This window comes from Streptomyces sp. YGL11-2, assembly GCF_050054615.1.
Lineage (GTDB): Bacteria > Actinomycetota > Actinomycetes > Streptomycetales > Streptomycetaceae > Streptomyces.
Genome location: NZ_JBNHIN010000046.1, coordinates 1 through 56,507 on the forward strand (window position 1 = coordinate 1; position 56,507 = coordinate 56,507).

Annotated in this window: 47 protein-coding genes and 4 pseudogenes; 31 read left to right on the forward strand and 20 right to left on the reverse strand. The window is 73.3% G+C overall.

Going from position 1 to position 56,507, the window contains the following annotated elements; all coding sequences use genetic code 11:
• Window positions 1-82: 82 nt before the first annotated feature.
• Window positions 83-574 carry an N-acetyltransferase family protein gene (locus ACO1BR_RS34275; RefSeq protein ID WP_426799010.1) on the reverse strand — a complete coding sequence of 164 codons (492 nt, stop codon included), beginning with the start codon at window positions 572-574 and terminating at the stop codon, window positions 83-85.
• 488 nt (window positions 575-1,062) lie between these two features.
• Here ACO1BR_RS34275 and ACO1BR_RS34280 point away from each other — a divergent pair.
• Together ACO1BR_RS34280 and ACO1BR_RS34285 are read left to right on the forward strand one after the other, a co-directional pair.
• A pseudogene (locus tag ACO1BR_RS34280) lies at window positions 1,063-1,179 on the forward strand (SDR family oxidoreductase); the annotation flags it as partial.
• Window positions 1,180-1,341: 162 nt separating this feature from the next.
• Window positions 1,342-1,710: a MerR family transcriptional regulator gene (locus tag ACO1BR_RS34285; protein ID WP_426799011.1), complete on the forward strand. Its 369-nt coding sequence runs from the start codon at window positions 1,342-1,344 to the stop codon at window positions 1,708-1,710.
• 64 nt (window positions 1,711-1,774) lie between these two features.
• On the opposite strand, the gene ACO1BR_RS34290 is transcribed toward ACO1BR_RS34285, so the two are convergent.
• Entirely contained in the window at window positions 1,775-2,824 is a 1,050-nt protein-coding gene (locus tag ACO1BR_RS34290; protein ID WP_426799012.1) for an Rv2578c family radical SAM protein, read from the reverse strand.
• 173 nt (window positions 2,825-2,997) lie between these two features.
• Between ACO1BR_RS34290 and ACO1BR_RS34295 the strand changes: the two genes are divergently transcribed.
• From ACO1BR_RS34295 to ACO1BR_RS34310, 4 genes are all read left to right on the forward strand, one after another.
• Entirely contained in the window at window positions 2,998-3,441 is a 444-nt protein-coding gene (locus ACO1BR_RS34295; RefSeq protein WP_159507307.1) for an SRPBCC family protein, read from the forward strand.
• 266 nt (window positions 3,442-3,707) lie between these two features.
• Window positions 3,708-6,245, forward strand: a complete 2,538-nt coding sequence (locus tag ACO1BR_RS34300) for an MFS transporter (protein ID WP_426799013.1) — start codon at window positions 3,708-3,710, stop codon at window positions 6,243-6,245.
• 125 nt (window positions 6,246-6,370) lie between these two features.
• Window positions 6,371-8,821: a SpoIIE family protein phosphatase gene (locus tag ACO1BR_RS34305; RefSeq protein WP_426799014.1), complete on the forward strand. Its 2,451-nt coding sequence runs from the start codon at window positions 6,371-6,373 to the stop codon at window positions 8,819-8,821.
• Between the two features lie 104 nt (window positions 8,822-8,925).
• Window positions 8,926-9,645 carry a class I SAM-dependent methyltransferase gene (locus tag ACO1BR_RS34310; RefSeq protein ID WP_426799015.1) on the forward strand — a complete coding sequence of 240 codons (720 nt, stop codon included), beginning with the start codon at window positions 8,926-8,928 and terminating at the stop codon, window positions 9,643-9,645.
• A gap of 144 nt (window positions 9,646-9,789) precedes the next feature.
• Here ACO1BR_RS34310 and ACO1BR_RS34315 read toward each other — a convergent pair whose 3' ends face one another.
• Entirely contained in the window at window positions 9,790-10,530 is a 741-nt protein-coding gene (locus tag ACO1BR_RS34315; protein ID WP_426799016.1) for a Clp protease N-terminal domain-containing protein, read from the reverse strand.
• Window positions 10,531-10,808: 278 nt separating this feature from the next.
• On the opposite strand from ACO1BR_RS34315, the gene ACO1BR_RS34320 reads away from it, so the two are divergent.
• Window positions 10,809-11,963, forward strand: coding sequence for a bile acid:sodium symporter (locus ACO1BR_RS34320; protein ID WP_426799017.1), 1,155 nt, complete (start codon window positions 10,809-10,811; stop codon window positions 11,961-11,963).
• Window positions 11,964-12,053: 90 nt separating this feature from the next.
• On the opposite strand, the gene ACO1BR_RS34325 is transcribed toward ACO1BR_RS34320, so the two are convergent.
• Complete coding sequence (locus ACO1BR_RS34325; RefSeq protein WP_426799018.1) at window positions 12,054-13,829, reverse strand: glycoside hydrolase family 13 protein; 1,776 nt, start codon at window positions 13,827-13,829, stop codon at window positions 12,054-12,056.
• Window positions 13,830-14,351: 522 nt separating this feature from the next.
• Between ACO1BR_RS34325 and ACO1BR_RS34330 the strand changes: the two genes are divergently transcribed.
• The 5 genes from ACO1BR_RS34330 (at window position 14,352) to ACO1BR_RS34350 (ending at window position 19,601) form a co-directional block, all read left to right on the forward strand.
• Window positions 14,352-14,858, forward strand: coding sequence for a PadR family transcriptional regulator (locus tag ACO1BR_RS34330; RefSeq protein WP_426799019.1), 507 nt, complete (start codon window positions 14,352-14,354; stop codon window positions 14,856-14,858).
• A gap of 147 nt (window positions 14,859-15,005) precedes the next feature.
• Window positions 15,006-15,839, forward strand: coding sequence for a M55 family metallopeptidase (locus ACO1BR_RS34335; RefSeq protein ID WP_426799020.1), 834 nt, complete (start codon window positions 15,006-15,008; stop codon window positions 15,837-15,839).
• Window positions 15,832-17,196, forward strand: a complete 1,365-nt coding sequence (locus ACO1BR_RS34340; RefSeq protein ID WP_426799021.1) for a M20/M25/M40 family metallo-hydrolase — start codon at window positions 15,832-15,834, stop codon at window positions 17,194-17,196. Before ACO1BR_RS34335 ends, ACO1BR_RS34340 begins: the two co-directional genes overlap by 8 nt.
• 141 nt (window positions 17,197-17,337) lie before the next feature.
• Window positions 17,338-17,568: a hypothetical protein gene (locus ACO1BR_RS34345; RefSeq protein WP_426799022.1), complete on the forward strand. Its 231-nt coding sequence runs from the start codon at window positions 17,338-17,340 to the stop codon at window positions 17,566-17,568.
• 212 nt (window positions 17,569-17,780) lie between these two features.
• The gene (locus tag ACO1BR_RS34350; protein ID WP_426799023.1) at window positions 17,781-19,601 is read left to right on the forward strand and encodes a CocE/NonD family hydrolase; all 1,821 of its coding nucleotides are present in this window, start codon (window positions 17,781-17,783) and stop codon (window positions 19,599-19,601) included.
• A gap of 172 nt (window positions 19,602-19,773) precedes the next feature.
• On the opposite strand, the gene ACO1BR_RS34355 is transcribed toward ACO1BR_RS34350, so the two are convergent.
• From ACO1BR_RS34355 to ACO1BR_RS34365, 3 genes are all read right to left on the reverse strand, one after another.
• Window positions 19,774-19,968, reverse strand: a complete 195-nt coding sequence (locus ACO1BR_RS34355) for a ferredoxin (RefSeq protein WP_426799024.1) — start codon at window positions 19,966-19,968, stop codon at window positions 19,774-19,776.
• A 48-nt stretch (window positions 19,969-20,016) separates the two neighbouring features.
• Window positions 20,017-21,207 carry a cytochrome P450 gene (locus tag ACO1BR_RS34360; RefSeq protein ID WP_426799025.1) on the reverse strand — a complete coding sequence of 397 codons (1,191 nt, stop codon included), beginning with the start codon at window positions 21,205-21,207 and terminating at the stop codon, window positions 20,017-20,019.
• A 173-nt stretch (window positions 21,208-21,380) separates the two neighbouring features.
• Entirely contained in the window at window positions 21,381-22,061 is a 681-nt protein-coding gene (locus ACO1BR_RS34365; RefSeq protein ID WP_426799026.1) for a TetR/AcrR family transcriptional regulator, read from the reverse strand.
• A 44-nt stretch (window positions 22,062-22,105) separates the two neighbouring features.
• Between ACO1BR_RS34365 and ACO1BR_RS34370 the strand changes: the two genes are divergently transcribed.
• From ACO1BR_RS34370 to ACO1BR_RS34400, 7 genes and pseudogenes are all read left to right on the forward strand, one after another.
• Window positions 22,106-23,023: a DUF2867 domain-containing protein gene (locus tag ACO1BR_RS34370; protein ID WP_426799057.1), complete on the forward strand. Its 918-nt coding sequence runs from the start codon at window positions 22,106-22,108 to the stop codon at window positions 23,021-23,023.
• A 57-nt stretch (window positions 23,024-23,080) separates the two neighbouring features.
• Window positions 23,081-24,520 carry a CoA transferase gene (locus ACO1BR_RS34375; protein WP_426799027.1) on the forward strand — a complete coding sequence of 480 codons (1,440 nt, stop codon included), beginning with the start codon at window positions 23,081-23,083 and terminating at the stop codon, window positions 24,518-24,520.
• A gap of 137 nt (window positions 24,521-24,657) precedes the next feature.
• Window positions 24,658-25,203 (forward strand): annotated as a pseudogene (locus ACO1BR_RS34380) (GNAT family N-acetyltransferase); the annotation flags it as partial.
• The gene (locus tag ACO1BR_RS34385; RefSeq protein WP_426799058.1) at window positions 25,189-25,620 is read left to right on the forward strand and encodes a glyoxalase superfamily protein; all 432 of its coding nucleotides are present in this window, start codon (window positions 25,189-25,191) and stop codon (window positions 25,618-25,620) included. The pseudogene ACO1BR_RS34380 and the gene ACO1BR_RS34385, both read left to right, overlap by 15 nt.
• Window positions 25,621-25,739: 119 nt before the next feature.
• Complete coding sequence (locus ACO1BR_RS34390) at window positions 25,740-26,645, forward strand: arginase family protein (RefSeq protein ID WP_426799028.1); 906 nt, start codon at window positions 25,740-25,742, stop codon at window positions 26,643-26,645.
• 108 nt (window positions 26,646-26,753) lie between these two features.
• Window positions 26,754-28,790, forward strand: coding sequence for a DUF5107 domain-containing protein (locus tag ACO1BR_RS34395; protein WP_426799029.1), 2,037 nt, complete (start codon window positions 26,754-26,756; stop codon window positions 28,788-28,790).
• A 90-nt stretch (window positions 28,791-28,880) separates the two neighbouring features.
• A complete protein-coding gene (locus ACO1BR_RS34400; RefSeq protein WP_426799030.1) occupies window positions 28,881-29,801 on the forward strand; it encodes an NADP-dependent oxidoreductase in 921 nt (306 codons plus the stop codon).
• A gap of 322 nt (window positions 29,802-30,123) precedes the next feature.
• On the opposite strand, the gene ACO1BR_RS34405 is transcribed toward ACO1BR_RS34400, so the two are convergent.
• Window positions 30,124-30,477: a VOC family protein gene (locus tag ACO1BR_RS34405; RefSeq protein WP_426799031.1), complete on the reverse strand. Its 354-nt coding sequence runs from the start codon at window positions 30,475-30,477 to the stop codon at window positions 30,124-30,126.
• Window positions 30,478-30,640: 163 nt separating this feature from the next.
• Window positions 30,641-31,456: a class I SAM-dependent methyltransferase gene (locus tag ACO1BR_RS34410; protein WP_426799032.1), complete on the reverse strand. Its 816-nt coding sequence runs from the start codon at window positions 31,454-31,456 to the stop codon at window positions 30,641-30,643.
• A 193-nt stretch (window positions 31,457-31,649) separates the two neighbouring features.
• Between ACO1BR_RS34410 and ACO1BR_RS34415 the strand changes: the two genes are divergently transcribed.
• The 6 genes and pseudogenes from ACO1BR_RS34415 (at window position 31,650) to ACO1BR_RS34440 (ending at window position 38,018) form a co-directional block, all read left to right on the forward strand.
• Window positions 31,650-32,123: an N-acetyltransferase family protein gene (locus ACO1BR_RS34415; RefSeq protein WP_426799033.1), complete on the forward strand. Its 474-nt coding sequence runs from the start codon at window positions 31,650-31,652 to the stop codon at window positions 32,121-32,123.
• Window positions 32,124-32,351: 228 nt separating this feature from the next.
• Window positions 32,352-33,650 (forward strand): aminotransferase class I/II-fold pyridoxal phosphate-dependent enzyme, encoded by a 1,299-nt coding sequence (locus ACO1BR_RS34420; RefSeq protein ID WP_426799034.1) that lies wholly within the window; start codon window positions 32,352-32,354, stop codon window positions 33,648-33,650.
• Between the two features lie 291 nt (window positions 33,651-33,941).
• Window positions 33,942-35,147: an MBL fold metallo-hydrolase gene (locus ACO1BR_RS34425; RefSeq protein WP_426799035.1), complete on the forward strand. Its 1,206-nt coding sequence runs from the start codon at window positions 33,942-33,944 to the stop codon at window positions 35,145-35,147.
• A gap of 199 nt (window positions 35,148-35,346) precedes the next feature.
• Window positions 35,347-35,709, forward strand: a pseudogene (locus ACO1BR_RS34430) (hypothetical protein); the annotation flags it as partial.
• Window positions 35,710-36,082: 373 nt separating this feature from the next.
• On the forward strand, window positions 36,083-37,441 hold the full coding sequence (locus ACO1BR_RS34435) for an amino acid permease (RefSeq protein WP_426799059.1): 1,359 nt from the start codon (window positions 36,083-36,085) through the stop codon (window positions 37,439-37,441).
• Window positions 37,442-37,601: 160 nt separating this feature from the next.
• The gene (locus ACO1BR_RS34440; RefSeq protein ID WP_426799036.1) at window positions 37,602-38,018 is read left to right on the forward strand and encodes a nuclear transport factor 2 family protein; all 417 of its coding nucleotides are present in this window, start codon (window positions 37,602-37,604) and stop codon (window positions 38,016-38,018) included.
• 54 nt (window positions 38,019-38,072) lie between these two features.
• Here the strand turns inward: ACO1BR_RS34440 and ACO1BR_RS34445 are convergent, their stop codons facing one another.
• Window positions 38,073-38,882 (reverse strand): helix-turn-helix domain-containing protein, encoded by an 810-nt coding sequence (locus tag ACO1BR_RS34445; RefSeq protein ID WP_426799037.1) that lies wholly within the window; start codon window positions 38,880-38,882, stop codon window positions 38,073-38,075.
• Window positions 38,883-39,008: 126 nt separating this feature from the next.
• On the opposite strand from ACO1BR_RS34445, the gene ACO1BR_RS34450 reads away from it, so the two are divergent.
• Window positions 39,009-39,320, forward strand: coding sequence for a 4a-hydroxytetrahydrobiopterin dehydratase (locus tag ACO1BR_RS34450; RefSeq protein ID WP_426799038.1), 312 nt, complete (start codon window positions 39,009-39,011; stop codon window positions 39,318-39,320).
• Window positions 39,321-39,332: 12 nt separating this feature from the next.
• On the opposite strand, the gene ACO1BR_RS34455 is transcribed toward ACO1BR_RS34450, so the two are convergent.
• Together ACO1BR_RS34455 and ACO1BR_RS34460 are read right to left on the reverse strand one after the other, a co-directional pair.
• On the reverse strand, window positions 39,333-40,319 hold the full coding sequence (locus ACO1BR_RS34455; protein ID WP_426799060.1) for a YihY/virulence factor BrkB family protein: 987 nt from the start codon (window positions 40,317-40,319) through the stop codon (window positions 39,333-39,335).
• 89 nt (window positions 40,320-40,408) lie between these two features.
• A complete protein-coding gene (locus ACO1BR_RS34460) occupies window positions 40,409-41,452 on the reverse strand; it encodes a DUF1266 domain-containing protein (protein ID WP_426799039.1) in 1,044 nt (347 codons plus the stop codon).
• A gap of 130 nt (window positions 41,453-41,582) precedes the next feature.
• On the opposite strand from ACO1BR_RS34460, the gene ACO1BR_RS34465 reads away from it, so the two are divergent.
• Window positions 41,583-42,500: a class I SAM-dependent methyltransferase gene (locus tag ACO1BR_RS34465; protein WP_426799040.1), complete on the forward strand. Its 918-nt coding sequence runs from the start codon at window positions 41,583-41,585 to the stop codon at window positions 42,498-42,500.
• A gap of 279 nt (window positions 42,501-42,779) precedes the next feature.
• Here the strand turns inward: ACO1BR_RS34465 and ACO1BR_RS34470 are convergent, their stop codons facing one another.
• From ACO1BR_RS34470 to ACO1BR_RS34485, 4 genes are all read right to left on the reverse strand, one after another.
• The gene (locus ACO1BR_RS34470; protein ID WP_426799041.1) at window positions 42,780-43,571 is read right to left on the reverse strand and encodes a VOC family protein; all 792 of its coding nucleotides are present in this window, start codon (window positions 43,569-43,571) and stop codon (window positions 42,780-42,782) included.
• Between the two features lie 154 nt (window positions 43,572-43,725).
• Window positions 43,726-44,559 carry an aldo/keto reductase gene (locus ACO1BR_RS34475; RefSeq protein ID WP_426799042.1) on the reverse strand — a complete coding sequence of 278 codons (834 nt, stop codon included), beginning with the start codon at window positions 44,557-44,559 and terminating at the stop codon, window positions 43,726-43,728.
• 156 nt (window positions 44,560-44,715) lie between these two features.
• Window positions 44,716-46,542, reverse strand: a complete 1,827-nt coding sequence (locus ACO1BR_RS34480; RefSeq protein WP_426799043.1) for an AMP-dependent synthetase/ligase — start codon at window positions 46,540-46,542, stop codon at window positions 44,716-44,718.
• A 321-nt stretch (window positions 46,543-46,863) separates the two neighbouring features.
• A complete protein-coding gene (locus tag ACO1BR_RS34485) occupies window positions 46,864-47,739 on the reverse strand; it encodes a LysR family transcriptional regulator (RefSeq protein ID WP_426799044.1) in 876 nt (291 codons plus the stop codon).
• A 163-nt stretch (window positions 47,740-47,902) separates the two neighbouring features.
• Between ACO1BR_RS34485 and ACO1BR_RS34490 the strand changes: the two genes are divergently transcribed.
• Window positions 47,903-49,054: a bile acid:sodium symporter family protein gene (locus tag ACO1BR_RS34490; protein ID WP_426799045.1), complete on the forward strand. Its 1,152-nt coding sequence runs from the start codon at window positions 47,903-47,905 to the stop codon at window positions 49,052-49,054.
• Here the strand turns inward: ACO1BR_RS34490 and ACO1BR_RS34495 are convergent.
• Window positions 48,946-50,895 (reverse strand): annotated as a pseudogene (locus tag ACO1BR_RS34495) (exo-alpha-sialidase); the annotation flags it as partial. The gene ACO1BR_RS34490 and the pseudogene ACO1BR_RS34495 overlap by 109 nt on opposite strands.
• Before the next feature lie 214 nt (window positions 50,896-51,109).
• Window positions 51,110-52,051 carry a quinone oxidoreductase family protein gene (locus tag ACO1BR_RS34500; RefSeq protein ID WP_426799046.1) on the reverse strand — a complete coding sequence of 314 codons (942 nt, stop codon included), beginning with the start codon at window positions 52,049-52,051 and terminating at the stop codon, window positions 51,110-51,112.
• 148 nt (window positions 52,052-52,199) lie between these two features.
• Between ACO1BR_RS34500 and ACO1BR_RS34505 the strand changes: the two genes are divergently transcribed.
• Window positions 52,200-52,643 carry a MarR family winged helix-turn-helix transcriptional regulator gene (locus tag ACO1BR_RS34505; protein ID WP_426799047.1) on the forward strand — a complete coding sequence of 148 codons (444 nt, stop codon included), beginning with the start codon at window positions 52,200-52,202 and terminating at the stop codon, window positions 52,641-52,643.
• A 14-nt stretch (window positions 52,644-52,657) separates the two neighbouring features.
• Here ACO1BR_RS34505 and fdhD read toward each other — a convergent pair whose 3' ends face one another.
• Entirely contained in the window at window positions 52,658-53,512 is an 855-nt protein-coding gene (gene fdhD / locus ACO1BR_RS34510) for a formate dehydrogenase accessory sulfurtransferase FdhD (RefSeq protein WP_426799061.1), read from the reverse strand.
• Between the two features lie 278 nt (window positions 53,513-53,790).
• Between fdhD and ACO1BR_RS34515 the strand changes: the two genes are divergently transcribed.
• Together ACO1BR_RS34515 and ACO1BR_RS34520 are read left to right on the forward strand one after the other, a co-directional pair.
• Window positions 53,791-54,474 carry a GntR family transcriptional regulator gene (locus ACO1BR_RS34515; RefSeq protein ID WP_426799048.1) on the forward strand — a complete coding sequence of 228 codons (684 nt, stop codon included), beginning with the start codon at window positions 53,791-53,793 and terminating at the stop codon, window positions 54,472-54,474.
• A gap of 150 nt (window positions 54,475-54,624) precedes the next feature.
• The gene (locus ACO1BR_RS34520; RefSeq protein WP_426799049.1) at window positions 54,625-54,993 is read left to right on the forward strand and encodes a chorismate mutase; all 369 of its coding nucleotides are present in this window, start codon (window positions 54,625-54,627) and stop codon (window positions 54,991-54,993) included.
• 80 nt (window positions 54,994-55,073) lie between these two features.
• On the opposite strand, the gene ACO1BR_RS34525 is transcribed toward ACO1BR_RS34520, so the two are convergent.
• Window positions 55,074-56,477 carry an OFA family MFS transporter gene (locus ACO1BR_RS34525; RefSeq protein WP_426799050.1) on the reverse strand — a complete coding sequence of 468 codons (1,404 nt, stop codon included), beginning with the start codon at window positions 56,475-56,477 and terminating at the stop codon, window positions 55,074-55,076.
• Between the last annotated feature and the right edge of the window lie 30 nt (window positions 56,478-56,507).

Genomic DNA, 56,507 nt, shown 5'->3' on the forward strand with positions numbered 1-56,507 from the left:
GCTCACCCGACGACTTCACCTGACCCGGCCTTGGCACACCACACCCAACGACCCACACCACACAAAGTCACCGGTATTGGTCCTAGGGGCTCAGGCGGGGCGTCCCGGGGGCTCGGGCGGGCGGTGCCGGACGCTGGTAGCGCAGTTCCGGGACGCTCCGGCCCGCCACCGCGTACGCCTCCTCCGCCCCGTCCGGCGCGAACCCGGCCCGCTCGTGGAACCGCCGGGCGCGCAGATGGCCGCGCACCCCCCAGAGGCACGGCGCGCCGAATCCGCCCGCCCGGGCCCCGTCCAGCCCGCCGGCCAGCAGCGCCCGGCCGGCGCCAGTGCCGATCGGACCGGGCTCCACACAGAGAGCCGGCAACTCGCCCATGGGCAGCCGGGAACCGGTCAACCCGCCGCCCTCCAGGGCGAGATCGGCATCCCGGGCCGGTCCGACCGCGACCCGGCCGACCACCTCCCCGGCCCGCTCCGCCACCGGCTCGACGACGCCCGGCCGCCGTCGCCGGAAGCGCTCCCGCCGTCGCCGGGCGTCCTCCGCCACGCTCATCGCGTCCAGGTAGGTCCGCGGCATCAGCCCCCCGGTATGCCGCCTGCCGGCCGCGCGCTCGGACCCCCGAGATCGCGTCGACATCGGCCTCCGTCATCTCACGTATCCGCAAGGGGCGCGACGCCTGCTCCAGCGTCCCCCCGCCTGCCCCGTCCCGCCCCGCACCCTGGGCGACTCCCTGGTCATCTCCCCGTCCCCCTCCGTGCGGCACAGGTTCGACGCCCGCCCGGACACCCGTCAACGGGATTCCCCGGTCGCCCTCCCCGGTCGCTCTGCCCGGCCGGACGATCGCCCTCCGGACGCGGGCCGCTTGACCCTGCCCCTGGGGACGGGGTTCGACACTCCCGCCATGGAACAGCGCACGCATCCCGCCACGGCCACCGCCTCCGACCCGCGCGCCCGCACCGCGGACACCGGCCCCCACCTGCCCGGGACGCGCGGCAGAGTCGTCGTCATCACCGGGGCGGGCACCGGAATCGGCCGCGCGGCCGCCCTGGCGTCCGCGGCGGAAGGGGCGCGTCGGACGCCCCGAGGAGGCCGTCCGGGCCGTCATCCGGCTCGCCGCACCGGCCGCGTCGTTCGTGACTGGGGCGGTCCTCCCGGTGGACGGGGGAGCGGTCGTGGGCTGAGCGGCCTGAGGGGGACGGACGTAACGGCGGTGGCCGGCTGGGGGAGCGGAACGGCGCGGGCGTCCGCTGCGGGGTGAGGGTGGCCGGGCCCCGGAGCGCGGCACCCGGGGCCGCTGCCGGCCCACGGCGGCGGAGCGGGACGGGGCGAGGGGATGTCATACGGTGCGGATCGGTGAACTGGCAGAGTTCGCGGGGGTGTCGCCGTGTGCGCTGCGCAACCACGAGAGCACGGGACTGATCTGCTCGGAGCGGGCGGCGGACGGCTATCGGGTCGGTGATGCGGGCACGGCCGTGCGGGTCCGGAACATCCGGCATCTCCTCGGTGCCGGGTTCACGCTCGCCGACGTCCAGTGCTTCCGGGGCTGCCTCGACGGCGACATGACCACCGCACCGCCCTCGCCCGAGGGCCTGCGTGTCGCCCGTGAGCGGCTCGCCGTCATCGACGCGCGCATCGCCGCCCAGACGGCCGCCCGCGACCGCCTGGTGCGGGCCCTGGAGACCGTTCCGGCCGCTTCCGGAAGCCGGGGCTGAGGCGGGCGCGGCGGGCCCGCACGGACGCCGTGGGGCGCCCCGCCCCGGGCGCTGCGGCCGGCCCTCACAGCAGCGTCAACTGCGTGGCCCCGGAAGCCGGATCGCCGACCGCGGGTGGCGCCGCATCCGTACCGGAGCCGCCGCCGTCGCGCGCCGTGATCCGCCGGGCCTCCCCGGGGCGGGACGGGCCGAGGCCGTATTCCGCGGCCAGTTCGTGGACCTGGCGGGTGATCCGGCGCTGGTACCACTTGGGGGCGTACGGGCCGTCGGCGTACATCGTCTCGTAGCGGCGCACGAGGTGCGGGTGGTGGTGGCCCAGCCAGGCCGTGAACCACTCGCGGGCGCCGGGGCGCAGATGCAGGACGAGGGGGGTGACCGAGTCGGCGCCGGCCTCGGCGACCGCGCGGACGGTGGCCCGCAGCCGGTCCGGGGTGTCGCCGAGGAAGGGGATCACGGGAGCCATCAGGACACCGCAGGGGATGCCGTGCGCGGTGAGCGTGCGCACCACGTCCAGGCGCCGTTCGGGGGCGGGGGTGCCGGGTTCGACGGTGCGCCACAGCTCGCGGTCGAGGAAGCCGACGGAGACCGAGATGCCGACGTCGGTGACGTGGGCGGCCTGCCGCAGCAGGTCCAGGTCGCGCAGGATCAGGGTGCCCTTGGTGAGGATCGAGAACGGGTTGGCGTGGTCGCGCAGCGCGCCGATGATGCCGGGCATCAGGCGGTAGCGGCCCTCGGCGCGCTGGTAGCAGTCGACGTTGGTGCCCATCGCGATGTGGTCGCCGCGCCAGCGGCGGGCGGCCAGTTCGCGGCGCAGCAGGTCGGGGGCGTTGACCTTCACCACGATCTGCGAGTCGAAGTCGAGGCCGGTGTCCAGGTCCAGGTAACTGTGGGTCTTGCGGGCGAAGCAGTACACGCAGGCGTGACTGCACCCGCGGTAGGGGTTCACGGTCCATTCGAACGGCATCCGGGAGGCGCCCGGTACGCGGTTGACGAGGGAGCGGGCGCGCACCTCGTGGAAGGTGATGCCGCGGAATTCGGGGGTGTCGACCGTTCGGGTGACGACATCCGTCCCGAACAGCGCGGATGGGCTTTCACCCAGATTGTCCCAGCGCATGGGGCCTCCTGTTGTGATCCGGCCGTGCCCCCGTTCTGATAATAGAACACGTGTTCCCTTCGCGTTCGTCAACCGGATTTGGGCCCGGTGCGCAGTGGTGGTTGGCTTGGCCGCGCACCGCAGGTTGGCGGCGCACCGCAGGACCGGCAGCCGACTACTGGAGGAAGACAGACATGGGGCAGGTCGAGGCCACCACGCAACGCGAGATCGCGGCGGACCCGGAGGATGTGTTCGACGCGATCGCCGACTACAGCGGCACGCGTCAGCAGCTGCTGCCCGAGCACTTCAGCGAGTACGAGATCCGCGAGGGCGGCGACGGCAAGGGCACCCTCGTCCACTGGAAGCTCCAGGCCACCAGCAAGCGCGTCCGGGACTGCCTGCTGGAGGTCGACGAGCCGACCGACGGCCAGCTGGTGGAGAAGGACCGCAACTCCTCCATGGTGACCACGTGGGTCGTCACCCCGGCCGGCGAGAACCGCGCCAAGGTCGTCGTCACCACCACCTGGCAGGGCGCCGGCGGCATCGGCGGCTTCTTCGAGCGGACCTTCGCCCCCAAGGGACTTGGCCGGATCTACGACACGATCCTCGCCAACCTGGCCGCCCACATGGAGAAGTGACCCGGCGCCCTCGCTCCGGTAACCCTTTCGGGGCGCCGTCATGCTCACCGGTTCGGGTGGTTTCCGTTGAGTCGCACCTTCCGGCCCTCCGGCCGGTGGGCCGGTGGAAACCCCTGATGGGAGCCCAATAGGCGCCGCGGGCAACGTACTTGACGTCCGTTCCCGCCCACCGTGCTCTGATTCTCCGCGCTTGATCGCCGTTGTCGCCCAATGCGAGAAATGGGCGGCCGTATGAGGTGGATGAGGCGTACCGAGGGGAGCAGGACGTGGGCGGGACCACCCTGAGCGAGCGGGGCCGGCGGGCCGGACCGCGCGCCGCCGGCGCCACGACGGGCCCGGCGCCGCAGCCGGCCGACCCGGAGGCGGGCGACGGCGCGCCGCCGATGAGCCGGCGCCGGACGCGGACCGTCTTCCTCGGGCTGCTGCTGACCCTGCTGCCCGCCGCCCTCGCCCAGACCATCGCCGCCACCGCGCTCCCGAGGATCGCCGGCGAGCTGCACGGCCTGCCCGCGATGCACTGGGTGGTGACCTCCTACCTCCTGGCGTCGGCCGTCGGCCTGCCCGTCTACGGCAGGCTCGGCGACCTCCTCGGCCGGAAGCCCGTCTTCCTCTTCGCCGTCCTGGTCTTCACCGCCGGCTCCGCGCTCGCCGCCTGGTCACGTTCGATGGACCAGCTGGTCGCCTTCCGGGCGGTCCAGGGCATCGGGGGCGGCGGCCTCCTGATCGGCGTTCAGGCGATCGTCGCCGAAGCCGTACCGCCGCGGGCCCGCGGGCGCTGGATGAGCCTGATGGGCGCCGCGTTCGGCCTGGCCTCGGTGGCCGGGCCGCCACTCGGCGGCCTCTGCGCCGACCACGCCTCCTGGCGCTGGTGCTTCTCCCTCGACGTGCCGTTCGGCCTCCTTGCCTTCCTCCTGGTCGCCGTCGCGCTGAGGCTGCCCCGGCCCGCCGCCCGCCCCCGGCTGGACGTCGGCGGTGCCCTGCTGCTCGCCGTGTTCGCCACCTGCGTTGTCCTGCTGGCCAGTTGGGGAGGTACGCGGTACGCCTGGGGCTCGTGGGCCGTCCTCGGGCTCGGTGCCGGGGCGCTGGTCAGCGCGGCGCTGTTCCTCGTCGTCGAGCACGCGGTCAGCGAACCGGTCGTTCCGCTACGGCTGTTCCGCGACGCGGTCTTCAACCTCACCGGCCTGATCGGCGCCGCCATCGGTCTGGCGCTCTTCGGCGCGACCAGCTATCTGCCGAGCTTCCTGCAGATGGCCGGCGGCGCCACGGCCACCGCCTCCGGACTGCTGATGCTCCCCATGACGGGCGGGGTGGTGCTCGGTGCGCTCGGCACCGGGCAACTCATCAGCCGCACCGGCCACTACAAGATCTTCCCCATCCTCGGCTGCGCGGTGGCCGCGGAGGGCATGTGGCTGCTGTCCCGGATGCGGCCGGACACCTCCCGCGGCGTCTACAGCCTCTGGACGGGCATCCTGGGCCTGGGCCTCGGCCTGGTGCTGCCGGTGCTGGTGCTCGCCGCGCAGAATTCCGTACGCCGCCAGGACCTCGGTGCCGCGACCGGCGCCGGCAACTACTTCCGGCAGCTCGGCGGCAGCGCCGGCGCGGCCCTCTTCGGCGCCCTGTTCGCCAACCGCCTCGCCGCCCAACTCGGCGACCGGCTGCCGCACCCGGCGCCGTCGCCCGGCCCGGAGTCGATCACTCCCCAGCTGCTGCGCGCCCTGCCCGCCGCGCTGCGCGACAGCTACGCCGCCGCCTACGCGAAGGCCATGCCGGGGATCTTCCTCTACCTCGTGCCGGTACTCGTCCTGGGCTTCCTGCTCGCCATCTTCCTGAAAGAGAAACCCCTGGTGTCCCACGCCTCGCACGCCCCCCAGACCCCGCACGCGCCGTACGGCGGCCCGGCGGACCCCGCCGCCGTGCCGCCGGCCCGCACCGCGCACGACGCGGCCACCGGGTACGCGCCCTCGGGCAACTCGTACGGCTCCAAGGGGAGTTACGCGGCCGGCCACGCCCACACCCACGGCGCCGGGCAGCTGGCGACGATCAGCGCCGGCGTCCCCGTGTGCGGCACGGTCCAGCACCACGACGGCAGCATCGTGCCGCGCGCCGCGCTCACCCTCATCGACGTCGCCGGGCGGCAGATCGGCCGCGGCGCCACCGGCGACGACGGCCGGTACGCGCTGAGCACCCCGGGGGCCGGGGCGTATGTGCTGATCGCCGCGGCGGGCGGGCACCAGCCGCAGGCCGTCACGGTGACTGTCGGTGAGCGGCCGGTGGAGCTGGACGTGGTGCTCGGCGGCGCCGGGCGGCTGGCCGGCGCGGTCACCACCGCCGACGGCACACCGGTCCGCGACGCCATGGTCACCCTCACCGACGTCCGCGGCGAGGTGGTCGCCACCACCCGCAGCGGACGCGAAGGCGGCTATGCCATCGGGGAGTTGGTGGCCGGCGAGTACACCCTCGCCTCCAGCGCGCCGGCGTTCCGGCCGGCGGCGCTGCCGGTGACGGTCCAGGCGTCCCGGGAGACCCGCCAGGACATCGAGCTGGCCGGCGGCGCGGTGCTGCGCGGGACCGTACGGGCCGGCGGCGGGCGGCCCGTCGAGGACGCCCGGGTCACGCTGCTGGACGTGGCAGGGAACGTCGTCGACACCGCGACGACGGGCCCCGACGGACTGTTCCGCTTCGTGGACCTCTCGGCCGGCGAGTACACGGTGATCGCCGCCGGATACCCGCCGGTGGCCACCGTCCTGCAGGTGGCGGGCGGCGGGCGCACCGAACGCGATCTCCAATTGGGGCACGAGGACTGACGCGCCGTCACAGGGGGCGCACGCTCCGGCGCACGCTCTCTTCGCGGAATGCTGCCCGCCGCCTCCGCCGCGGCCGTACCGTGGTAGCGGTGGTGCAAGATCGGTGTACGAAGGAGCAACCGCCCATGGAGCGTGTCCCGTTGTACGGCGAGGAGCGCTCCGGTGCGGCACCCCGGGTGGCCGGACGGATTCCGCTCGCCGTCGTCGTGGTGGACGCGGAGGGCCTCATCTCCCACTGGAGCAGTGGCGCCCGCAGGCTCTTCGGCACCGGTCGCGAGGAGGCGGTGGGCGCCCCCGCCGTCGATCTGCTGCCCGTCACCGGCGCACTGGGCGCGGCGGAGTGGGACGAGCGCGCGGCGGCGCGCGGACCCGGCCTGGAGGCGTTGCTGGGCGGCGGCACGTCCTATCCGACGGCGGGCCGCGCCCGGATGGCCGCGGCGCCCGGCCCGCTCGATCTGCTCTGGTGGGCCTACCCCCTCGTCGGCCCCGGCACCGAGCGGCTGCTCGTCCTCGCCGCGGACGCCGACCGGTTGCACGGCGGCCGAGGGGGGCGCGGGGCCGACGGCCGCCCCGCGGACCAGGAGCGGTTCGCGCCGGGGTTCGCACTGCACACCGCCTTCCCCGGCGCCGAGGACCTGGCCCGCCGGCTGCCCGACATCCTGCCGAGCATGAGCCCCCGGGAGAGCGCCCGGATCGTCTCCCAGGTGCTCGAACTGGGCTATCCGATACTGGAGATCAGCCAGCAGGAGCGCGTCCCGGTGACACCGGACTGGGGCGTACCGCGCCGGGTCGAGCGGCGGGACCGGCTGCTGCGCGCGGCCCGGACGGCACCGGACCCGCGGGCGGCCGCGGCGGCCGCCGCCGAGCTGGAGTCCGATCTCGAATACGCCGCGGTCCGCGAGCGGTTGGAGTTCCTCAACGAGGTCAGCGGGCGGATCGGCTCCTCGCTGGATCTCGCCCGGACGGTCCAGGAGGTCAGCGAGGCCGTCGTACCGCGCTTCACGGACGTCGCCGGGACGTACCTGCGCGAACAGGTCGTCGCCGGCGAGGGCTTCCCCGACGGGCCGCCGGACGCCACGACACTCTGGCACCGGGTCGCGGTCGAGCACAACGACGAGCCGGGGCGCTGGGACGACGTCGTCCCCGTCGGCGAGTCGATGCCGTTCCCCGTGCACACCCCGTTCTTCCAGTGCATGACCACCGGGCAGCCGGTGCTGGTGCCGCGGATCAGCGAGGAGACGGGCAACGCCATCGCCGCGCAGTTCGAGAAGCGGGACATCAGCCCGCTGATCAACGGCCGGTCGCTGCTGGTCGTCCCGCTCAAGGCGCGCAACGTGGTCCTCGGCTTCATGATCCTGCTGCGGCACCCGGCGCGTACGGAGTTCAACGACATGGACCGGGTGACGGGCGCCGAACTCGCCGCCCGCGCCGGGCTCGTGCTGGACAACGCACGGATGTACACCTTCCAGGAGAACGTCGCCGAGACGCTCCAGGACACCATGCTGCCGCAGCGAGCGCCCCGGATGGCCGGCTGCGACACCGCCACCCGCTATCTGCCGGGCACCCGCCTGGGCCGGGTCGGCGGCGACTGGTTCGACACCATCAAACTCCCCGGCTCGCGCACTGCGCTGGTGGTCGGCGACGTCATGGGCCACGGCCTCAACTCGGCCGCGATGATGGGACAGTTGCGGACCGCCGTGCAGACCATGGCGGCCATCGACATGCCGCCGGCCCAACTGCTGCGCAGCCTCGACGACCTCGCCCAGCGGCTCGGCGACGGCTATCTGGCCACCTGCCTCTACGCCGTCTACGACCCGATCGGCCAGCGGCTGACGCTCGCCAACGCCGGGCACATCCCGCCCGTCCTGGTGCGCGCCGAGGACGGCCGCAGTGAACTGCTCCGGCTGCCGACGGGCGCGCCGATCGGCGTCGGCGGGGTGCCGTTCGAGGCCGTCACGGTCCCGGTGGCACCCGGCGACCGGCTCGTCCTGTGCACCGACGGCCTGGTGGAGGTGCGCGGCGAGGACATCGGCGTGGGGCTGGCGGCGCTGGCGGAGTCCGCGGCGCATCCGGCCGCCTCCATGGACGACGCCTGCGACGCCATCATCCGGGCGCTGAACGTCACCGACGACCGCAAGGACGACGTGGCGCTGCTGATGGCCCGGCTCAACGGCATCCCGCCGGAGTCGGTCGCCGAATGGCGGCTGCGCCTGGACGCCCGGGAAGTCGGCCGGGCCCGGCGGCTGGTGGGCGACCAGCTCGCGCGGTGGGGGCTGGATCCGGCCGTCGAGACGGCGCAGCTGCTGGTCAGCGAGATCGTCACCAACGCCGTCCAGCACGCGCACACCCAGCAGGTGGTGCTGCGCCTGGTGCACACCGACGCCCTGCTGTGCGAGGTCTCGGACGACGACCACGCGCTGCCGCAGCTGCTGAACGCCGGCCCGGGCGACGAATTCGGCCGCGGGCTGCGGGTGGTGAGCCGGCTGGCCCGGGAGTGGGGGACCAGCCGGACGGCCGGCGGCAAGACGGTGTGGTGGGAGCAGTCGCTGCCCCGGGGCCGGCGTACCGCACGGTGAGCCGGGCGGTGCGCCACGCCGCCTCGAACACCGTGTGAAACGTCCGCCGAGGGTGGCGCGTTCCCCCTTGCGGGGCGATCACCGGCGGGCGTAGCAAGTGACCCATGAGTGCTTCGAGCCACGATCTCCAGGCATGGGAAAGCTTCTGGCGCGCCGCCCCGGCCGGCGCCGGCGCGGTCTTCTGGGACGCCGATCCGTCCCTGACCGCACAGCTCCATCTCCCGCTGTTCGACGGCCACTTCGACGCCGGACTCCCGCTGGTCGACCTGGGCTGCGGCAACGGCACCCAGACCCGCTTCCTGGCCGGCCGCTACCGGCGGGCCCTGGGCGTGGACCTCTCCGCCGCGGCCGTCGAGCACGCCCGGACCGATGACGCCGACGGCGTGGCCGAGTACCGCCGGCTCGACGCCGCGGACGGCGCGGCCGTGCGGGCGCTGCACGCCGAGCTGGGTGACGCCAACGTCTATCTGCGGGGCGTACTGCACCAGTGCACACCCGAGGACCGCCACCGGATCGTGGCGAACCTCGCGGTGCTGCTGGGCGCCCGCGGCCGGATCTTCGCCGTCGAACCGGCCGCGGCGTCGAAGGGGATCCTGCGGGCGCTGGCCCGGGGCCCGGCCGGACCGCCCGGCAAGCTGCGGGCGATCCTGGCGCACGGCATCGCCCCCGGGGAGATGGCCGACTCCGAGGTGCCCGAGCTGCTGCGGTCGCAGGGGCTGCCGGTCGCCGCGTCCGGGCGGCTGCCGCTGACCACGACCGAGTACCGGGCGGACGGCACCCGGATCGAACTGCCGACCAACTGGGTGGTGGCGGGGGCCGGTTGAGGCCCGCCGTGCGGGCCGTACGTCGGACCGCCGCCCCGGCGCAGGGCAGGGTGGCCGTGACGTACCGGCCATCGCATGGACCTGCCCAACTGCGGTCTCATCGACCTCAGTTGGGCAAGCTTCCGGGTGACTTCCCGGGCCGCGCTACTTCTCCTGGAGGGAGGCGGCGATGGCGGCCAGCGCCTGGACGATGTACGCCTCGGTGGCGGCCTTGTCGATGCCCAGGCCGGTGAGGACGCCCGAGCCGTCCTCCTGCTCCAGCAGCGCGAGCAGGAGGTGTTCGGTGCCGATGTAGTTGTGGCCCAGCCGCAGGGCCTCGCGGTAGGTGAGTTCCAGTGCCTTGCGTGACGGGACGTCGAACGGGATGAGGGTGGGGAGGGTTTCCGCGGCGGGCGGCAGCGCCGCGGTCGCGGCCTCGCGGAGCGCCTCCGGGGACACGCCCTGCGCCGCGATGGCCTTCGTGGCGAGCGCTTCCGGCTCGCAGAGGAGCCCGAGGGCGAGGTGCTCGCGGTGGATCTCGGCGTTGCCCGCCGTGCGGGCTTCGGTCTGTGCCGCCACCACCACCTTCCTGGCCCGGGGGGTGAAGCGGCTGAAGCCCTGTGCGGGATCGAGATCCGCCGCCAGGTCCATCGCCTTCGGTACGAAGCGCTTCTGGGCGGCCTGCTTGGTGACGCCCATGCTCTTGCCGATCTCGGTCCAGGACGCGCCGGAGCGCCGCGCCTGGTCCACGAAGTGGCCGATGAGGTGGTCGGCGATGTCGCCGAGGTGATCCGCGGCGATCACCGCGTCGGAGAGCTGGTCCAGTGCGTCGGAGTGCGCCTTCTTGATGGCTTCGATCAGGTCGTCGAGCCGGACGGGGTTCGTCATGGGGTCTGGATTCGTCATGCGTCAACGTTAGGTTGACGGAAGCTCACCGTCAACCCCTCGTTGACGATGAGGGAGGTGCTCCGGCGTCAGTCGCCCGTATGCGAGTCGATGTCCCGCCGTCGTGCCCGGGGCTGCTCGGGTTCGACCGGAGGGTGTTGCGGCGGGCCGCTCGCTCGTATGTCCCCCGTTCATCCGCGGGCGGCACGACTCCCACCGTGCGCGCGGGCGTCTACGGTGCTGTAGTCGGTCTACGTTGCTGTAGACGGTCAAGGTCGCGAACAGAGGACGAAGCCCCGGTGACGACCGCAGAACTGCATGCCGGCAGTGGACAGTGCCTGCTCGCGCGGGCCCAACGACATCTCACCTGGGCCATGCCGGTCGCCTACGTGGCCGCCGCGGTGGTGCCCCAGGCCGGACAGTGGGCGCGGCAGCTGCCCTGCGGCACCCTCCCACTGCCCGGCGGGCGCGCGACCCTGACGGCGCAGACCCTCCTGCTGGCCTGGGTGCTGTTCACCGCGGCACTCCAGGTGCGCGTACGGGAACTGACGGTCCTGCTGCGCCGGCCCGGATTACTCGTGGCCGGGACCGCGGCCAACACCGCTCTCCCGCTGCTGATCCTGGCCCTGCTCGCCGGGGCCTTCCTGCTCCTCCCGGACGCCGACGGCGGCAGCGGGCTGCTCACCGGTCTCGCGCTGATCGCGGCCATGCCGGTCGCCGGCGGGGCCACCGTCTGGGGCAGCCGGGCCGGCGGCAACCAGACCCTGGTCGTGGGGCTGGTGATGTCCTCGACGCTGCTCAGTCCGCTCACCATCCCGCTCACGCTGGCCGGCGCCGCCGCCGTGACCAGTGGCAACTACTCGGCGGCGCTGGGCCGGATGGCGCAGGTGGCCGGCGGGGCGCTCGCCGCGGCCGGGGTGGTCGCACCGTGCCTGCTCGGCCTGGCCGTACGCGCCGTGCTGCCCGACCGCTTCGCCACCGCGGCCCTGCCCTGGCTGAAGCTGCTCGCCCTCGGCGCCGCCCTCACCCTCACCTACGTCAACGCCTCGGGCGCCTTCGCCGACCTCATCGCCCGCCCCCGGCCGGCGCTGCTCGCGCTCGCCACCCTGGCGGCGGCGGCGATGTGCGCGGCGTCCTTCCTCCTGGGCTGGTGCCTGGCGCGCGCCCTGCGGGCCGCGCACGCGGACGCCGTCGCCCTGACGTTCACCTCGGGGATGAACAACAGCAGCGCCGGCGCGGTGCTGGCCACCACCCGGTTCCCGGACCATCCGCACGTGCTCCTGCCGATCCTGGCGTACAGCCTGCTGCAGAAGGTGCTCGCCGGGATCGCGGACAGCACCCTGGCCGGGCGCGGCGGGAACCGGAACGGCCGGCCGGGCGCACCCGCCGACCGGACCGGCGGTCGAGCGGCGCCCGCGAACCGATCCGGAATCAGCCGGGAAGCCTTCAGGTGATCCCGGGCGGCGTGCCGTCCCGTGAGCACCGCAGTGGAAACACGCCCGGCCGGGCAACTGCCCACCGTGGCCGACCGGTTCGCGCACCCGTCACCCGTCACCCGCTCCGGCGGGAGGCCGCCGGCGGGAGGGCCCCGGCCCTGACGGGAGGGCCCTGAGGGACGGGCTCCGATGGGACGGCGACGGCAGCCCCGGCTGCTGTGTCGGGTCCATCCACCACACGGCGGTCGACCCCGGGAGCGTCCCGGCCGGACAGGCGCCGCTCGCCAGCAGCGGCACGCCCGCCACGGGTGCGGGCACCGGCTCCGTGCCGAAGTTGATCGCGCACACCAGGCCGTCACCGCGAACGAACGCCAGTACCTGGGCCGGGGACTCCAGCCAGCGCAGGGTGCCCTCGCCGAGCTGCGGAAGGCCCCGGCGGAGTTGGAGCGCCTCGCGGTAGAGGTGCCAGAAGGAGCCGGTGTCGGCCACCGCCCGGTCCATGGTGTGCCCGGCGAACCCGGCGGGCTGCGGCAGCCACGGCTCGCCCTCGGCACCCGTACTGAAGCCGAACGGCGCCGCGTCCCCGGACCACGGCAGCGGCACCCGGCACCCGTCCCGGATGTGCTGCCGGCTGCCCGTGCGGTGGAAGATCGGGTCGGTGAGCACCTCGTCCGGCAGATCGGTGACCTCGGGCAGGCCCAGCTCCTCGCCCTGGTAGACATACGCCGCGCCCGGCAGGGCCAGCATCAGCAGCGCGGCGGCGCGGGCTCGCGCCGAGCCCAACTCGCCTTCCGGAGTGCCCCGTTCGCCCGCGTAACGGGTGACGGTCCGCACCTGGTCGTGGTTGTTGAGCACCCAGGTGACGGTCGATCCGGTGCCCGCGATATCGGTCAGCGCATCGGAGATGACCGTGCGGAAGAGCCCGACGTCCCACCGCGCGGTCAGCAGGTGGAAGAAGAACGCCTGGTGCAGCTCGTCGGCCCGGACGTACGCGGCCTGCTCGCCCGGAGTGCGCACCGAGACCTCGCCGACCAGGAGCCGGTCCCGGCCGTCCACGGCGGTGTACTCCTCGCACAGCGCCCGCCAGTCGCGCCACACCTGGTGCACCTCGGGCTGGTTCCAGGCCAGCGGGTTGACCGAGTCGCGGGTGCGCTCGTCGGCCGACGGATCGGGGGAGTCGGGGAGTTCGGGGTGCTTGTACAGTCCGGCGGCCACGTCGATGCGGAACCCGTCCACGCCCCGGTCGAGCCAGAAGCGCAGCACCTTGTCGAAGTCGGCGGCCACATCGGGGTTGCGCCAGTTCAGATCGGGCTGCTCGGGGGTGAACATGTGGAGGTACCACTGGCCCGGGGTGCCGTCCGCCTCGGTGATCCGGGACCAGGCGGGGCCGCCGAACATCGCGCGCCAGTTGTTCGGCGGCAGTTCACCGGCCTGTCCGCGCCCGTCGGCGAAGTGGAAGAGCGACCGCGACGGGCCGCCCGGGGCTTCCTCCAATGCGGCCCGGAACCAGGGATGTTCGCTGGAACAGTGGTTGGGGACGATGTCCAGCAGCACCTTCAGGCCGAGCTGGTGCGCCTCGGCCACCAGGCGGTCGAACTCGTTGAGATCGCCGTACGCCGGATCGACGTCGCGGTAGTCTGCGACGTCGTAGCCGTGGTCGTGCTGGGGGGAGGGGAAGAACGGGCTGAGCCACATGCCGTCCACGCCCAGCTTCTTGAGGTACGGGAGCCCGCTGCGGACCCCGGCGAGGTCGCCGGTGCCGTTGCCGGTGGTATCGCGGAAGCTGCGTACGTAGACCTGGTAGATGACCGCATCGCGCCACCAGCGCTGGGCCGTGTCCTGGGTGGCGGTCGGGTGGCCGCGTTGCGCGGTGGCTGTGAGCATCTGCCGTGATCCCGTTCTTACGTGTGCAAGTCGGCCTGGCCGCCTGCGAGTTGCTGTTATGCATGTATGTTAGGTAGCGGTGTCTTTTCGGTGTCAACAGAATGTTCAAAGTTGTCACAGAGGTGCCCGGGATTGCGTGGAATGGGCGCGACGCCCGTACCTGACTGCTCAGCATCCGGCCCGGTACGGCCGGTCGGCGCCCACCGCAACTCCCCTCCGAGACCTGGGTGTTGGGCGAGCGGCGCGACGCGCGTAACAGGGCGGGAACCGGACCGGGGAGCGGTCCGGCGAGCGACCCGGCGAGCGGACCTGGTGAGGGGGAGCGGCAGGGGCTGCCTGCCGTACGGCTACCCCGCGGAGCCCACTTCACGCCGTGCGCCGGCGGGCCGGCCGGTGGACCGCCCCATGAATAGCCGTTCGCTGTGCGGGATACTGGATACCTCGGGGCGAGACGACGGCGAGCCGATTCACCAACGGGGGAACCGGACAACCGACATGTAGTGCCGGAGGGAGAGGGAGAGCGTGCGGCTGCCACTCCTGGCGCTGCTGGTCAGCGGACCCGCACACGGCTACGAACTCAAACGCGCCCTGGAGGCGCTGCTGGGCGTGGCCTACCCGTCGCCGAACATCGGTCAGATCTACGTCACCCTGGGCAGGCTGGAGAAGGCCGGTCTCCTTGAGGGTGAGGACGTCGAGCAGCCGGACCGCCCCAACAAGCGCATCTACCGCATCACCGCGGCCGGCCGGGAAACCGTGGACGCCTGGTTCGAGGAGTCCACCGTCGAGCCCCGGGTCCGCGACGAGTTCTTCATGAAGTTCGCCCTCGCCCCCCGTACCGGCACCGCCGACCGGCTCGCCCTGATCGACAGGCAGCGCCGCCAGTACCTCAAGAGCATGCGCGCACTGTCCCGGCTCGCGGCGGCCGGGAACCAGGACAACCAGGTCGCGCAGCTGCTGATAGAGGGCGCGATGCTCCACCTCCAGGCGGACCTCGACTGGCTGGAGCGCTGCCAGGAGGAGCTGGAATAGCGGGGCGTGCTGGGCCACACAGACGATCTTCAGTGGTCTGGACCGGCGGAGTTATCCACAGCCCTGGTCCGGGTGTTCGAGGCCGCGTACCGTGACGGATCAAGGGCCGCGCATCCGGCCTCCCGCCTGCGATGGGACTGACAGACGGTGAAGATCCTGATCTCCGCGGACATGGAGGGTGCCACGGGCGTGACATGGCCCGCCGATGTGCTGCCGGGCACACCGCAGTGGGAGCGCTGCCGCCAGATGTTCACCTCCGATGTGAACGCGGCCGTCGCCGGGTTCTTCGACGGCGGGGCGGATGAGGTCCTCGTCAATGAGGCCCACTGGTCGATGCGCAATCTGCTGCTGGAGCGGCTCGACCGTCGGGCGGAGATGCTGACGGGGCGCCATAAGTCGTTGAGCATGGTGGAGGGGGTGCAGCACGGAGACGTCGACGGGATCGCCTTCGTCGGGTACCACACGGGCGCCGGCACGGAAGGGGTGCTGGCGCACACGTATCTCGCCAACACGCTGACGGGCGTCTGGGTCGACGGGGTGCGGGCGAGCGAGGGTCATCTCAACTCCCTTGTGGTGGCCGAGTACGGCGTTCCGGTGGTGCTGGTGACCGGCGACGACCGGACGTGCCAGGACGCGCTGGGGTACGCCCCGCGGGCGCCGGGGGTGGCGGTGAAGGACTATGTGTCGCGCTATGCGGCGGTCTGCCGCCCGCCGGCCCGTACGGCGGCCGAGATCCGGGCTGCGGCCTGCAAGGGGGCGGCGCTCGCGGTGCGTCACGATCCGGCCCAGGCAGGTCCGTTCCGGTTCGAGTTGGAGTTCGACGCGGAGCATCTGGTGGGTGCGGCTACGTGCGTGCCCGGCGTGGAGCGCTGTGGGGAGCGCCGGGTCGCGTATACCGGTCAGAACATGTACGAAGCCATCCGGTGTTTCAAGGCGGTCACCACGGTCGTCTCGTCCGCCGTGGAGGAACAATATGGCTGAGAATCAGCGGGCGGAACAGAGCGCGGGCACGGCCGCGGGAGCGGTCGACCAGCAGGCGCTGGACGAGGTGGTGCGGTTCACCTCCGATCTGATCCGTATCGACACGAGCAATGCCGGTGACGGTGCCTGCCGGGAGCGCCCGGCCGCCGAGTACGTCGCCGAGCGGCTGGCCGACGTGGGGATCGAACCGGTCCTGCTGGAGCGCAGCAAGGGGCGGACGAACGTCGTCGCCCGGATCGAGGGCACCGAACCCTCCGCCGATGCGCTGCTGGTGCACGGCCATCTGGACGTGGTGCCGGCCGTGCCCGGTGACTGGCGGGTGCACCCCTTCTCCGGGGAGGTCCGCGACGGTGTGGTCTGGGGCCGCGGCGCCGTCGACATGAAGAACATGGACGCGATGATGCTCGCCGCCGTCCGACTGTGGGCGCGCGGCGGGGTGCGGCCACGGCGCGACATCGTGCTGGCGTTCACCGCCGACGAGGAGGCCAGCGCCGAGGACGGTTCGGGATTCCTCGCCGACCATCACGCCGACCTCTTCGAGGGCTGCACCGAGGGCATCAGCGAATCCGGCGCGTTCACCTTCCACGCGGGCGGCGGGATGCGGATCTATCCGATCGCGGCGGGGGAGCGCGGCACGGCCTGGCTGAAGCTGACCGCCCATGGCCGCGCCGGGCACGGCTCGAAGATCAACCATGCCAACGCCGTCAGCCGCCTGGCCTCCGCGGTGTCGCGGATCGGCGAGCACGAGTGGCCGGTGCGGCTCACCCCGACCGTCCGGGCCGCGCTGCGCGCGCTCGCCGCGCTGCACGCCGTGGACGTCGACGTCGAGAGCCCCGCATGCGACGTCGACGCGCTGCTGAGCAAGCTCGGGCCGTCCGCCAAGCTGGTTGCGCCGACGGTCCGCAACAGTGCCAACCCGACGATGCTGACCGCCGGTTACAAGGTCAACGTGATCCCGGGATCCGCCGTCGCCTATGTGGACGGCAGAGTCGTCCCAGGCGGCGAGGCGGAGTTCCGTACGACCATGGACGCGCTCACCGGACCCGATGTGACGTGGGACTACCACCACGGCGAGGTCGCCTTGCAGGCGCCGGTCGACTCCCCGACGTTCGCCGCGATGCGCGCGTCGGTCGAGCGCTTCGACCCGCAGGGCCGGGTCGTGCCGTACTGCATGTCCGGCGGCACGGACGCCAAGCAGTTCTCCCGGCTGGGCATCGTCGGCTACGGCTTCTCGCCGCTGAAGCTGCCCGAAGGCTTCGACTACCAGGCGCTGTTCCACGGCGTGGACGAACGCGTACCGATAGAGGGCCTGCACTTCGGCGTCCGGGTGCTCGATGACTTCCTGCGCGGCGCCTAGCGCCTGCCCCTCACGCCTGCCCCTCATGCCTGGCCCATCGGACGGGCCCTACCGCCGGAGAAGGGGCGGTCGGCCGACCGCCGGGGTCCGGCCGGCCGACGGCGAACCGTCCCGGGCGCCGCACGAGGAGGAAACGACAGCATGGTGACCACGGCTCCGTACGGCTCCTGGGCGTCCCCGCTGGACGCCCGGACGGTCGCCGCCCGCGACGGCCGCCCGGCGTGGGTCGACTTCGTCGGCGACGACGTGTGGTGGACGGAGCCGCGCCCCGCGGAGGACGGCCGGCGGGCGCTGACCGTGCCGCTCGGTGTCCCGGCGGAGCTGGACGCGTCGGCGGGCACGCTGACCTGTGCGATACCGGCGCTGGTCTGACGGCGGGCGGTCCGGCATTCGGCTGACGTAGGGTCAAAATCTCCGCCCCCGGGCCGCCGTACGCCCTATATATCCGTGGGTAGCAATGAGCTGACGCTCCGACATCACCGCATGTCGTGAGCGTTGACATGCCCGTTACTCGTGTCACACCATGACCCGGCCGCTACCGACCAGTTGGTACGGCGTGTCCTTGTGGAGGTCTCGTGCCCAGCGTGTCCCGAGCCGTGTCCCGCCCCGTACTCCGCACGCCCCTCGCTCTGCTGGCCGGCACCGTCCTCGCCGTGCCCGTCGTCCTCAACGCCCCCACCGCGGCAGGGGGAGCCGCCGCCCCGTTCACGGTCACCGCGCTCACGGTGACCGTCCGCGCCGGCGGCCGCACCTGCCCCGTGGACGTGGACCTGTACCGCCCCCAAGGCGTGGACGCCGCGCACCCGGCGCCCGCCGTACTGACCACCAACGGCTTCGGCGGCAGCAAGGCGGACGGCTCGACCGACGGCATCGCCCGGGCCTTCGCCTCCCGCGGCTATGTCTCCCTGGCCTACTCCGGCCTCGGGTTCGGCAAGACCGGCTGCCCGATCTCCCTCGACGACCCCGGCATCGACGGCAGGGCGGCAAGCCAGCTGATCGACCTGCTGGCGGGGACGCGCACCGCCGACGACGGCACCCGCATCGACTACGTCACCCGGGACCGGCCCGGCGATCCGCGGGTCGGCATGATCGGCGGGTCCTACGGCGGCGCGATCCAGATGGCGACCGCCGCCGTGGACCACCGCGTCGACGCCCTGGTGCCGCTGATCACCTGGAACGACCTCGGGTACTCCCTCGACCCGAACAACACCGGCCGCAGGCGGGGCGTCGGCGGACAGGTGCCGGGGGCGTACAAGCACGAATGGACGAACGGGTTCTTCCTGCTCGGCGAGGCGCAGGGGCTGCTGCATCCGGGACTGGACCCGTCGTGGATCGGCGGCGCGGGCTGTCTGCACTTCGTCGCGCCGGCCTGCCGGATGAAACGGCTGCTGGATTCCCGCAGGTATCCGCCCGACCGGACCCAGGAGGTGTTCCGGTACGTGCGCAGCGTCTCACCGGTCTCCTACCTGAAGTCGGTCACGGCGCCGACGCTGCTGGTCCAGGGGGAGGCCGACACCCTCTTCAACCTCAACGAGGCCGCGGCCACGTACCGGACCCTCCGCGCGCAGGGCACCCCGGTCGGGATGATCTGGCAGTCCTGGGGCCACAGCGGCGGGATCAAGAACCCCCCGAAGGGCGAACTGAACCTGGCCACGGGCAACTTGGACAGTAGCTATGTGGGGCAGCGGATCCTCGCCTGGTTCGACCGCTATCTGCGCCACCGCACGGCGGCCGGCACCGGCCCGGCCTTCGCGTACTACCGCGACTGGGCGACGGGCCCAAGCGCCTACGCCACCTCGTCCGCCTTCCCGACGGGGGGCCGGCAGCGGCTCTATCTCTCCGGCGACGGCAGGCTCGTCGACAACCGCGGCGAGGTCGCGCGCGGCAGCCGTGAATACCGCAACGTGCTGGTGCCCACCAGCCATTCGGAGAACTCGCTGGCCGCCCTCATCGGCCTGCCGGACGCGCCGCCGTACGACATCAAGGGCACCTACCTGGACTGGACCTCGGCGCCGGTGACCGGTGGACCGGTGGACGTCGTGGGCCCGCCCAGGGTGACGCTGAGGGTCTCCTCGCCGCAGGCCGAGGAGGTGCAGAACTCCTCGGACGCGGCGGACAGGCTGCTGCTCTTCGTCAAGGTCTACGACGTCGCGCCGGACGGCGGCAAGACGCTGGTGCACCGGATGGTGGCCCCGGCCCGGGTGCCCGATGTGACCCGGAAGTTCACCGTGGAACTCCCGGGTATGGTGCATCGCTTCGCGCCGGGGCACCGGCTGCGGCTGGTGATCGCCGCGAGCGACACCGCCTATGCGGGCAATCGCGGGGTGAAGCGGGTGACGGTCACCAGCGCTCCCGGGGACACCGGGGTCCTCGAACTCCCCGTCACCGAAGGGGTGTTGCGGTAGCGGACGGGGCGGGTGCCGTAGTGATCGGAGTCTGGGGCGGAACGTCGCGTGCGCGCCGCGGTCGCCTGGCGCCGGCCGGGAGCCGTGCGCTTCGGCCGGACGCCATGGGCGTCAGCCGGCGGCCGCGGGCGTGATCCGGGCCGTCCGCGCGTGGGGGGTGAGTCGTCCGGCGTCACTCCTCCGTGGCTGTGATGGCCTGTACGGGGCACGCGCGGACGGCTTCGCGCACCAGGGGGTCGCCCCCGCCGTCCTCGCGGCCGGGCAGCAGCTGGCTGAATCCGTCGTCGTCCTGGGTGAACACCGACGGCGCGGTGAGCGCGCACTGGCCGGAGCCGATACAGACGTTCGTGTCGATGGTGATCCGCATGTCGGACCCCTTTCCGTGGGCTGCCTCCTTGGTGGAGGCCGTGCGGCGCTACCAGGCCAGAGGCAGTTCGAGCATTCCTTGCAGAGTGTCCCCCGGCTTGAACGGAATGTCGGCAGCCGGCGCGGCGAGTCGCAGATCGGGGATCCGCGTGAACAGCGAGCGCAGCGCGATCTCCATCTCCGCGCGGGCGAGGTTCTGCCCGAGGCACTGGTGGATGCCGAAGCCGAACGCGATGTGGTGGCGGGCCGAACGGCCGACGTCCAGCTCGTCCGGTGACGGATAGGCCGTCGCGTCGCGGTTGATCACCGACGTGGCGAACACCACCCCGTCGCCCGTCCGGATGGTCTGACCGGCGATCTCGATGTCCTCGGTCGCCACCCGCAGCATCCCGTCCGCTATGGACAGGAACCGGAGCAACTCCTCGACCGCGGAGGGCATCAGGTCCTCGTCCGACCGCAACCTGTCCAACTGCTCCGGGTGTTGCAGGAGGGTGAAGGCACCGAGCGAGATCATGTTGGCGGTGGTCTCATGGCCGGCGACCAGCAGGACCATGGTCAGCCGGACCAACTCGACGCGCTCGACGGCGCCGGTCAGCAGTCGCTCCTCGATCAGTTCGTCCAGCAGGCCGTCGCCCGGATCCCGCTCCTTGCGGGCGACCAGGTCCGAGAGATAGTCCTCCAGATCGATGCGGGCCTGCTGGATCTCCTTCGCCGTGCGTCCGCGGAGCATCCGGTGGGACCGCTCCTCGAAGAACTCGTGGTCGGCGTACGGGACGCCGAGCAGCGAGCAGATGACCATCGAGGGCACCGGCAGGGCGAACGCGGAGACCAGCTCGGCGGGCGGTCCCTGAGCCAGCATCCCGTCCAGCAACTCGTCGACGACGCGCTGGATCCGCGGACGGAGCACGGCGGTCCGCCTGAGACTGAAGCTGGGGATCAGCATCCGGCGCTGGGCGTTGTGCTCGGGGTCGTCCGTGCCGATCAGCGGGGTTCTGAACCGCCGGGCGGCGGTCCTGAAGCGCTCGGCAGGCGCCGGGAACGAGGGGTTCTGCCGGTCGGACGACAGCCGGGGGTCGGTCAGCAGCGCCCGCGCCTCGGTGTGGCCGGTCACGGCCCAGACATCGCGGCCGTCGTAGAAGGTGACATGGGCGAGCGGGCCCGCCTCGCGCAGCGGCCGGTAGTTCACCGGAGGGTGGTAGGGGCAGGTGCGGTCCTGGGGGAAGGAGACGGTCTCGGTCACGGATTCCTCCCATGCGGGTGAGGTGAGCCGGTCGTCGACGGGGTGTCGCGGCCGACTCCCGTAGGACATGCCGGCCCTGGACGCGAGTCCGGCCGCGCCGGTCCCCGCGCGATGCCCACGGCACCCCGTGCGGTCCGGTCGACTCGGTGCGGAATCAGCCCCGTTCGCCACCCTCACCCCTTCTCGGCGGCGGATTCCGATACGTCTGGATCCGGGCTCACCTCGCGAACGTCCGGACGTGCGGCGGTAGTTCCCGCCGGACGCAACAAGGTCTCCAGCACCGCGTCCAGATGGAGGTCGCGGGCGTCCCCGGCCGGCAGCGTCCCGGGCACCGCGTGGCTGAGCTGGGTGTGCCCCAGGTAGGCGGTGTACGCGAGCAGGCCGCGGCGCCGGGCCTCGTCCTCCGGGAAGCCCAACTCCGCGAAGAGCGAGGCGATATGGCCGATGCGGCGGTCGGTCACCCGCGCGAGGGTGGCCGCCACCCGCGGATCGGCCGCGGACGCCAGCAACGACACCTCCAGGGGGTCCTCGGCGGCGGTTCGGGTGGCCCGCTGGAACAGCCGGCGGAGCCGGGTGCCGGGGTCGGGCTCGTCCGCCAGCTCGGCGATCACGGCCTCGGTGCGGCTCTCCTCCCAGCGCTCCAGCGCGGCCTCGATCAGCGCGTCCCGATTGGCGAAGTGCCAGTAGAAGCTGCCCTTCGTGGTGCCCAGCCGGGCCGCGAGCGGCTCCACCGCCACCGCCGCGAGTCCGCCCTCGCCCATCGCCGCCAGGGCCGCATCGGCCCAGTCCCGCACCGTCAGCCGCTGTCGCGCGCCGCCGCGGGCCGCCCTCTCTCGCTGTCGCACCATGACCATACGCTACCGTACGGTCAAACATACGCCACCGTATGGAGGTGTCCGTGCGTACGGTCCGCAACGTTCATTCCCGCACCGTCCTGGCCCCGGCGAGTGCCGTGGGAGCCCTGCTCGACCGGCTCGGCGGCGATCCCGATCCGCTCTTCCCGACGCCCGCCTGGCACCCGATGCGCTTCGACCGTCCCCTGGGAGTCGGTGCCGTCGGCGACCACGGCCTGGGCCCCTACCGGGTGGCCGTCCACGAACCGGGCCGCCGCGTCCGCTTCGACTTCCTCCCTGGCCCGCACGGCGGCGCCACCGGCTACCACGAGTTCACCGTCCGCCCCCTGGGGCCGGACCGCTGCCGGGTCGAGCACGTCCTGGAGTGCCGGCACGGCCTCGCCCGCCGGCTCGTGTGGCATCTGGCGATCCACGCCGGACACGACACCGTCGTCGAGGAGACGCTCGACAACATCGAACGGGCGGCCACCGGACGGCTCGACGCCCCCGTTCGCTGGTCGCCGCGGGTGCGGCTGCTCAACCGGCTGCTGTGGGACCGCCCGACGGCCGTCGCTCTCCCGGAGGGCGCTCGGCTGGCACGCGGTGCCTTTCCGCGTACGGACTTCCAGGACGCCTGGCAGCTGCCGCTGCGCCCCGGCATGCCGGCGGAACCGGAAGCCTGGGAAGGGGTGTTGCGCGGTGCGCCGTTCCCGGTGGTGGGCCGGGAGGGCTGCGAGATCCTGCTCGGCAAGGACGCCGGCCACCTGGACTTCCGGGCCTCCGTCCTGGTCGCCGACGGCCACATCACCCTCGGCACGGTCGTCCGCACCCACCACCGGGGCGGGCGGCTCTACCTCGCCCTCGTGCGGCGCGTCCACCCCTTCATGGCCCGTACGATGCTGCGCCGCACCCATCGCCGGCTGGCCCTGGCGGCGCCCGACGCGGGGGAGCGGTGGGTGGCGCGGCCGCCCGCGGGGCGGTGATCCGCGAGATGCGGGGATCCACTGGTCACGGGTGGCACTGAGTGTCAAACTCGCTTCATGGGGCAACGACATGACATAGGGCAACGGCACGACACCGGCACGGATCTGGCCTGGGCGGCACTGGCGGGCGACCCGGGCCTCCCGCGGCGGATCGCGTACGGCGGGCCGCCCGGCCTGCTGCCGGCCCGGCTCCCCGTGATGGACCTGGCCCGCGCCGCCGTCGCCGCCTGCGCGCTCGCCGCGGCGGAGCTGGCGGCGCAGCGCTACGGCGGCTCGCTGCCCGCCGTACGGGTCGACGACGGCGCGGTGGCCACCGCCTTCGTCAGCGAGCGCCATCTGCGGATCGACGGCCGCGCACCCTCGGCGTTCGCCCCGCTCTCCCGCTTCTGGCGCACCGCCGACGGCTGGGTCCGCACGCACGCCAACTACCCGCACCACCAAGCCCGTCTGCTGCGCGCGCTGGGCCTCCCCGAGACCGCCGGCCCGACCGAGGTCGCGGCCGTCGTCGCCGGACGCACCGCCGACGACGTCCAGGAGGCCGTCGACGCGGCGGGCGGGCTGGCCGTCGCCGCCCGCACCCCCAAGGAGTGGGCCGCCCACCCGCAGGGTGCCGCGCTGGCCGGGCTGCCGCTGCTCAGCCGCGAGGCCCTCGGCGGCGGTACCCCGCCGCGTCCGCTGCCCACCCTCGCCGGCGCTCCGACGCTGCCCGCCGCCGGGCTGCGCGTCCTGGACCTGACCCGGGTGATCGCCGGTCCGGTCGCCACCCGCACCCTCGCCCTCCTGGGCGCGGACGTCCTGCGCATCGACGCCCCGCAGCTCCCGGAGAGTCAGGACGCGCACAACGACACCGGGTTCGGCAAGCGGTCCACCACCCTGGACCTGGGCTCGCGCAGCGGTCGGGCGTCCTTCGAGGCGCTGCTCGCGGACGCGCACGTCGTGGTGAGCGGCTACCGTCCCGGCGCCCTGGACCGCTTCGGGCTCGCCCCCGAAGCGCTCGCCGAACGCCGCCCCGGGTTGGTCGTGGCCCGGCTCTCCGCCTGGGGGGACGATGGCCCCTGGGGCGCCCGGCGAGGGTTCGACAGCCTGGTGCAGGTCGCGACCGGTATCGCCGCCGCGGAGGCGGACGCCGACGGGAATCCCGGTGCGCTGCCCGCCCAGGCGCTGGACCACGCCACCGGATATCTGCTGGCGGCCGCGGTGCTGCGGTCGCTCACGGAGCAGGCCCGGACCGGCGGCGCGCATCTGGCGACCCTCGCGCTGGCCCGTACGGCGCGGTGGCTGATGCAGGACCTGGGGGAAGGGCCCAAGAGGCCCGCCGCGCCCACGGGGACGGCCGCCCCTCCCACGGGCTACGACCCCGACCGCCATCTCCGCGAGACCGACAGCCCCGTGGGCCGGCTGCGGCACGCCCGCCCACCGATCGCCTTCGACGGGGGACCGGCCGATTGGGCGACTCCGCCCGGCCGTTGGGGGACGGACGCGCCCGTATGGCGCTGACCCCGGCCCCGTGAGGCCGCACCGTCCCGCCCGTACGGGGCAGGTCCGCACCAGGGCCGCCGCCCCGTGCGGGCGGGACGGGCCGGCGCCCGAAACGCCGCTTGGTCACCCGCCCCCGCCCCTCGTACGATCTGCCGATGACGAGCTCCGACGATCGCTACCTCGCGCGTGGCCCCCGGGTGGGCATCCGGCACTTCACCGCCGCCGACCGGGAGGAGTTCACCACGCTCGCCCGGCAGAGCGCCGAGCTGCACCACCCCTGGCTCTACCCGCCGCTCACCGACGACGCCTTCGACGGCTATCTGGCACGCCTTCAGGAACCGGCCCGCGAGGGCTTTCTGATCTGCGAACACGCCAGCGGGCGGATCGCCGGCTACCTGACCGTCAACAACATCGTGCACGGCGCGTTCCGCTGCGGCGCCATCGGCTACGGGGCCTTCGCGCACGCCGCCGGACGCGGCCTGATGAGCGAGGGGCTCCGGCTCGTCCTGCACCACGCCTTCGGGGAACTGGGCCTGCACCGCCTGGAGGTCAACGTCCAGCCGGACAACAGGGAGTCGATCGCCCTGGTCCGGCGCGCCGGCTTCCGGCTGGAGGGGTTCTCCCCGGACTTCCTGTTCATCGACGGCGCGTGGCGCGGGCACCAGCGCTGGGCCATGACCAGCGAGATGCTCCAGGCCGCGGCGGAGCGGCCCACCGGCTCCCCGGACACGCCCCAACCCGTCGTCCTCCAGCGGCCCGTACCGGTCTTCCGGATCTTCGACGTGGCCAAGGCGAAGGACTTCTACGTCGGCTACCTCGGCTGCGCCCTCGACTGGGAGCACCGCTTCGCACCCGGAACGCCGCTCTACACCCAGGTCTCCCGCGGCGCTCTGGTCCTGCACCTCTCGGAGCACCACGGGGACGCGACCCCCGGCTCCACCGTCTACACCGAGCTGACCGGCGTCCGCGCCCTCCACGCCGAACTGGCCGCCAAGGACTACCCGTATCAGCGCCCCGGCCTGGAGACGGATGAGTTCGGGACCTCACTCACCCTCACCGACCCGTTCGGCAACCGGCTGCGGTTCAACGAACGGGGCGGGGGCGGCGAGTCGGGCTGAGCGGGGCAGGCGGGGGGCCGTCCGTCGAGCCGGGGCCGGCGGCGCCGCCGGCCCGCGGGACTTCCGTGCAACCCCCCGCAACCAACGGCCGCCCCCGTGGAGGCCGTTACGATCCCCTTATGCGCCGGAACGTACTGATCGACGCCCCGTCCAATCTGGGGCTGCGGCCCCCCGCGCCGGGCGCCGTGCCCGGCTGCTCCAAGCTGGCCGGGGCGCTGCGGGAGCAGGGGCTGCTGCGCCGGCTCGGGGCGCTGGAGGGCGGGGTCGTGGTCCCGCCCCGCTACGCCCTGGGGGAGTGGCGGGAGGGGGACGGGGTCTTCCACGCCGCGGCGATCGCCGGGTACAGCGTGCGGCTGGCGCGGCGGGTGGCGGGACACGTACGGAGCGGCGACTTCCCGGTCGTCCTCGGTGGCGACTGCAGCATCCTCCTGGGCGCGGTGCTCGCGCTGCGGCGGCTGGGCCGGTACGGCGTGGCCTATCTGGACGGGCACGGCGACTTCCGGCACCCGGGGAACGCGGACGTGTCGGGGCCGGTCGGTGCCGCCGCGGGGGAGGGCGTCGCACAGATCACCGGACGCGGGCAGCCCGACCTGACGGACATCGACGGCCTGCGGCCGTACGTCCGCGACGAGGACGTACGGATCCTGGGGGTACGTGACGCGGACGAGGACCAGCCGGAGCTGAGCCGGCTCGGCATCAGCTGCACCAACGTCGGCGAGATCCGGCGGCGCGGCCCGGAGGCGGTGGCGCGGGCCGCGCTCGGGCACCTCCAGAACTCCCCGCTGGACGGGTTCTGGATCCATCTGGACGCCGATGTGCTGGACCCGGCCGTGATGCCGGCGGTGGACAGCCCCGACCCCGGCGGGCTGTCCGCGTCCGAACTCCGCGCGCTGCTGGCGCCGTTGGCGGCCTCGCCGCGCTGTGTGGGGGTCGATGTGACGATCTACGACCCGGACCGCGACCCCACGGGAGCCGGGGCGGTGCTCCTCGCCGGCCTCCTGGAGGGCGTCTTTGCGCAACCCTGACCGCACCTGTCCGCAAGACGCCCTGTTCAGACCGGCGATCACGCTGTTCCATGGTCAACAGGGGGCCGCCGCAGCCGGGGTGGCCCCGCCCGATCCTGCGAGGCAGCCGTGGCCACGAGTGTCCGACGCACCACCCTGACCCTCCCCGCGGCCCCCCTGGGCCCGGACAACCCGCTCCCCGCACTGCGCGCCGCCGGCGACCCGCACCGCGTCGAGATCCCCCAAGGCGAGCGTCTCCCGGCGGACATGGCACGGCAGCTCGGCTACCAGCCGCTGCGCTCGATCCTGCCCACCCGGATGCGCGACGGTTACGGCCGCGACCGGCGCGCCACCGACCTGGCGGCGCTGGTCATCGAGAACGACCGGCTGCGCGCCACCGTCCTGCCCGGCCTCGGCGGCCGGGTGCACTCCCTGCACCACAAGCCCACCGGCCGGGAACTCCTCTACCGCAACCCGGTGGTGCAGCCCGCCGCGTTCGCGCTCAACGGCGCCTGGTTCTCCGGCGGTATCGAATGGAACATCGGCGCCACGGGCCATACGACCCTCTCGTGCGCACCGATGCACGCGGCCCGGGTCCCGGCGCCCGACGGCGGCGAGATGCTGCGGCTGTGGGAGTGGGAGCGGCTGCGCGATCTGCCCTTCCAGGTGGACCTGTGGCTCCCCGAGGGCTCGGACTTCCTCTACGTGGGCGTACGGATCCGCAATCCGCACCACCACACCGTCCCGGTGTACTGGTGGTCCAACATCGCCGTCCCGGAGGACGAGCGCACCCGGGTGCTGGCGCCGGCCGACGAGGCGTGGCACTTCGGCTACGAGCGCACGCTGCGGCGTGTGCCGGTTCCGGAATCCGGCGGCGCCGACCGGAGTTACCCGCTCCGCAGCGAGTTCCCGGCGGACTACTTCTACGAGGTCCCCGACGGCGCCCGTCGCTGGATCGCCTCCCTGGACGGCGACGGCCGCGGTCTGGTGCAGACCTCCACCGACACGCTGCGTGGCCGCAAGCTGTTCCTCTGGGGTGCGGGCCGGGCCGGGCGACGCTGGCAGCGCTGGCTCACCGAGCCCGGCACCGGCGGCCACGCGGAGATCCAGGCGGGGCTGGCGCGTACTCAGCTGGAGCATGTACCGCTCGAAGCGGACGGGGAGTTGGCCTGGCTGGAGGCGTACGGGCCGCTGGCCGCCGATCCCGCCACCGTGCACGGCACGGACTGGCCGGCGGCCCGCGACGAGGTCGCCGTCCGGCTGGCGGCGGCGCTGCCGCGGGCCGAAGTCGACGCGGCCCATGCCGCTTGGCTCCCGTATGCCGACCGGGAACCGAAGGAGGTGCTGGCCACCGGTTCCGGGTGGGGCGCGCTCGAAGTCGCCCGGGCGGGGCTGGACCTGCCCGGAACGCCGTTCGACGCGGCCACGTTGGGGGAGGAGCAGGAGCCCTGGCTGGCGCTGATCCGGACCGGCGAGCTGCCGGCCGGCGGCCCCGTTCCCGGGCCGGCGCCGGTGGCCCCGGCCTGGCGCGAGCTGCTGGAGGCCGCGCGGCCGGGCCCGGCGACGGAATACCACCTCGGCCTCGCCCAGTGGCACGCCGGTGACCGCGCCCAGGCCGTCCGCAGCTGGGAGCGCGCGCTGGCGCACGGCGCCGGCTGCCTGCCCCTGTACTGCCTGGCCGTCGCGGAGTCCGTGGCGGGCGAAACGGCGCATGCCGCCGACCGGTTCGCCGAGGCGTTCGCCCGCGCCGCGGCGCCGGCCGTGGCGGACGACCCGGCGGTGGCACGGGCCTGTCGGGCGGTGCTGCCCGCGCTCGCCCGCGAGGCGGTTCCCGCGCTGCTCGCGGCCGGCCGCGTCGAAGCGGCCGCCGCAGTGCTGGCGGCGCTGCGCCCGGCCGAACTCGCCGCGGGCCGCTTCCGGTTGCTGCGGGCCCGGGTCCTGCTCGCTCAGGGCCGGCCGGGCGCGGCCCGCGAGATCTTCGACGAGGGCTTCGAGATAGCCGATCTGAGAGAGGGTGACGAGACGCTCAGTGACACCTGGTACGCGATCGCCGAGCGGATGGTGGCGGGGGACGGTCCGGTCACCGAGGACGTCGCCGCCAGGGCGCGCCGGGAGCATCCGCTGCCGGAGCGGTACGAGTACCGGATGCGGCCGGTGCGGGACTGAGCCCGCCCGTGCGCGAGACTGGCATATGCCAATCGGGAATCGGTGGCGTGACGCGGAATCACCTGCCGCCTGTCACGCGTTGTAGCGACCATGAAGGCAATCAACACGAACAGTTACGGCGGCCCCGAGGTTCTCACGCTCTCCGAGTACCCCGATCCCAAGGTCGCGCCCGACTCGGTGCTGGTGCGGGTCAAAGCGGCCGGGGTCAATCCGGTGGACTGGAAGATCGTCGCGGGTCATCTCGACGGGATCATGGACGTCCACTTCCCGCTGATCCCCGGGTGGGATCTGGCGGGCGTCGTCGAGGCGGTCGGCGCGGACGCCACGGAGTACGCGATCGGCGACGAGGTGATCGGCTATGTCCGCAAGGACGCGGTGCAGCACGGCACGTTCGCCGAGCTGGTCGCAGCCCCGGTGCGGACCCTGGCGCCCAAGCCCGCCGCGCTCGGCTGGCAGCAGGCGGCCGGACTGCCGCTGGCCGGACTGACGGCCTATCAGTCGATCGAGCGGGTCGGCCTGAAGGCGGGTGAGGTGGTGCTGGTGCACGCCGCGGCCGGCGGGGTGGGTTCGCTCGGCGTGCAGATCGCGCTCGCGCGGGGCGCCCGCGTCATCGGGACGGCCGGCGAGCGCAACCACGACTTCCTCCGCTCCCTCGGCGCGGAGCCGGTGACCTACGGGGACGGACTGGCGGACCGGGTGCGGGCGCTGGCCCCCGAAGGCGTCGATGCGGCCCTGGACTTCGTCGGCGGCGGGGCCGTGGAGGTCTCGCAGCAGGTGCTGAAGGACCGCGGCCGGGTGGTGTCGATCGCCGACGGCGAAGTCGGGGCGAAGGGCGGCCACATGGTGTGGGTGAGACCCGACTCCGCCGATCTGGCCGCGCTGGGCGCGCTCGCGGACGCGGGGAAGCTGACGGTGCCGGTCGAGGCGGTGTTCCCGCTGGCGGAGGCGGCCGAGGCGTTCCGCCTCAGCATGGCGGGGCGGGCCCGCGGCAAGATCGTTCTGGAGGTGTGAGGCGCGCGAACGGTGCGTAGGGGAGGGCTGAGGAGAGAGCGAAGGGGGGTGTGGCGTGAGGTGTCCCGAGCGGGACGGGAAGAGCCGCAAGACTCCGTGGTTACCGCACGCCGTCCGGCAGTTGAGGGGAGCGGCCGGGCGGCGCGCGGACACAACCACGGCGTGTGTCGATTGGCGGATACGTCACGAATACGTCCGGCCGCCGGAGAGGCGGTGACGCACCGGACACACCCGAGTTGACGGACCCCAGGCGTCCGGACGGACCCCAGGCGTCCGGACGGACCCCAGGCGTCCGGACAGACCCCAGACGTCCGGGCAGGCGCTAGGCGTCCTGGGCGCGGTCGACGTACTCGAAGACCGAGCCGTCGGGGTGACGGGCGATCAGGTTGCGGCCGATGGGGGTGGGGAGCGGGCCGGCGATGATCTCGGCGCCGACCGCCCTCAGATCGACCACCGCGTCGTCCACGTTCTTGACGGCGATGGTCGCGGTGACCTTCCGCAGAATCGACAGCTCCGCCTCGGGGCCGCTCATGAGGAAGAAGCAGCCGACGGCCGCGACCGCCACACCGCCGCGCTGGAAGCGGATCGCCTCCGCGCCGGTCAGCCGTTCGTACACGTTGATCGCGGCGTCGAGATCGCCGACGCACACCCGAAGTGAGGTCCCCAGAATGTCCATATGAATCAGCCTAGTTGGATCGGCCGCGGGTGCGCGATCCCTGCCCCCGGATACTCTCCGAGGGCGCGGGTGCGCATCCGGAACTGATCATTCGTCAGACTCGGCACGGGATCAGACCCGACACAACAATCAAATCCGGCACAGGATCAGACCCCGCACAGGATCAGACCCCGCACAGGACTTCGCCGTGCAGCATGGCGAACCACCCGTCCTCGCGGGTGCCCCACTCCCGCCAGGCCGTGGCGATACGGGCCAGGTCGTCCGACGTGGCGTGGCCGCCGTCCACCGCGTTCCGGGCGTAGGAGGAGGCGACGGTGCGGTCCGCCCACAGCTCGGACCACCAGGTCCGTTCCTCGGGGGTCTGGTAGCACCAGGCGCTCGCGGTGGCGGTGATGTCGTCCTGGGTGAACCCGGCCTCCAGCGCCCAGGTGTGCAGCCGGCGTCCCCCGTCCGGCATCCCCCCGTTGGCGCGGGCCACCCGGCCGTACAGGTCCAGCCAGTCCGCCATGCCCTCGACCTCCGGGTACCAGGTCATGGTCGCGTAGTCCGCATCGCGGACGGCGACGATGCCGCCGGGCCTGGTGACGCGGCGCATCTCGCGCAGCGCCTGAACGGGATCGCCTACGTGCTGCAGGACTTGATGCGCGTGGGTCACGCAGAAGGTGTCGTCGGGGAAGTCCAGTGCGTGGACATCGCCGACCGTGAAGTCGATGTTCCCGACTCCGCGGGCGGCGGCCGTGGCGCGGGCCTGGTCCAGGACGTCCGGTGCGTGCTCCAGGCCGGTGACCCGGCCGTCGGGCACCAGCGCCGCCAGGTCGGCGGTGATGGTGCCCGGACCGCAGCCGATGTCCAGGATCCGCATGTGGGGCCTCAGCGAATCCAGCAGGTATCCCGCCGAGTTGGCGGCGGTGCGCCAGGTGTGGGAGCGCAGTACGGACTCGTGGTGGCCGTGGGTGTAGACGGCGGATTCCTGCGGCATGGCCGGCTCCTTCGCGTAGGTCGGGGCGGACGCACGGGGCCCGGCCCGCGGTGCGGACGCCCGTCGGCGTGGTGTGCCCACCGTACGCCTGTGTCTCGTATTGCGAGAGTGGCGTCTCGTTATGTGGGCGGCGGAAGGACAGGGAGAGGAGCAACGGGCTGACGGCTACGGGGGGTTGTGGTTTTCTGCGCGGATGATCAGGAGACGGAACGACGCCGACCTCGACGCCTGTGTGGCCGTGCTCGCCGAGGTGCACACCCACAGCGGCTATCCGCATCACTGGCCCGCCGACCCGGCGCGCTGGCTGACCCCCGACGGGCTGGTGGCCGCCTGGGTCGCGGAGGTGGACGGTGCGGTGGCCGGCCATGCCGCACTGTGCGGCAACGAGGTCAGCCGGCTCTATGTGGCGCCCGGTGCGCACGGCAGCGGCCTGGGCGCGCGCCTGCTGGCGACGGTCGAGGCGGAGGCCCGCGGGCTGCGGCTCGTGCTGGAGGTCAAGACCACGAACACCGCGGCGGTCGCCCTGTATGAGCGCCGGGGCTGGGTGCGGTGCGGCACCGAGCGGCAGGAGTGGGCCGTGGGCGGGGCGGCCGGTGCGGTGAAGGCGGTCGAGGCGGTCGAGGTGCATCGGTACGAGGCGCCGGCGCGCGCGGTGCCGGCCGGGTAGCGCCCGCCCGCTCCGGCATCGACATCTCGTACGTATGAGCGAACTGATGCCCCGTCCGGCCCCGTGTGCCGCAGGCCCCCGTGTGCGCCGCGTCCCACCCGGACCAGTGGCCACCCTCCGCTGACGTGTCGTCCCCCGCCGCCACGCCGGTGATCTGCGAAGGTGGTCGGGGCCGCCCATCATGTGATGGGCCCACGATCGACCGGCCGTCGTGGAGTGGAGGTACGGATGCAGCGGACCGCCCCGGATCCGCAGCGGGAGCCGGACCCGGCCCCGGACCCGCCGGTGGGCCTGCCGGTCCTCCCGGAGCTCGCCGCGTACCTCTCCGCGGCCGCCGGCCGCACCGCACCCGAACCCCCCGGCGGCTCCGCGCCGCTGCGCGCCGCCGCCTGCGGCTACTGGGAGCGCCGCGGCCTGTTCACCCCGGCCGACCGGGTGCTCGCCGCTCCCGGGGCGGCGCTGCTGCTCGCCCTGTACGCCGCCACGGACGGCGCGGTGGTGCTGCCGCGCCCCTGCTCCGAGTGGTACGCGCCGCCCGCCCGGCTGCTGGGACGGCCGGTGCATCTGGCGCCCGTACCGGCGGAGTCGGGCGGGGTGCCGGACCCGTTCGCGCTGCTGGAGACCGTGCGGCGGGCCCGTATGCACGGCGACACCCCGCGGATTCTGGTCCTCGCCGTCGCCGACGACCCGACCGGCACCTGCCCGCCGCCGGAGCAGCTGCACGAGGTGTGCGAGGCCGCGGCCGAGGAGGGGCTGTGGGTCATCAGCGACGAGTCGCGCCGCGACCTGCTGCACGACCCGCATGACACGGTGGTGCTCAGCCCCGCCGAGATGCTGCCCGGTGAGGTCGTGGTGCTGACCGATCTGCGGGCCGCGCTGGTGCCGGCCTGCTGGCCGGTCGCGCTGGCCCGTTTTCCCGGCACCCGGCGGGGCGAGGTCCTCCGGGACGCGACCCGCACCGTGCTCGCCGGGCTGCACATCCCGCTCCCCGGGCCGCTCGCCTGCGCGGTCACCCATGCGCTCGGCGAGCCCGACGAGGTGCGGGACCGTGTCGCGACCGCCGCCCGGGTGTACGGGGTGCTCGCCAAGGCGCTGCACCGCACCCTCACGGAAGCCGGTGCGCTCTGCCGGCCGCCGCACTCGGGGAGCCACCTCTACGCCGACCTGGAGCCGCTGCGGCGACCGCTCGCCGCCCGCGGGATCACCGCATCAGCCGCTCTGGAAAGGGAGTTGGCGCCCTGGTCGGCCCGTGGCGGGCACCGCTTCGGCGACGCTCCGGAGGCCCTGCGGGTGCGGCTGGGGGCGGACGTGCTGCTCGGTGCGGACGCGGCGTCCCGGCAGCGCGTGCTGGACGCCGCGGATCCGCTGCAACTGCCGCATGTGCGAGCGGAGTTGGCGGCGCTCGCACGGCTGCTGGAGGGGCTGGGGGGAGTGGCCGGGGTGGGCGCGGCGAGTGGGATGCCCGGTCCGGAGGGGGAGGCGTATGCGGACGGGGGCTCGTACGGGGACGGGGGCGGGGACAGCTGAGTCACCGGTTCTTCCGGGTGCCGCGGCGCCCGTGCCCTCCGATGCCCCCGATGCCCGCGGTTCCCCCGATGCCCGCGGTTCCGCCGACGCCGCGCAAGCCGCCGACGCTGCCGCTTCGGCTGCCGGGGGCCGCACCGACTCCTGAGCGTCCCTCCGACTCGCACGCCCCGGACGGCCCGGTCCGGGTCCCCACCGGGCCCCCGGACCCGTCGCCGCCCCCGTCGCCGCCCCCGTTGCCGTCCGCTCCCGACCGCTCCCGTCTTGGTTCCGCCCACCGAATGGAGCCCCTCGATGACCGAACAGACCGAGCGATCCCTCGCCGAGCCCTCCCGCACCGAGCAGCTCCCGCACGCCGACCGTAACGCCGTTACAGAGCCCGCTGCCGGCAGTGCCGGGGACGTGGTGACGGCCGTGACCGACCCCGCCGTCGTGGAGGCCGTCACCGCCCTCGGCGCGGCCCCGTCCCCGGCCCTCCCGGACACCGCCCCGCCGCCGCCCGCCGAGCCGCGCCCGCTGGGGGAACCCCGCACCTGGCCGCGGGACTTCGCAGACCGGCTGACCGCGCCGCTGCCCGGTGTCCGGGCGCTGGCCCGGATCGCCCGCGAGGGCAAGCTGCGGCCGGCCCCCGAGGCGCTGCTGGAGATCCAGCAACTCCCCTTCGCGCCCGGCCCGATGCCCGACGCGACGCCCGCGACCATGGCGCTGACCTGGGCCGGGCACGCCAGTTGGGTCATCCGGATCGGCGGGCTGACCGTACTGACCGACCCGGTCTGGTCCCGCAAGATCCTCGGAACGCCGGCCCGGGTCACCCCCGTAGGGGTCCGCTGGGAGGATCTGCCGCCGGTCGACGCCGTCGTGATCAGCCACAACCACTACGACCACCTGGACGCGCCGACCCTCAAGCGGCTGCCGCGCGACACCCCGCTGCTGCTCCCCGCGGGGCTCGCGCCCTGGGCCCGCAGGCGCGGCTTCACACAGGTCACCGACCTGGACTGGTGGGAGGCGGTCGAACTGCCTGCGCCCGGCGGGTCCGTACGCTTCGACTTCGTCCCCGCGCACCACTGGAGCAAGCGGACACTGATCGACACCTGCCGCTCCCTCTGGGGCGGTTGGCTGCTCACCGCGCCCGACGGGCGGCGGATCCACTTCGCGGGGGACACCGGTTACGGCCACTGGTTCGAGGAGATCGGCCGCCGCCATCGGGGCATCGATCTCGCGCTGCTGCCCATCGGGGCGTACGACCCGCGCTGGATGCTGCGGCCGGTGCACACCGACCCGGAGGAGGCGGTACGGGCCTGCCGGGACCTGGGGGCGCGGTGCCTGGTCCCGATGCACTGGTCCACGTTCCTGCTGTCCGCGGAGCCGCCGTTGGAGCCGCTGCGCCGGGTCCGCGCCGCCTGGGCCGCGGCCGGGCTCGCGCGCGAGGACCTGTGGGACCTGCCGGTGGGGTCGTCGCGCGTCCTGGACGAGGTCGCCTCGGGCGCCGGCCGTACCTGAGCCGGCGGGCCGCGGTACGCGGCGGATCCCGCCGGCCGCGCGTGCGACGCCCGGCCACGACGCTGCGCTACGACTCCCCGCCCCGCGTCTCGCCCGCCGGTTGCCCGGCTCCGCCCGCCGGGGGCGGCCGGAGCCGGCGCCACACCGCGGGTGCCGCGCTGAGCGGTACCGTCAGGTCGACCGTCGCGGTCACCCCCTGCCACTGGCGCCGTTCGGCGCCGGGGCGGCCGACGCGGTGCGCCGCACCGACCGCTTCCCGCACGTCGCCGACCTCATGATCAACTCCGCCTGTGATCCGGCGACCGGCGAGGTGCACGCCTTCGAGGAGCAGATCGGCTCGCACGGCGGGCTCGGCGGAGCCCAGAGCCACCCCTTCCTCCTGTGGCCGGTGGAACTGACCCCGCCGCTCCCCGACGGCGAGCCGCTGACCGGCGCCGAGCGAGTCCACCGGGTGCTGCGCCGCCGGCTGCGCGAGGCGGACGGCCCGCAACTGCCCCTCGACGGGCAGGCGGACGGACTCCGCCGGGATGCCGCCCAGCCCGGGGACCGGGCAGGCCGCTGACCGGCCCGCGCGGCGGGGGCGGGGTCGGATCCATCGGAGTCCGGCCGGGCCTCGGCCGCGGGCACGGGCCGTGCGGGCGAAATCGATGCAACGCGCAGGAATCGCACCCCGGTCGTCCTGCCGGCAGGTGGCGAGACCGAAGATATTCGCCTGACGGGCGGGTCGGGCAGGAGGATTCGCGGCGATTTTGAGCCGTGCGGGCGTCCGGTGACCATAGGCCCCGCCGGCACCCCGGCGAGTCAGCACGACGAGAGACGCGTCACACACCATGCACCGCGATCCTGCCGTAGAGGTCACCCCTACCGCCTCTGACCTGGACGTTCCATCGAACCGTCCGTTCCGGTTGAACCTGATCAGCGCCACCGCCCTCGTGATGGGCAACATCATCGGCGGTGGCATCTTCCTGCTGCCGGCCTCGGTAGCGCCCTTCGGGACCATCAGCCTGGTCGCCTTCGGCGTCCTCACGCTCGGCGCGATCTGCCTCGCGCTGGTCTTCGGGCGGCTAGCACAGCGCCATCCGGACACCGGCGGCCCCTACGTCTACGCGCGCGAGGCGTTCGGCGACTTCGCCGGGTTCCTCTCCGCCTGGTCGTACTGGACCATGACCTGGGTCAGCAACGCGGCGCTGGCGGTGGCCGCCGTCGGCTATGTGCACGTCCTCTTCCCGGGGCACGCGTCCAAGGGCGTCGACCTCGCGGTGGCCCTGGGCGCGCTGTGGCTGCCGGCGCTCGCCAACTTCGCGGGCACCCGCTACGTCGGCGCGGTCCAACTGGTCTCCACCGTCCTCAAGTTCGTCCCGCTGCTGTTCATCGCGATCGTCGGGATGTTCTTCTTCGACCCGCACAAGCTCGGGTCGTTCCACGAGGGCGGCGGCAGCACCCTCGGCGGGCTGTCCGCGGCGGCGGCCATCCTCCTCTACAGCTACGTCGGCGTGGAGTCCGCCGCGATGAGCGCCGGCGAGGTCCGTGACCCGGAGCGCAACGTCGGCCGGGCCACCGTCCTCGGCACCATCGGCGCCGCCGTGGTCTACCTGCTCGGCACCCTCGCGGTCTTCGGCACCGTCTCCCACGACAAGCTGGTGAAGTCCCAGGCGCCGTTCTCGGACGCGGTGGACGCGATGTTCGGCGGCCACTGGGGCGGTGCGGTCATCGCCGCGGCGGCCGTGATCTCCATCGTCGGCGCGCTCAACGGCTGGACCCTGATGAGCGCCCAGTCCCCGTACGCCGCCGCCAAGGACGGCCTCTTCCCGGCCGCGTTCCTCAAGAAGCAGCGCGGGGTGCCCACCTTCGGTGTGCTGGCCGCCGCCGTGCTGGCCAGCGCCCTGACGGTGATCAACTACTTCCTCGGCACCGGCGGCGTCTTCGAGATCCTGGTGCTGATCACCACCTTCTCGGCCACCGTCCCCTACCTCCTGGCGGCCGGCGCCCAGATCTACTTCCTGCTCAGCGGCCGGCGTGACAAGGTCCGCCCGGGTCGCTTCGCCCGCGATCTGACGCTCGCGGTGCTCGCGTTCGGCTTCACCTTCTGGCTCGTGGCCGGAGCCGGCTACGCGGCGATCTACCAGGGCGTGCTGTTCCTCTTCGCCGGCATCCTGGTGTACGCGCTGATGGCCGCCCGGCGCTCGGACCGCGCGGAGCGCCGGGACGAGCCGGAGCACACGCAGGAGGCGCGGGAGGCCGCGCCGTCCCTGGTGGACGCCGCGGCGTCGAGCGGCAGCGGCCCGGCCGCGTAGCCGCCGGCCGAGTCCCGGTGTGCACCGGGGGATTACCTCGGGCGTAATCGACCCTCCCGGGCGGCACCGGCAGAGTGAGGTCATCGGTTCACGGGCCGGCGCACTCCGGCCCGTGAACCGGTGCCGATACGTCTCTTCCGGATATCACCAGGAGTTCGCCATGTCGCAGCACGCGCAGTCGCAGCACGAGCAGCAGGGCACCGCCGGTCAGGCCGTCGACCACGCCGCCGCCGGCGCGCGGTACATCGAGGCGTGGAACGCCACCGAGGAGGGCGCGCGGGCCAAGGCGGTCGCCGCGGCGTTCACCGAGGACGCCACCTACACCGACCCGCTGGCCGACGTCGCGGGCCACGAGGGGCTGGCGGCGGCGATCGCCGGCGCGCACCAGCAGTTCCCGGGGTTCGTCTTCCGGCTGCTGGGGGCGGTGGACGGCCACCACGACATCGCACGGTTCGGCTGGGAGCTGGTCGCGCCGGACGGGACGGCGCCGGTCGCCGGGTTCGACGTGGTGCGGCTGGCGGAGGACGGCCGGATCCGCTCGGTGCTCGGATTCCTGGACCGCGTCCCGGCGATGTGAGGAGCCCGGCGCACGCGGCGTGACGTCAGGCGGGGGCAGCGGCCGCGGCCCGCGTCACGCCGGGTTCCGCAGGAAGGCGGCCGTTTCGGGGTCGGCGGGCAGGAGGGTCTCCACCGCCAGTTCCGAAACGGTCACATCCATCGGGGTGTTGAAGGTGGCGATCGTCGAGATGAAGGACAGCACCCGGCCGCCGTGCTCGATCACCATCGGCAGGGCGAAGGGCGGGTGCTCCCCGAACGCCGCGGTCTCCCGCCCGGCCGCGGGCAGCGGGTAGCCGCTCACCTCGTCGTACAGCTCGCGCAGCGGCGCGGACCGCAGCAGCGCCAACTGCCGCTCCATCTGGTCGAGAAGATGCCCGCGCCACTCCAGGAAGTTGCGGATCCGGGGGGCCAGGCCGCCGGGGTGGAGGGTGATCCGCATGGCGTTCAGCGGCGGTTCGAGCAGGGCCGGGTCGATGCCGTCGAGCAGCAGGGCCATGCCGTTGTTCGCCGCCCGTACGTGGTACGTCCCGTCCACCACCAGGGCGGGGTACGGCTCGTAGCCAGTGAGCATCCGTTCCAGGCCCGCCCGCAGCGCGGTCATCGACGGGTCGTCCAGCGGGGTCTCCGGGAAGCTCGGGGCGTAACCGGCCGCGATCAGCAGGGCGTTGCGCTCCCGTACGGGGACGTCGAGATGCTCGGCCAGCCGCAGCACCATCTCCTGGCTGGGCCGGGCGCGGCCGGTCTCGATGAAGCTGATGTGGCGGGCGGAGGAGTCGGCGCGCAGCGCCAGCTCCAGCTGGCTTATCCGGCGCCGGTCGCGCCATTCCCGCAACAGGGGGCCCACACCCGTGGATTCCGGCGCGAGCGCGGTGGCAGTCGTCATGGGGGGAAGGTAGCCGACACCATTGATGTTACCGGAGGTAACATCAATGGTGTCGGCTACGACCGTGACAGGCTGGAGGTGCCGCACCCGGAGGGCGGCACCGGCACACTGCGGGAGGCGAGTGCGATGACAGCTCAGGTGGAACCGCTCAGCGACACGGAGATCCAGGACCGGCTCGCGGAGCTGCCCGGCTGGACCGTCGACGGCACCCTCCTGTGCCGCCGCTACCACTTCCGCGGCCACCTCCCGGCAGCCGTCATGGTGATGCACATCGCCCGGATCCAGGAGGAGTTGGGCCACCACGCGGATCTGACGCTGGGGTACAACCGGCTCGCCGTCGCGGTGAACACGCACAGCATCGGCGGCCGGATCACCGCGCTCGACTTCGGCCTGGCCCACCGGATCGAGGAGATCGCCGCGGCGCACGGCGCCGACTGACCGGCCCGGCCGTCAGCTCGGCGCGCGCGGCTTGATGATCCGGCCGGCGCGCGCCAGCTCCACGTTGAACTGGGCGCCGGACAGCAGCGACAGATTCGAGAACCACAGCCAGATCAGGAACACCACGGGCCCGGCGAGCGAACCGTAGAGCCGGTTGAAAGTGCCCACGTACGAGGCGTAGAACGCGAAACCCGCCGACGACACCAGCCACAGCAGCACCGCCAGCACCCCGCCCGGCCCCGCCCGCCGCACCCCGCGCGAATGCGGCGGCCCGGACCGGAACAGCACCATCGCCAGCACGGTCGCCAAGAGCAGCAGCAGCGGCCACTGGAGCACGTTCCAGGTCGTCTCGCCCGCCTCCCCGAGACCCAGCCCCCGGCCCAGTGCCGTCGCCACCGGACCGCTCACCAGCAGCGCCACCGCACTGCTGATCAGCAGCGCCATCAGCAGCAGCGCCGTCACGATGATCCGCGGCGCCTTCCGCCACGGCGGCCGGTCGTCCTTCGTCCGGTGCATGGCGTGCAGCGCCCGCCGGAACACCGCCAGATAGCTGCACGACGACCACAGCGCGCTGGCCAGCGCACCGCCGACCACCACCCACGCGGCGGTGCGCTGGTGCGCCATGACGACCAGCGCATGGCGGACCGTCGCGCCCGACTCGGCCGGCGCGATCGAACTGAGCCGGTTGATCAGCTGCTCGGTGCCCGCCGGATCGGCGAGTCCGATCAGCGAGATGGTGACGATCGCCGACGGCAGCAGTGCCAGTACCGAGTAGTACGTCAGGCTTGCCGCCCAGTCCGTCACATCGCCGTGCCACACGGACAGCGGCGTACGGCGCAGCGCGGTGCGGTACCGCTTCCAGGCGGGGCGGCGGGCCGGGCGCCCGGCGGCGGCCGGAGCCGGGGCCGGAGCCCCGGGCGGTGCGGCGTCGGCCGCCGGGGCCGGCTCCGCCGTCGTGGCCCACCGGCGCGCCCCGCCGCGCATACCGCTTCCGCCCATGTCGTATCCGTCCTCTGTGCCGTACTGATCCTGCATCATCCCGGTTCCCCGCCGCCCCTGTCAGGCGAACGGTGCCGCGTACTACCCCCTCAGGGGAACGGCAGAGAGCGCCACGGCGAGGCCGGATCCTGGGTCAGCACCCGGTGGATGTGCGCCGCCTCGGTGTACGGCGGCCCGAACCAGCCGTTGTCGAACGCCAGCATCCGGCCCAGCGCATAGCCCGCGGCGAACTCCTCCCACGAGCCGTAGACCTCACGGGCGCGCGCGGCCACCCGCGTCACCGCCTGCTCGGCCTGCGGCGGTGCGCACAGCCGCGCGCCCAGACCCCACCGCACCAGGCCGACGGCGTGCACGAGGTCGAGCGCGGTCAGCGACACCACCCGGCCGCCGGCCGGCAGCAGCCCGTCCGCCCGGAACCGCTCCTCGTACCGCCCCACCAGCTCGGGCACCGCGGGCGCGTCCCCGGACGGGGCCTCGGCCTCCTCGGTCCCGCCGTGCCGGGCGCGCAGCGCCGCCTCCGTGTCGGCCGGTACGAACTGCCCGCCCAGCAGCTGGTCGAAGCGCTGCTGCCAGCCGGCCGGGTCGGTCACCGACCACTGCTCGCGCAGCGTCTGCGCATCCGCGGCGTAGTCCAGGAACGCGGTGCCCAGCTCGTTCCACGGGACGCTGTGGTGCACCGCGAGCGGCGCGCCGCAGGCCAGTCCCTGGGCGACTGTGCCGTGCTGCGGAGCGCCCTGGTGCGTGGCGAGCAGCCCGCCGGGCCGCACCCCGTACTGCGCCCGGACCCGTAGCCAGCCGGTCCGGTGGGCCGGTGTCGCCGCGAGGTACGCGGCGAACGGCGTGCCCGGGTTGACCGCCAGCCGCCACCGGTCGTTGGGCCAGTCCTGCGCCAGCTCCTCGACCGACACCCGGTCGAAAAACTGCTGTGGCTGCCAGGGCGGCAGCATGCCGCGCGTCAGTACGGGAATGCACTTACCGCCCGCCGCCGGGTCGTCGTAAACGGGGAGCGGGTCCTGACCCTGCTGCGGCACCGCCAAATACAGATCCTCGCCGGCGATCGCCGCGACCTGTCCGTCCCAGTCACCACGCGCCGTCGCTTCGTACAGCCGCCGCTCGGTTTCCGTCGGCGGCATCCATCCCGGAGTACCCACAGGTCCCGACCCTACGGTGGTCCGCCGCCGGCCCGTAACCAGGGCCTTGGCGGGGACCTCCGGGCCGGACGGCGGTTTGCCCCGCAACGACCCGTAACGGAGGCTCGATGTCATGAGCAGTCACGACCGCCCCGTACCCGGGCACCCGCAGGACGGCGCCGCCATCGACTGGGCGCGGCTCGGCCCGCTCCTCGAACGGGGCGCCGCCCTCCAGACCCCGCTGTACGAGCAGGCCGCGGGGTGGCTGCGGGACCTGCTGATCCCTGATGTCGCGTCAGGCACCGGTGCCGGGCAGGACACCGTCGGCCGGATCCTGGACGTCGGCAGCGGACCGGGCGTCGTCAGCTGCCTGCTGGCCGGCGCCTTCCCGGCCGCCGAGGTGTGTGCGGTGGACGCGAACGAGGCACTCCTGGAGCGCGCCCGGGACCGCGCCGCGCGCCTCGGCCTCGGCGACCGGATCCACACCCACCTCGCCGAAGTCCCGTACGGTCTGGACTCACTCGGCGGCGCCGACGTCATCTGGTCGAGCCGGGCGCTGCACCACGTCGGCGACCAACGCGGCGCGGTCGCCGCCCTCGCCGGCCATCTGCGGCCCGGCGGGCTGCTCGCCGTCTCCGAGGGCGGCCTGGCGCCGCGCTTCCTGCCGCGCGACATCGGCATCGGCCGGCCCGGGCTCCAGTCGCGCCTGGACGCGGCGGCCGAGGACTGGTTCACCGAGATGCGCGCGGCGCTCCCCGGCACCGCCGGCGCCATCGAGGACTGGCCCGCCTTCCTGGCCGACGCCGGCCTGCGCACCCCCCGGACCCGAAGCTTCCTGCTGGACCTGCCGGCACCCCTCTCCGCCGACGCCCGCCACTACATCCAGGCCAATCTCACCCGCGCCATGGAGCTCTACGGCGACCAGCTGGATCCGGACGACCTGAGCACCCTGGCCCGGCTCGCCGACCCCTACGACCCCGCCGGCATCACCCGCCGCCCGGACGCCTTCCTGCTCGCCGCGCAGACGGTGCACACGGCGCGCGCACAGTGACCGGCCCGCGGGACCAGGGACCTGACGCAGGCCGTAGGGATCCATGCCATCCGGTCGGGCGGCGCCCCGCTACAGATGACGCCTCGTCAAGTCGAGCCATGTCAGGCAGATATGTGGATCGGAAGCGGTAACTCGCCGCCTTCGACGCCGCGTTGGCCTCCTCTGCGCCGGGCAGCCGCCGACCAGCACCGCGATCACCCGCCTCGGCGGTGTGGGCCGGACGGGACCGGTCTCCCGGCGGGAGCGGCGCGTGCGCGCGGCCCGGTCGTCCGGCCGCCGTCAGCCCTCCGCCATCGGCTTCGGGTGGATCACCGCGAAGACCGCGCCCTGCGGGTCGGCCACGACGGCCATCCGGCCGGCGATCATGTCGAAGGGCTCCATGATCGCGCTGCCGCCGGCCGCGGCCACCTTGGCGACCGCCGCGTCGGCGTCCGCCACCGCGAAGTACGTCAGCCAGTGCGACGGGGTGTCGGCGGGCAGATGCTCCGGCATCGGCTGCATACCGCCCACGGGGTGCCCGTTCACGTTGAGTGAGTAGTAGTGCGGGGCGCCTTCCATCTCGGCGGTCTCGATGCCGAGGGCGGCCTGGTAGAAGGCGGAGGCGGCGGAGCGGTCGCTGGTGTTGAGCTCGTTCCAGATCAGCGCGCCGCTCTCGTTGACTACGCCCGCGCCGGGGAAGTCGACCGGCTGCCAGACGCCGAAGACCGCGCCGGTGGGGTCGGCGGCGATGCACATCCGGCCGAGGGTCATCACGTCCATGACGGGCATGAGCACGGCGCCGCCCGCGGACTCCACCGCCTGCGCGGTGGCGTCCGCGTCGGCGGAGGACAGATACGTGGTCCAGACGGTCGGCGGCGCGGGCTGGTCGCCCATGGGGACCGCGGCCATGATGCCGGCGACCGGTTTCCCGTTCAGCAGGCACACGGCATAACCGCCGGTCTCCGCCGGGCCGATCTCGCCGGTCCAGCCGAGGACAGCGGCGTAGAAGTCGATGGCGGCCTGCTGGTCCGGGGCCGCGAGGTCGACCCAGCAGGGTGTCCCGGGAGCATAGGGAGTGGTGGCGTCGGGCATCGGTGCCTCCTCGGAGCGGAGTGGTGGCCGCCCAGTGGCAACCGGCCCGGACGGCCGGCCCGCTGGGAGCGCCCCCCTTTCCACACTTCCCGCCGCCCGGCGACCCCGCCACTCGGCGCCGTAGGGGCATCGGCCGTGCGGCGGCCTCAGGGCCTCACGCCACGTCGAACGTGGCCGGGTCCGGGCCGAGGCGGTTGCCCGAGTCCAGGCCGGCGACGGCCGCCAGGTCCGCGTCGTCCAGCGTGAACCCGAAGACGTCGAAGTTCTCCCGGATCCGCGACGGGGTGGCGGACTTGGGGATGACGATGTTGCCGATCTGGAGATGCCAGCGCAGGACGACCTGGGCGGGGGTCCTGCCGTGCTTCTCGGCGACCTTGGCGATGGTCGGGTCCTTCAGGAGGTCCTTGCCCTGGCCGAGCGGCGACCAGGCTTCGGTGGCGATGCCGTGCTTGGCGTGGAACGCGCGGGACTCGGCCTGCTGGAACTGCGGGTGCAGCTCGATCTGGTTGACGGCCGGGACGATCGAGGTCTCGCCCAGCAGCCGCTCCAGGTGGGCGGGCTGGAAGTTGGAGACGCCGATGGCCTTGGCGCGGCCGTCCTCGTAGATCTTCTCGAACGCCTTGTACGTGTCGACGTACGTGTCCTGGGCCGGGAGCGGCCAGTGGATCAGGTACAGGTCGACGTACTCCAGGCCGAGCTTGGCCAGCGAGGCGTCGAAGGCGCGGAGGGTGGAGTCGTAACCCTGGTCACTGTTCCACAGCTTCGTCGTCAGGAACAGCTCCTCGCGGGGGAGGCCCGAGGCGGCGAGAGCCTTTCCGGTGCCCTCTTCGTTGCCGTAGATCGCCGCGGTGTCGATGCTGCGGTACCCGGCCTCCAGGGCGCGCCCGACGGCGGTGAACGCCTCGTCGTCGGGGATCTGAAAGACGCCGTATCCGAGCTGGGGCATCGCGAGGTCGTTGTTGAGCGTGATGGACGGAACCGTGCTCACGGGGGAATCGATCCTTACGTCGGCTTTCGTGTACTGCGGTCCCAACGATCATCCGTCCCCGGACATTCCCGCGCATGTCGACAGGCTCCGGAAATCCGGGTCATCCCGTAAGGGACCCCTCCCTGCGGCCCATGGCCCCGCTCCGTGCCCCGCCGCTCACCCCCGGTACAGCGCGTCGACCTCCACCGAGTAGGCCGTCTCGATGGCCTTGCGCTTGAGCTTGAGGGACGGCGTCAGCAGGCCGTGCTCCTCGGTGAACTGGTTGGCCAGTATCCGGAACGTGCGGATCGACTCGGCCTGGGAGACCGAGGTGTTCGCGGCGACGACGGCGCGCCGGATCTCGGTCTCCAGATCCGGGTCGCGCACCAGGTCGCTCGCCGGCATCTCCGGCTTGCCGCGCATGGCCAGCCAGTGCGCGACCGCCTCCGGGTCCAGTGTCACCAGCGCGGCGATGAACGGCCGGTCGTTGCCGACGACGATGCACTGGGCGACCAGCGGATGCGCCCGTACGCGCTCCTCCAGGGACACCGGCGAGACCGACTTGCCGCCCGAGGTGACGAGGATTTCCTTCTTGCGGCCGGTGATCGTCAGATAGCCGTCCTCGTCCAGGGCGCCGAGGTCGCCGGTGGAGAACCAGCCGTCGTGCAGCACGGCGTCGGTCGCCTTGGGGTTGTTGTGATAGCCCTGGAAGATCTGGCCTCCGTAGAGCCAGATCTCGCCGTCCTCGGCGATATGGACGGTGGTGCCGGGGACGGGCGTGCCGACGGTGCCGAAGCGGGTCCGCTCCGGCGGGTTCGCGGTGGCGGCGGCGGTGCTCTCCGTCAGGCCGTAGCCCTCGAAGATCCGTACGCCGGCGCCGGCGAAGAACAGTCCCAGCCGCCGCTCCATGGCCGAACCGCCGGACATCGCGTGCCGCACCCGGCCGCCCATCGCCTCGCGGACCTTGCTGTAGACCAGCTTGTCGAAGATCTGGTGCTGCATCCGCAGCGAGGCGCCCGGACCGGAGCCGATGCCGAACGCCTTGCGCTCCCTCGCCTCCGCGTGACGCACCGCGATGTCGACGGCCTTGTCGAACGGGCCGACCTTGCCGTCCGCCTCCGCCCGCCGCCGGGCCGCGGCGAAGACCTTCTCGAAGATGTACGGCACGGCGAGGATGAAGGTGGGGCGGAACGACTGGAGGTCCGGGATCAGGGCGCGGGCGGCGAGCTCGGGCTGGTGGCCCAGCTTGACCCGGCCGCGGATCGCGGCGACCTGCACCATCCGCCCGAAGACGTGCGCCAGTGGCAGGAAGAGCAGGGTCGCGGCCTCGTCGCCGGGCTTCGAGCGGAAGACCTTCTCGTAGCGCATCACGATGTTGTCGGCCTCGGCCATGAAGTTGGCGTGCGTGATGACGCAGCCCTTGGGGCGGCCGGTGGTGCCGGAGGTGTAGATGATCGTCGCGGTGGCTTCCGGGGTGACGGCCATCCGGTGGCGGTGCACCACCTCGTCGTCGATGTGCGCACCGGCCGCGGTCAGTTCGGCCACCGGATCGCGGTCCAGCTGCCAGAGCTTGCGCAGTTGGGGGAGCCGGTCGATGACCGAGCCGACCGTCATCGCGTGGTCCTCGTGCTCGACGAGCGTGGCCGAGACGTCGGCGTTGTACAGCATCCAGAAGACCTGCTCGGCCGACGACGTCGGGTACAGCGGCACGGACTGGGCGCCGACGGACCACAGCGCGTAGTCGAAGAGCGTCCACTCGTAGCGCGTACGGGACATGATGCCGACCCGGTCACCGAACCGGACGCCCTGCGCGAGCAGGCCCTTGGCCAGCGCCATGACCTCGTCCCGGAACTGCGCGGCGGTGACGATCTCCCACTGCCCCGCGGCGTCCTTACGCGCCAGAGCGGTCCGGTCGGGGTCGGATGCGGCATTGTCGTAGACGGAGTCGGCCAGCCCGCCGACCCGGGGCGCGGTCGCCAAAGGCGGGACGGTGAACTCGCGCAATTGCCCAGCTCCTCGTGGTGCTTCTCACAAGGCCGCGACCGTACCCCACGGGGGCGGCGGGCGGGAGTGCGGTACCACGTCGCGAACGCTCCGCCGCGGGAACCGGCCAAGCGACGAAATCGGGTTACTTCGGGTAACCGCGGACATCGTCCGGCTGTTTCGCCGCCGGACGATCACGCTGCCGGGACCGGATCTGCACCAAATCTCTGCACCTGCCGCCGTGCCGGCACGCCCCCTGAGAGGAGTGCGGCGCTCCGCGGGAGATCCGAAGGAGATCTTCTGGAGATCCGCGCAAGGCGCCGCCGGCCCGTCGGGCAGGACCTACGGCAGACCCTGGGGGAGGTGCAGCCGGTCGCCGCCCGCCAGGATCGCCTCGGCCAGGGCCTCCGCCGGACCGCGGGCTGCGCCGGCGCGCTGCCCGTGCAGCAGGACGAAGTCCACCCCGCCCAGCTCCGGCAGCCCCACGCGCGGCGGTATCCGGACCAGGCCGGGCGGGAGCATCCCCAGGGAGTGCGCCATGACGCCCAGGCCCGCCCGGGTCGCCGCGATCAGTCCGTTCAGGCTGCCGCTGGTGCAGGAGATCCGCCACTCCCGGCCCTGGCGCTCCAGCGCCTCCAGTGCACGGGCCCGGGTCACCGCCGGTGGCGGGAAAACGACCAGCGGGACCGGCTGCTGCGGATCCAGCCGCAGCCGGTCGGTGCCCACCCACACCAGCCGGTCCCGCCACACCAGCCGCCCGCGCGACTCCTCCGGCCGCCGCTTGGCCAGTACGAGGTCCAGCCGGCCGGCCGCCAGCAGCTCGTGCAGCGTGCCGGACAGCTCCACGGTCAGCTCCAGATCGACCTCGGGGTGGTCGCGCCGGAATCCTTCGAGCACCTCCGGCATGCGCGTCAGCACGAAGTCCTCGGAGGCGCCGAAGCGGAGCCGCCCGCGCAGCCGGGTCCCGGCGAAGAAGCTCGTGGCCCGCTCGTTGGCCTCCAGGATGGTGCGTGCGAAGCCGAGCATCGCCTCGCCGTCCTCGGTGAGTTCCACGGCATGGGTGTCCCGGGCGAACAGCCGCCGCCCGGCGGCCTCCTCCAGCTTCCGCACGTGCTGGCTCACCGTCGACTGCCGGAGCCCGAGTCGCTGCGCGGCCTGGGTGAAGCTCAGCGTCTGCGCCACGGCGAGGAACGTACGCAGCTGGGCGGGCTCGAACACGGGGACCTCCAGGGGCGGGCCGGACGGCGTGAGGGCCGCTCATCTCGATTCATGATGACAGTCACCACAGTAAGAGGGGTTCCCGATCGCCGCGGCGACCGGCAGTGTGGGGAGGGCACCGTCCCCGCCGCCGCCCGCGAGCCGTCGACCACGAAAAGAGACCATGCGCCGCCCTGTGTTCCGCCTTCCCTCCCGGCTCCCCGTGGACGGTTACATCCTGGCGCTGCTCGGGACCGTCGCCCTGGCGGCCCTGTTGCCCGCCCGCGGCCCCGCCGCCACCGTCGCCGACGGCGCCTCCACCGGCGCCGTCGCGCTGCTCTTCTTCCTCTACGGGGCGCGGCTCTCCACCCGGGAGGCGATGGACGGGCTGCGCCACTGGCGCCTCCATCTGGCCACCCTTGCCTGCACCTTCGTGGTCTTCCCGGTGTTCGGTCTGGCCGCCCGCGGCCTGGTCCCGTACGTCCTGCCGCCGAACCTCTACACCGGTCTGCTGTTCCTGTGCCTGGTGCCGTCGACGGTCCAGTCCTCCATCGCGTTCACCTCCATAGCGCGCGGCAATGTGGCGGCGGCCATCTGCGCGGGCTCGTTCTCCAGCCTCGTGGGCATCGTCCTCACACCGCTGCTGGCCGGACTGGTGCTGCACGGCGCCGGCGCCGGTTTCTCGGCGCACTCCCTGGTCTCGGTCGCCTGCCAGCTCCTTCTCCCGTTCGTGGCCGGGCAGTTGCTGCGGCGATGGATAGCGGGGTTCCTCGCGCGACACCGGAAGGTCCTCGGCCGTGTGGACCGCGGCTCGATCCTGCTGGTGGTCTACGCCGCGTTCAGCGCCGGGATGGTCCAGGGCATCTGGCACCAGGTCTCCCCGCTGCGGCTGCTGTGCCTGGCGGCTGTGGAGGCGGTCCTGCTGGCGGCGATGCTGACGGTCACCTCGTACGGCTCGAAGCGGCTCGGTTTCCCGCGGGCGGACCGGATCGCGATCACCTTCGCCGGTTCGAAGAAGAGCCTGGCCGCCGGGCTCCCGATGGCCAGTGTCCTCTTCGGCGCCCAGGCCGGGCTGGCGGTGCTGCCGCTGATGCTGTTCCACCAGATGCAGTTGATGGTGTGCGCGGTCCTCGCGAAGCGGTATGCGGCACGGGCAGATGCGGCGGAGGCGGCGGAAGGGGTGGAGGTGCCGGACGCCGCCGGGTCCGGGCGGGGTCAGTCCGGTCCGCCCCCGGTCACCCGGTCCAGCGGGAGCCCGAGGACCAGCGGGCCGGCGACCGGGGCGTCGGTGCCCCGGACCCGGGAGAGCTCGGAGTCGGTCAGGGCCCGCCGGTAGACGCGTACCTCGGCGAGGGCGCCGGTGAACTGGGCGCGGCCGTCGGGCCGCTGGCCCAGGTGGACGCCGAAGACCGAGGTGCGGCTGACCGACCCGGGGACGTCGGCGGCGGTGGTGGTCGCGGCGCCGTCCACGGTGAGCAGCAGCCGGCCGCGGGTGCGGCGCAGCGCGAGGTGGTGCCAGCCGCCGTCGTTGTGGGCGCCGTCGGTCGACACCTGGGCGGTGGCGGGCGGCCGGGCCCCGTCGACGGCCGTCAGGCGGGCGGTGAGCCGGCGGTGCGCGGGGTCGCCGACCACCGCGACCTGCGGGGAGGTGCTGCCCACCCCGCCCATCCACAGCAGCGGTTGCTCCCCGCGCGTGGCCCGGTAGCGGAACCACAGGGTGCAGGTGAAGTCGTGGCTGTCCAGGGGGAGCGAGGGGCGGAAGGGGAGGCGGACGGCGGCGTCCCGGCCGTCGAAGGACAGCGCGCGGCCGAACGGGCCGGTGGTGGGGCGGGCGCCGCCCAGGACCAGCGCCGGGTGGGCGCCGCGGGCGGTGTCGGGCGTGGTCGGGTCCGGGGCGCGGCGCGGCCCGAGCCAGTCCTCGGTGAAGCGGGCGAAGCGGATCTCGTCGTGGGCGTCGGCGGTGCCGCCCTCGTAGAGCAGGCCGGTGACGTGGGGGGAGATGGCGACCAGGTCCGAGTAGCCGGACCAGTCGGCGGTGACCCGGGCGCCGCGGTCGACGCCTTCCCAGGTGCGGCCCTCGTCGTAGGAGGACCGGATGGTCATGGTGCGCCGCCGGTCGGGGTCGGCGGGCGCGGCGAGCAGGGTGCGGCTGCGGCCCCCGGCGGCGGACGAGTGCGGCAGGCGCAGCGACGATGCCTGCACCATCGGGGTGTAGAGGTCGGGGATGGCGCGGAACGGGGCGGTGAAGGAGTCGCCGCCGTCGCGGCTGACCGCGGCGGTGCGGTTGCCCAGGTCGGTGCCGTCCTGCTCCCGCCCGTTGACGTAGACGGAGCCGTCGGAGCGTTCCAGGAGGGTCATTTCGGACGGCTTCTGGCGGAAGGTGCCGTCCGCGGCGATCGGCCAGGTGTCGACTGCGCCGATCCGCCAGGTGGCGCCCCCGTCGTCGCTGTGGACCAGGGCGGCGTGGTTGGCGGTTATCCGGTGGCCCGCGTAGCTCTCGGAGTTGACGCCGAACAGCAGCCGGCCCGCGTACCGGCCCTTGGTGAGCTGGATGCCGTGCACGGGCCCGGTGGCGTACCAGGAGTTCCACTGCCGGGGGCGGATGCGCGGGGTGAGGTCCCGGGGCGCGGACCAGGTGGCGCCGTCGTCGTCGCTGTACTGGAGGTGCGGGGTGCGGTCGCAGGGGACGTCGCAACTGAGGCCGTCGGTGCGGCCCTTGTTGTAGGTCTCGGCGATGACGATGCGGCCGGTGCGGCGGTCCACGATGGGCGTCGGGTTGCCGTGGGTGTCGCCGTTGCCGTGGTTGACGACCTGCAGCGGGCCCCAGGTCCGGCCGCCGTCGGTGGAGCGCTTGAGGACGAGGTCGATGTCGCCCGCGTCACCGCAGTCGTGCACCCGGCCCTCGGCGAACGCGAGGAGGGTGCCGCGGGGGGTCCGCACGACGGCGGGCACCCGGAAGCAGAAGTACCCCTTCTCCCGGGCCGCCTTGAAGAGGACCTGCTGGTCGAAGCCGCCCGAGGGGGCGTCCTGCGCGCCCTGGGCGGGGGCGGTCGCCAGGGCGGTGAGGGCGGTGGCGGTCAGCGCGGCCAGGGCGGCAAGGGGGGCGAGGGGGGCCGGTGCGCGGTGGCGTCGGGGTCTGCTGCGGAGGCGGGGGTGTGCGCGGAGAACTGACGTCATGGTCCGGCCTGCCCTTCGAGGCATCGGGTCGGGTCATCAGGACATCCAACGTCCTATGTGCAGGTGCGACGGAAGCTACTGCCGCGTGCGGACCGCGACAAGGAGCCTGCGTCGGTTCTCCGCGCGCGGGCCGGAATTCACTCTCCCGGGACGGGGCGATGCGCCGTGTGCGCCGCCCGGGGTGCGCGGGGGCGCGGCGGCGCGTACGGACGGGTCACGGCCGGAGGACCACCTTGCCGAGATTGGCCCTGGCCTCGATGATCTCGTGCGCCTTCGCCGCGTCCGCCAGCGGCAGTTCGGCGTGCACCGCGGCCCGCAGCCGGCCGGATCCGGCCAGTTCCCACAGCTGCTCGCGGTGCTGCTCGTACAGCTCCCGATGGACGGTCGAGAAGCGCCGCATGGTCAGTCCGGTGATGGTCTTCGCACCCGCCAGCAGTTCGTACGCCGGGACCGTGCCGCCGCCGGAGTTGAAGAACACCAGCCGCCCGCCGGGCGCGAGCGCCGCCAGTGCGCGCGGCAGCAGGTCGCCGCCGACGCCGTCCAGCACGATGTCGGCCGGCTCGCCCCAGGAGTCCTGGTCGTAGGTCACCACCTCGTCGGCGCCCAGCCCGTACAGGAACTCCGCCTTGGCCGGGGAGCTGACCGCGGCCACCACCCGCCCCACCCCCTGGAGCTTGGCCAGTTGGACAGCGAGGTGCCCGGTGGCGCTGGCCGCGCCGGTGATCAGTACGGACTCGCCGGCGGCCGGTGCGGCGGTGCTGAGCGCGGCGAGCGCGACATGCCCGCTGCGGACCAGCGCCACCGCCTGCACCGCGCTCGCGCCCTGCGGTATGCGGCTGGCCAGGAAGGCGGGCGCGACGGCGAGTTCGCCGTACGAGCCGGTGAGGGTGAGCGAGGTGACGCGGTCGCCCACGGCGAAGCCGCTGACGTCCGGCCCGACCGCGATGACCGCTCCCGCGATCTCCCCGCCGACCACCCCGGGCAGCGGCACCCCGCCGCCCTTCCCGTCGCCGCGCACCTGCCGCACCGACGGCAGGGTGACGCCGATCGCCTCCGTGCGCACCAGGAGGTCGCCGGGGCCCGGTACCGGCTCCTCGGTCTCCTCCATGCGCAGGACCTCGGGGCCGCCGTAGGTATGGAATCGGACGCGGCGCATGGGCCGTCACCTCCACGGGAGTCGGTCGCACTCCGACCGGTTTCATTGGGTGCCCCAACGATAACCACAAACCATTGGGGTTGCCAATGGTTTTCGTTGGGGATCCCTATGTTGGTTGCCCCCACGAAATTCTCGGTACGGTGGCCCCATGGCCGACACCCCCTACGCCCCCAGCCGTATCCGCGCCCTCCCCAGCTGGCTGCTGGGCCGCGCCGCCGCCCGCGGCCACCGGCTCGTCGCCGAGGCGCTCGCCACCGAAGGCATGCGGATGATGCATCACGCCGTGCTGTCCGCGGTCGCCGAACTCGGCCCGGTCTCCCAGGCGGAGCTGGGCCGGACGGTGGGCATCGACCCCAAGGACATGGTCGCGATCGTCAACGACCTCCAGCGCGACGGGCTGGTCACCCGTACCCCCGACCCCAAGGACCGGCGGAAGAACGCCGTGGAGATCTCGGCGGAGGGGGAGCGGCGGCTGCGCCGTACGCAGCGGCTCGGCGACACGGCGAACGCGGAGCTGACCGCCGCGCTGAGCGAGGAGGAACGGGCGCAGCTGATCGCGCTGCTGACCCGGATCGTGGACCTGGGGGAATGACCGGCCGGGCGGTCTCAGCCCGTGGTGGCCGCCGTCCCCAGGGTGAGCCGGTGCTCGCCCGCGTACACGTTCATGGAGGCGCCGCGCAGGAACCCGACCAGCGTCAGCCCGGTCTCGGCGGCCAGGTCGACGGCCAGCGACGACGGGGCGGAGACCGCGGCCAGGACGGGGATACCGGCCATCACGGCCTTCTGCGCCAGCTCGAACGACGCCCGCCCGGAGACCATCAGCACACACGACGACAGTGGCAGCCGGCCGTCCTGGAGCGCCCGCCCGACGATCTTGTCCACCGCGTTGTGCCGCCCCACGTCCTCCCGTATGTCCAGCAGTTCGCCGTCCGCGGTGAACAGCGCGGCGGCGTGCAGGCCCCCGGTCCGCTCGAAGACGCGCTGGGCGGCCCGCAGCCGGTCGGGCAGGGCCGCCAGCGTCGCCGGGTCGATACGGACCGGGTCGCCGGAGGGGGAGTCCAGCGGCCAGCGCGCGATGGTGCGGACCGCGTCCAGGCTGGCCTTGCCGCACAGACCGCAGGACGACGTCGTGTAGACGTTCCGCTCCAGCGTGATGTCCGGGAGCGGTACCCCCTCGGCCAGCCGGACGTCCACGACGTTGTAGGTGTTCCCACCGTCTTCCGTGGCCCCCGCGCAGTAGACGATGTTGGCCAGCTCGTCCGCGCGCGCGAGCACGCCCTCGCTGACGAGGAAGCCCGCGGCCAGTGCGAAGTCGTCGCCGGGGGTCCGCATGGTGATCGCCAGCGGCTTGCCGCCCAGGCGTATCTCCAGCGGCTCCTCGACGACCAGGGTGTCCGGCCGGGTGCTCACGGCACCGTCGCGGATGCGGATGACGCGGCGTCGCTCGGTGACCCGTCCCATGTCTGACCAGTCCCACTCGTCGGATTCGGTGCTGCTGTCGTGCGGGTGGCCGAAGCGACCCTTGATACGGAGGGTGCCGCGGGCCACCGGGTCGTCGTGCGGTGCGGCGACCTCGGCGAGCTCATTGTCCTGCACCGGGAGCGTGCGGTGGCGACCGACTCCGCAGCGGGCCGGTGCCCGATCGGCTCGGCGGGAGGTGCGGCGGGCGGTCCGGACCGTGGGGCGCGGTCCGTGCTCAGTAGACTGTAGACGATAACCAATTGCGGAGGGGGACCTCGATGCTGTCCACAGGGCTACCGCAGGGAACCGTGCCGAAGCTCGAACGGCCCGGCCCGCTCCGCGAGCGCGTCTACGAGGCGCTGCTCGAACTCATCACCACCCGTGCGCTGCGGCCCGGCCAGCACCTGGTCGAGAGCGAACTCGCGGGCCATCTCGGGGTCTCCCGGCAGCCGGTCCGCGAGGCGCTCCAGCGGCTGAACACCGACGGCTGGGTCGATCTGCGGCCCGCGCAGGGCGCCTTCGTCCACGAGCCCACCGAGGAGGAGGCCGACCAACTGCTGACGGTCCGTACGCTGCTGGAGGCGGAGGCCGCCCGGCTCGCCGCGGCGCATGCGGACGCGTCCGGGGTCGCGGAGCTGGCGGGCCTGTGCGAGCGGGGCGAGCGAGCCGTCCGCGACGACGACGTGGACGCCGCGGTGGTGTGCAACGCGCAATTCCACGCCAAGGTCATGGAGTTGGCCGGCAACGCGGTGCTCGCGGAGCTGGCCGAACAGGTCGGGCGACGGGTGCGCTGGTACTACACCCCGGTGGCCCGGCAGCGCGGCAGGCAGTCCTGGACCGAGCACCGCGAGCTGATCGCGGCGATCGCCGACGGCGACGAGGCGCGCGCCACCGCCGTGATGCGCGCGCACACCGAGCACACCCGGCGTACGTACCACGAGCGCAGGCGCGACGACGCCTGACGCGCGGGCTCGGCCGGACCGCTTCCGCGCCCCGTCCGATCCGCGAGACCGGCACGAATCAGTCGCCGCGGTCCGGGTAATGTGCAGACGATCACGCGGTACCGCATCGCGGACACAGCCCCACAACCGACCAGAAACGGCGAGACGCACATGAGCGAAGGGACAGCACCGGCGGTCGGCGACGCCACCTCCGTCGCCGACCAGGCGGCCCGCGAGCGGCTGCGCTACCTGCGCGGCAGCATCGACAACCTCGACGCGGCGCTGGTGCACCTGCTCGCCGAACGCTTCAAGTGCACCCAGCAGGTCGGCGAGCTCAAGGCCCGGCACAGCCTGCCGCCCGCCGACCCGGCCCGCGAGGCCGCCCAGATCGAACGCCTCCGCCGCCTGGCCGAGGACGCCCGCCTCGACCCCGCCTTCGCCGAGAAGTTCCTCAACTTCATCATCGACGAGGTCGTCCGCCACCACCGCGCCATCGCCGATCGCACCAACGGGGAAGAGACCGCGCACGACGCGGTCTGAGGGGTCTCGCAGGGCCGGGCGCCCCGCCGGGAGTCCCCCCGGTGCCGGGCGCCCGGCCCGAGGCGTTCCCGGGTCGCCGTTCAGGTCGTCTCCCGGCTGATCGGGCGCGGATCGGGCGTGACGTCGCGGATGCGGGTGCTTCCCGGCGGGTGGAGCAGGAGGGCGAAACCCGCTGCCACCATGGAGATGCCGCCGGCCAGGGCGTAGGCGCCGTCGTAGCCCCAGGCGGTGACGACCATGGAGCCGAGGCCGCCGCCGAACAGGCCGCTGACCAGCTTCCCGCTGTAGACCAGGCCGTAGGTGGTGGCGTTGTGGTTCTCGCCGAAGTAGTCGGGGGTCAGGGCCGCGAAGAGCGGGTAGAAGGCGCCGCCCCCGAAGCCGGAGAGAAAGGCGAAGGCCAGGAACAGCCCTTCGCTGTGGATGTCACCGGCCCAGATCACGCCGAACTGCGCCAGGCCCAGGGCGACGATGACGAACACCAGCGTGGACTTCCGTCCCCACAGGTCCGACAGCCAGCCGACCGCGGTCCGTCCGACGCCGTTGACGACGGACATCAGGCCCATGGACGAGGCCGCCACCAGCGGGCCGAACCCCACCTCCCTGGCGAAGTCCACCTGGAAGGAGATCCCGAAGACGGAGACGCCGGCGGTCAGGACGACGGTGACCCATATCAACGGAAGCATTCCGCTGCGGACGGCCTCGCCGGGCGTGAACTGCCTTGCCGCCGGGGGGTTCTTGACCGGGCTCGCCGCACTTGACGCGTTGCCGCCGTAGTGCGGCGGGTCGATGTCCGGGGGCCACCAGTTCTTCGGCGGGTCCTTGAAGAACCAGGCGCAGCCCGCCACGACGATCAGCACATAGACCCCGATGAGGTCCAGCACCTCGTGGAAGTCCCCGGTGTCGAAGGCGTAGTTGAAGAGGAAGATGAACGGCAGCGCGCCGTAGGCGAATCCGCCGTTGACGAATCCGGTCCTGGCGCCCCGGCGCTCCGGAAACCACTTTCCCACCATGTTGATGCAGGTGGCGTAGACGAGTCCGGAGCCGATGCCGCCGATGACGCCGAAGCCGCAGATCACCGCCAGGACGCCGCCCAGATGCGAGAGGGCGGTGAAGCCGAGCAGGCTCAGGGCCGCGCCGAGGAACATCGCCCGGCGGGCGGTGAGGACTCCGCGCTCCCGCAGCCAGCCCGCCGGAAAGGCGATCCCGGCCTGGAAGAACACCCAGACGCTCAGGACCCAGAAGGCGTCGCCCTGCGCCCAGTGGTGGGCGTGCGAGAGGGTGTCCTCGGCGGATCCGTAGGCGTACTCGGACACGCCGATGGCCATCATCGCGAGCCACGGCAGATACACCATCAGTTTCCGGGAGCGGCCGCCGAGCAGTTCGCGGTCGGTCTCGCCGACCCGGTAGACCCGGCCTCTGCCGTCGGTGATCTCCCGGTAGTTGAGGCTGTCGCCCGGTGTGCCGTCCGGCGCGAGGTCGGTCATGTCGTTCCCCTCGGATTCCCCCTGGATCGA

Coding starts and splice junctions, on each gene's coding strand:
- ACO1BR_RS34275 (WP_426799010.1), bottom strand. CDS start 574: ATGCCGCGGACCTACCTGGACGCGATGAGCGTGGCGGAGGACGCCCGG.
- ACO1BR_RS34290 (WP_426799012.1), bottom strand. CDS start 2,824: ATGCGCTGGGACAATCTGGGTGAAAGCCCATCCGCGCTGTTCGGGACG.
- ACO1BR_RS34295 (WP_159507307.1), top strand. CDS start 2,998: ATGGGGCAGGTCGAGGCCACCACGCAACGCGAGATCGCGGCGGACCCG.
- ACO1BR_RS34305 (WP_426799014.1), top strand. CDS start 6,371: ATGGAGCGTGTCCCGTTGTACGGCGAGGAGCGCTCCGGTGCGGCACCC.
- ACO1BR_RS34310 (WP_426799015.1), top strand. CDS start 8,926: ATGAGTGCTTCGAGCCACGATCTCCAGGCATGGGAAAGCTTCTGGCGC.
- ACO1BR_RS34315 (WP_426799016.1), bottom strand. CDS start 10,530: ATGACGAATCCAGACCCCATGACGAACCCCGTCCGGCTCGACGACCTG.
- ACO1BR_RS34325 (WP_426799018.1), bottom strand. CDS start 13,829: ATGCTCACAGCCACCGCGCAACGCGGCCACCCGACCGCCACCCAGGAC.
- ACO1BR_RS34340 (WP_426799021.1), top strand. CDS start 15,832: ATGGCTGAGAATCAGCGGGCGGAACAGAGCGCGGGCACGGCCGCGGGA.
- ACO1BR_RS34345 (WP_426799022.1), top strand. CDS start 17,338: ATGGTGACCACGGCTCCGTACGGCTCCTGGGCGTCCCCGCTGGACGCC.
- ACO1BR_RS34355 (WP_426799024.1), bottom strand. CDS start 19,968: ATGCGGATCACCATCGACACGAACGTCTGTATCGGCTCCGGCCAGTGC.
- ACO1BR_RS34365 (WP_426799026.1), bottom strand. CDS start 22,061: ATGGTCATGGTGCGACAGCGAGAGAGGGCGGCCCGCGGCGGCGCGCGA.
- ACO1BR_RS34375 (WP_426799027.1), top strand. CDS start 23,081: ATGGGGCAACGACATGACATAGGGCAACGGCACGACACCGGCACGGAT.
- ACO1BR_RS34385 (WP_426799058.1), top strand. CDS start 25,189: ATGCTCCAGGCCGCGGCGGAGCGGCCCACCGGCTCCCCGGACACGCCC.
- ACO1BR_RS34390 (WP_426799028.1), top strand. CDS start 25,740: ATGCGCCGGAACGTACTGATCGACGCCCCGTCCAATCTGGGGCTGCGG.
- ACO1BR_RS34400 (WP_426799030.1), top strand. CDS start 28,881: ATGAAGGCAATCAACACGAACAGTTACGGCGGCCCCGAGGTTCTCACG.
- ACO1BR_RS34405 (WP_426799031.1), bottom strand. CDS start 30,477: ATGGACATTCTGGGGACCTCACTTCGGGTGTGCGTCGGCGATCTCGAC.
- ACO1BR_RS34410 (WP_426799032.1), bottom strand. CDS start 31,456: ATGCCGCAGGAATCCGCCGTCTACACCCACGGCCACCACGAGTCCGTA.
- ACO1BR_RS34415 (WP_426799033.1), top strand. CDS start 31,650: ATGATCAGGAGACGGAACGACGCCGACCTCGACGCCTGTGTGGCCGTG.
- ACO1BR_RS34420 (WP_426799034.1), top strand. CDS start 32,352: ATGCAGCGGACCGCCCCGGATCCGCAGCGGGAGCCGGACCCGGCCCCG.
- ACO1BR_RS34425 (WP_426799035.1), top strand. CDS start 33,942: ATGACCGAACAGACCGAGCGATCCCTCGCCGAGCCCTCCCGCACCGAG.
- ACO1BR_RS34435 (WP_426799059.1), top strand. CDS start 36,083: ATGGGCAACATCATCGGCGGTGGCATCTTCCTGCTGCCGGCCTCGGTA.
- ACO1BR_RS34440 (WP_426799036.1), top strand. CDS start 37,602: ATGTCGCAGCACGCGCAGTCGCAGCACGAGCAGCAGGGCACCGCCGGT.
- ACO1BR_RS34445 (WP_426799037.1), bottom strand. CDS start 38,882: ATGACGACTGCCACCGCGCTCGCGCCGGAATCCACGGGTGTGGGCCCC.
- ACO1BR_RS34450 (WP_426799038.1), top strand. CDS start 39,009: ATGACAGCTCAGGTGGAACCGCTCAGCGACACGGAGATCCAGGACCGG.
- ACO1BR_RS34455 (WP_426799060.1), bottom strand. CDS start 40,319: ATGGGCGGAAGCGGTATGCGCGGCGGGGCGCGCCGGTGGGCCACGACG.
- ACO1BR_RS34460 (WP_426799039.1), bottom strand. CDS start 41,452: ATGCCGCCGACGGAAACCGAGCGGCGGCTGTACGAAGCGACGGCGCGT.
- ACO1BR_RS34465 (WP_426799040.1), top strand. CDS start 41,583: ATGAGCAGTCACGACCGCCCCGTACCCGGGCACCCGCAGGACGGCGCC.
- ACO1BR_RS34470 (WP_426799041.1), bottom strand. CDS start 43,571: ATGCCCGACGCCACCACTCCCTATGCTCCCGGGACACCCTGCTGGGTC.
- ACO1BR_RS34490 (WP_426799045.1), top strand. CDS start 47,903: ATGCGCCGCCCTGTGTTCCGCCTTCCCTCCCGGCTCCCCGTGGACGGT.
- ACO1BR_RS34500 (WP_426799046.1), bottom strand. CDS start 52,051: ATGCGCCGCGTCCGATTCCATACCTACGGCGGCCCCGAGGTCCTGCGC.
- ACO1BR_RS34505 (WP_426799047.1), top strand. CDS start 52,200: ATGGCCGACACCCCCTACGCCCCCAGCCGTATCCGCGCCCTCCCCAGC.
- fdhD (WP_426799061.1), bottom strand. CDS start 53,512: ATGGGACGGGTCACCGAGCGACGCCGCGTCATCCGCATCCGCGACGGT.
- ACO1BR_RS34515 (WP_426799048.1), top strand. CDS start 53,791: ATGCTGTCCACAGGGCTACCGCAGGGAACCGTGCCGAAGCTCGAACGG.
- ACO1BR_RS34520 (WP_426799049.1), top strand. CDS start 54,625: ATGAGCGAAGGGACAGCACCGGCGGTCGGCGACGCCACCTCCGTCGCC.
- ACO1BR_RS34525 (WP_426799050.1), bottom strand. CDS start 56,477: ATGACCGACCTCGCGCCGGACGGCACACCGGGCGACAGCCTCAACTAC.